Raw genomic sequence first — 57671 nt, 5'->3', positions numbered from 1 at the left:
ATCGATAATTGGTAAACATGTGGTTATTGAAACTGTAAGAGGCAATGTAAGGGGAGAGCTAAAGGATGTGAAACCAGATCATTTGCTTATTGAAGATACAGTACCATATATTGTACGCATTCAACAAATTGTATGGGTTATGCCAAAACAATGATCAAATTACATCTAATTTGATTTATAACAAATTGGTTTCATAGACGACCAAATAAAAACACAGGGTTTTATCTCTGTGTTTCTTCAAATTTTCGTTTTTGTATATATGCTTGAGCATGAATAATTTCTTTCTGCAGTTCTTTTAATTCTTCCGTAGATCCCGTTTCAATCCTCATGTACGTAGTAACTAGACTAATCATCATATCCATCTTCTCTACTATATTTTGAATGACGTGTTCAGATTGCTCTTTTTTAGGGTGTTGTATTGCTATTAATACATTTTCTATATAATTGTTCTTTCTTTGCTGGATATCATAAATAAACTGTTTTGTGTTTGAGTTCATTTTTTGTTCCTCCGTTTCGGATATATTTCCATTCTATCATATCTGAATGGAAATATATTGGATTACCTTATGTTTACACCTTCTTGTACATCTCCTCAAATATACAAACTAATTCCTTAACGTACAGAGAACTAATCGAAATGTGTCAATTTCATGTTTAAACGTACAATTTTCTTTTGGGGGTGGGTGACCCCATATAGATATATCAAATAGCTATAATGTGTAAACAAATTATATGGTCTATACCCCTAGCATATAAATCCACTAATTAACCAATTCCAAGTATATAAGCATTTCTTAAAAAGAAAATTTTTATTACGCACATAATCTATTTAGGTTATGTGCTTTTTTGTCGAAATTAACAGAAATAATTTTCAGAAATATTATTGATTAATCACGAAAACTTGATAGTATAGAAATACAGAAAATCACGTTTTCGTGATTGGAGAGGGGGAATATAATGACCGATAAGAAGAATTCTGTAGAAAAAGTTTTTTAAACTCCCCACTTTTCAATGTTTTTACAGCAAGTGAAGCCGAACAGAAGTGGGGATTGGAAAAAGGTACCGTGAGATCGTCTTGTGTACGCGGTAAATTAAAAAATTAAGTAGAATTAGGGTTAGTCAAGAAGTCAGGGAATACATGGCTTCTGACTAAAGGGGTTATGACTGAAGTATACGGATTTCAAAAGAATTAGGGATCTATAAACCACAAGAAATACCCATTAAAAATAGACATAAAAAAGCCCCCACCACCGCCAAGTAAGTAAGGGGTTTTCCAGATACATTATAAAAGAAAGGCTGATTTTAGATTACAATTAGCTACCTAAAAACTCATCACAGCAAGAATATTTTATCATATTTAACTAAAAAAGAAAATTATTATAAAAACCAATTTAAATAAGCGATATAATGTCACTTGTAAATGGTTTATAGATAATTGTATTACCTCACAAATTTGCTTCTTCGGTACATTTGAAATATCTATTTTTATGGTTGTAGCTACATATATAATCTCTGGAATATATTTTGGGTTTTAATTCTAATGTCTTTCAACCTATATAATTGAGGAGGAACTATTTGATGAATAAAAAATCTGTAAATGTAAAAATTGGTGATTCTGTACAATTCCGTTATCGTCATGATTCGTCAGTAACACTAATTGGTTCGGTAGTTAATGTATTAACTAATACCATTATTGTGGATGTCTCAGATTCTTCAAATAAGATCCCTGGACTAGAAAATCGGCAACTAGTAAAGTTGGGGCAGTTTGAAAAAATTTGTAAACAAGATTTGTTCTTAGCGCAATAATTTCCCCTTATAACTAATTCCTTTCAAAAATACAATTTATCTACATCTAACATATGTCAATACGATTGTAGAAGATTTAAAATGCATATTTTAAATTTGGATTTCTTTGCCCATCCCTTCGAGGGGATGGGCAAAAACAACTTCTTCGACAATGTTTAAGATGAGAGAACTCCTCTTACGTAAGAAACAGAAAGAGCTAAGTGAATATAAAACGATGTACATAATTAAAGATTATTTTTCAATTTTCACTAAGCATTACAAAAAAACACCCAAGAGCTATCAAAGTTTCTCCTTCGTCTGCTTAACCTCCTACAGCGCAACGAACGAAAATCTCTCATCGATACGAGAAAAAGACAGTCTTTGATATTTTAGGTGTTGTCTATGAGTATATCACTTCTACTCATCAGGTAGCATAGTAAAAAAATTCAAACCCGTCAGGGTTTATTTAATATGCCTACTTTTATAACATCTATAAACAATAATAAAATACTACGTGAAAAGACTGTGTTTTGTATAAAAATATACCTTAAGTTGATGGAGGTGGGGTTCTACCTCTAATGGAGCGGATAGATAAACGGATTATGAAGGAGGAACAAAGATGACAAACAAAGTTGAATTGGCGCAGGCTTTATTTAGAAAGAATCAATGAATTAACTAAGGGTTGTGACGACATAGAAACACCGTTGGTAAAAGTATATCACTCAACCTAAATAAAAATGAGCCTTGAGTGTGAAGCTCAAGACTCATTTTTTAAGGGTAAGGTCGAATTGGCGACCTTACAAAATAATAATACCACAAATTCACATATAAGACAAATTATAAAATATCTGAATATTATGTTAACAAAAAACTAAAGTGGCAGGTGCCACCACTAATGCATCTGTTCCTGGATATTCAAAGGGTGCATACAAAATGCATCCGCTAGCTAAAACTAGCATCAAAAAAAGCCCGTACAGAAGCACAAGCCGGTTGTAAAACAACGGTGATTACATTTTAACAGGATAGTTAGAAATTATCAAAACCAAATAAAAAACAGCCTTATCCCTAAGACCGTTTGGTTATTAAAAATGAAAAAACGCCCAGTTGGGAGACGGGGCGTTTTTCGAAAAGTCGAAAGATTATGAGCTGTTATTATATCATATCCATTTTTCCTAGTAAAGGGAAGAATGTGGAAATGAAAGGAGGTGTAGTTCTAATGTATTGCAAGGGTGGAGTGCTATATCCAGTAGCGTTAACAAACGAACAAAACAAGATGCTGCAAATGTCATCAATGTTATTTCAAGCATTAAAAGTGGTTTTTGATAAACCGCAAGGACAAGCTAGAGGATATACAAATACTTTTTTACCAGGCGGTCATATTAAATTTGGAGAGAGTGCAAAAGATGCATTGATAAGAGAGATTTAAGAAGAATTAGGCATTAAATGCACAGTAAATAATTTTCTTGGATTAGTTGAACACAAATGGGAGAAAAATGGAGAATTACATTGCGAGGTAAATCAAGTATTTGCGGTTAATAGTCATGAGTTACAAAATAATTTAAAATCTAGCGAATCACACCTTAAGTTTTTCTAGTGTGATGGAAAACATTTGGATGATATGGTGACCCCATTAAGCAAAGAAGAGCAAATACCCCAAATAACTTAATGGCAGTTTAGTTTAATAAGAACCAATGGTAAAATGATGAGAATTAATTATGCTATGGGGCTGGTCAGTTGTAATTTTATAAAGGAGTTGTGAAAAGTTGAAATATCGCAAAGCAAATATCGATGATATTGATAAATTGGTCGAGTTAAGAAAAAAGCAATTAGTTGATGAGGGGATAGAACCTAATATAGATATTGGTAGAGAACTATATGCTTTCTTTAAAAATAAACTAAGTGAAGGTACTTTAATTCAATGGCTAGTGGAAGATAATGAAGAAACTATAGCTTGTGGTGCAGTAATTTTTTATGAATTTCCACCTTGTTACACCAATAAGACTGGAAAAAAGGCTTATATCACAAATATGTATACTAATGAAAATTATCGTGGGCAAGGAATCGCAACAAAGCTGTTAACTAAATTAGTTGATGAAGTTAAGATTTCAGGTATCTCACAAATATGGCTTGGGGCTTCAAAAATGGGTAGACCAGTGTATAAGAAGTTTGGTTTTATGGAAACTAATGAATTTCTAGAATTAGGGTGTTTTTGCCCATCCACCGAAAAAGGGGAATAAGACAAGATATTCCAATGTGGAAAAGTAACTCTAAAATCAACCTTTATTATATATTTTGGAGTTACTTGACGTTAACTTTTCTACGGAAAGTTGACACTTTTATCCTATGCCTAAAGGCGGACTGAATTCCTGCATAGGCTTTCCAGTATCACTGAATTTGTAATGAAAAGTTGTGAACAATTGAAAAAATAATGGTTGAAATAATGAAAGGTGAGAAGGAGTTTATTTCTAATAAGCGAAATATTATATTGTATTGTTTTATCCTAAATTATTTGTAAAGGTGGATACATAATGACAGTAAAGAAGCTTTATTTCCTCCCAGCAGGTCGTTGTATGTTGGATCATTCTTCAGTTAATAGTACACTTACACCGGGTAAACTACTAAACTTACCTGTTTGGTGTTATCTTTTGGAGACAGAAGAGGGACTTATTTTAGTAGATACAGGTATGCCAGAAAGTGCTCTTAATAATGAGAATCTTTTTAAAGGTACATTTGTTGAAGGACAAGTTTTACCTAAAATGAATGAGAACGATAGTATCGTAAATATTTTAAAGCGTGCCGGATATGAGCCAGAAGATCTTCTTTATATCATTAGTTCTCACTTGCATTTTGATCATGCAGGAGGAAATGGCGTTTTTACAAATACACCAATTATTGTACAGCGTGCTGAATATGAGGTAGCACTCCACAGAGAGGAATATTTGAAAGAATGTATATTGCCGAATTTAAACTATAAAATCATTGAAGGGGATTATGAAGTAGTGCCAGGTGTGCAATTAATATATACACCGGGACATACGCCAGGGCATCAGTCATTATTAATTGAGACGGAAAAATCAGGTTCAGTGTTACTAACTATTGATGCATCATATACGAAAGAAAACTTTGAAGATGAAGTACCGTTTGCTGGATTTGATTCGGATTTAGCTTTATCTTCAATAAAACGTTTAAAAGATGTTGTTAGGAAAGAAAATCCGATTATTTTCTTTGGACATGATATGGAGCAAGAAAAGGGCTGTAAAGTGTTCCCAGATTATTTGTGATATAGCATATAAAAAGTCATGGGCTCGTTAGCTCATGACTTTTTGTTTTGGGGTGTTATAAAATTCTTAAGTTGATGGATGTGTGGTGCTACCCCATGCCCATCAAGCTAATATTTTGAAGTGACCCTAAAACGAAAATTTTATCTCTCCACACTTGTCTATGAGGATTCAACTCGTTTTTTTCGTTTTGGGTAACAATGAACTTCTTAACTTGATGGCAATTTGACAGGATCATAAGAATAAAGTTGTTGATTAAATGGGCATAATTCTGCCATTCTACCGATGACATCAACAAAAATTTTATATCTATAATACGGTAGTTATTGTTGATGAGCATGTAGTTGAAATGATTCTTTTTTAGTTTCCATCTTTCTATGAATAAGGTGGAATAATATGAAGGCAAGAATTCCTATTAAAAAATAAATAAACCACGCCCAATATGTATGATTAAATTTATTTAACCATGCACCAAAATAATTTCCTATAGATCCCCCCAATGCCCAGGAGGTTTGAAACATTCCAAAAAATAATCCAGCAGGTCTATTGGTACTAAATTGAGCTACCGCCATTTCTCCACCTGGTAAAGCCAGTGTTTCCCCCAATGTATAAAGGAAGATGCAACATAGCATCCAATATATAGACGGAATAAAAGGGATCATAGCTATAGATGTTCCCATAATTAAAACCCCTACTTTAACCATTACTATGGGATTCGTCTTGATAAATAATTTTCGTAAGAAAAACATGAATATTAGCCCAGAGATTCCATTTACGATAAAAATAGAACTTACTAATTCTTTATTTCTAGATAATGCATAGGCTTTAATCGGAAATGAAATATTTAATTGAGCGAACATAATCCAAAACAGAATCATAACACCTATGAAAGTTAAGAATAGTGTGTTAGAAAATGCATACTTTACACTTTCCGATATATTTTTATTGTCCTTAATAGTTTCCGGGTATTGTTTACGATATACAAAAACAGCAAATGCTAATATCATCATAGAAATACCAGCTATGACAAAGGGGTATATGGGATTCATCTTGACTAGTAATGCTCCAATTGCTGGTCCTATAATAACTCCTGCATTCAGCATTTGATTAAAATAAGTAAACGTTTTTTTTCTCAATTCTTCCTTTTGGGAAGCAAAAAAGGCTGTTACTGAGGGATCAAATAGTGCTCCTCCGAGGCCAATACAAAAAGAAGATAATACTATAAACCAAAAATCCCCCGCATAGACAAATAACCAAAAACCTAATCCCCTTACGATAACACCTAACAATACATGTATGGTATGACTTCCTCGATCACCGATAAATCCTGTAATGACTGATAACCCACGTTGTGAAATTAAAATTGTAGTCAATACCGTTCCTAATTCTAAAGGAGAAAAATGTAGACTATCTGTTAAATAAATAGCGAAAAAGGGCATTATCATGAAACTTCCCGTACTCATGAATAGAACAGCTGCAAGCAATATCCTGATGGAAACAGGAATTTTGAGAGTAGTCATGGTAAGAATCCTCCTTTTGTTAACTGTTAAAACCTTTAAGTGGTTACACATTGTGTTATAATCGTATCAGTACGAAGAAATAACGTCAATCATTAAAATAGTTAGGTGGTTAACATGGAACATAATCAATTAGCGCCAGGAAGATTGGAGATTATACGTACCTTTTTAAATACTTGGGAAATATCTAATGATACAAGACAACCGACAGATCATTTAAAAAACGAAAAAAACTTAGAAGCATTTATTAAGAAAAACTTTTCTAATGTTGATGTTAGTGAGAACTTAGATAACCTATATCAACTTCGTTATGACATTCGAAAATCAGTTGAAAATCATGATATAAGTTATTTAAGCGAATGGTTACTTAGAAATCCTATTCAGGTTGCCCTTATAGATCAGAATACAATTCAATACTCTCCAATGAAAAAACACGACTTCCTTTATGAAATGCTAACAATTATTGTAGAAAGCATTGCATTAAATCAGTGGCAACGTCTTAAAGCTTGTCCTGATTGTCAATGGGTTTTTTATGATTATTCAAAGAACGGAAGTAAACGTTGGTGTAGCATGTATGCGGGTGGGCCAAAAGGTAGGGCCTGTGGGACGATTGCTAAGGTGAAAAGATACCGGGGAAAAAATAAATAAGATGGATCCTATCATTTCAAATGAACTAAATCTTTTCGCACAAGAGCTACAATACTTTTTATCTCCAGTAATCCTACAAGACATCGCCAAACAAGTTGGTTTTGTACAACGATCTAGTAAGTATCAAGCAAACGAACTCATTGCCCTTTGCGTATGGCTCAGTCAGGAAATAGCTAGCACATCACTTACACAATTGTGTAGTCGATTAGAATCTTCCACTGGGGTACTGATGATCCCAGAAGGACTGAATCAACGCTTTAATACAGCAGCTGTCGCATTTCTTCGAGAAGTCTTTACTTCTCTTCTCACACGAAAACTCTGTACAAATCAATCGCTTTCTGCACACATGATTTCTACTTTCAATCGTATCCGTATTTTAGATGCGACAGTGTTTCAACTGCCTGATCATTTCGCCACTGACTATCAAGGTTCAGGTGGAAGTAGTAATACGGCAGGCGTGAAAATCCAATTGGAATATGATTTACTGAGTGGTCAATTTCTTAACGTACAGCTTGGACCAGGAAAGAATAATGATAAAACATACGGTACCATCTGCCTTGAAACCGTAGAAGCGGACGATTTATGTTTGCGTGATCTTGGTTACTTTGATTTAGGAGACTTACAATCCATTCATGATAAAGAGGCTTACTATATCTCGCGGTTGAAGCTAAATACACGTATTTATATCAAGAACCTTAAGCCAAAATACTTCAAAAATGGGACATTAAAAAAGCAAACAGAATACATCCAGCTTGATATGACACAAATTATGTTTGGTCTAACCCCTGGTGAAACGATGGAAATCCCTGAGGCATACATTGGCCAAAATCAGAAGCTTCCAACACGTGTCATTATCCATCGTTTAACCGATGATCAAACGCAAACACGCCTGAAAAACCAAGCGATACGTGAAAAGAAGAAAGGCATTGTCATGAAGGATAAAAGTAAACGTTTAATGGGCATGAATGTATATATCACGAACACGTCGCTAGAAGAAGTACCGACGAACTACGTGCATTCATTGTATTCACTTCGTTGGCAGGTTGAGATTTTATTTAAAACGTGGAAGTCATTCTTTGAAATTGATGAATGTAAAAATATTAAAAGAGAACGCCTAGAGTGCCATTTATATGGACAACTCATCGGCATTCTCCTCTGTTCTTCTACGATGTTTCAAATGCGACAGCTTCTGCTTGAAAAGAAAAAGCAGGAGCTGAGTGAATACAAAGCGATTTATATGATTAAAGATTACTTTTCGTTACTGTTTCAAGCGATAGCCGTTGGCACAGAAGAACTTTTGAAAATTCTGCATCGCCTTTATCTGCTGCTCAAAAAGAACGGTCGTAAATGTCATCGGTATAAGAAGATGACCGTCTTTGATATTCTAGGGGTTGTGTATGAAACAACGATGAAGCATAGAGAAGCTGCCTAGTGAAAAAATTGCGTTTTAGTAGGCTTCTTTGGCATGCCTAATATTCTATCACTCACTAGTTTTGAAACAAGAATCATTTCGTATCTAGTAATTTACGTTGTTAGCTTGATGGGCATGTGGTGCTACCCCTATATTATCAATCCAGTATGTTATACCTTTGAAGCCTTAAATCTTTTTCCATTACCTGTACCATCTCCCTACTCGAACGTTGAGTAGGTTTTTTTATTGAGTATTATACAGAGAACATAAAAAAACAGGACCTATATAAAGAGCCTGTTTGTATAAACGATTTAAGATTAAGCAGCTTTTTGAACGTTAGCAGCTTGAGTTTCACGAGCACCTTGCTCAACGTCAAACGTTACTTTTTGACCTTCTTCTAAAGATTTGAAGCCTTCACTTTGGATAGCAGAGAAGTGTACGAATACATCGTCTCCATTTTCACGTTCGATAAAGCAAAAACCTTTTTCTGCATTAAACCATTTAACTGTACCTTGTTCTAAGAATTCTGCCTGCGAGCCTTTGCAGTATTCATAATCGAATAACTGATAATTAAAACTAGAATGGCGCAGGCGTGCAAAAATGTATCAAATGAGTTGTCATGTTCTACAATAACTAGACGTATCAAAGCGGTAATACCAATATAAAGAAAATAACGTAAAGGGAAATGATAGTCCTCTAAAAAATATTTAACAATCATTGCGATAAACTCAAAGTACAAAAAGAAAATTAAAATTCTTTCTAGAAGGATGTAGTCGTTGTGAATTCCTCGGTTGAAAATAGAAATATTAATGAAATATAGGATTTCCTTACCAAGCAAAACGCATAATGTGATACCCAGTAAAACTAATGCTATATTTAAGGAAATCTGAAAAATTAAGGGGATTTTGAAATTTGGCCTTTTATTTTTAATTTGTAGTCTCATGTTTCCTCCCTACTCCATATATTTATTTTTTATAATTAAGGAAATAAAAAAAGATTCTAATTAAAGAATCTTTTTGTAGATGTTTGATTATTGTTAAGCTTTTTGAACGTTAGCAGCTTGAGCGCCACGAGCACCTTGCTCAACAGCAAAAGTTACTTTTTGACCTTCGTCTAAAGATTTGAAGCCTTCACTTTGGATAGCAGAGAAGTGTACAAATACATCGTCTCCATTTTCACGCTCGATAAATCCGAAACCTTTTTCTGCATTAAACCATTTAACTGTACCTTGTTCCATTTTTGTTGCCTCCTATTACTATCCTTGCCCAAAGTAATCATCAAGGCGAAAAGTCAAACTTATACTATCCTTTACACCGAACAAAAATAATTCTTTTTTATCATAACAAAAACTGGAAAGGGATGCAAACTATTTTGAATGGTATTCAATTGATAATGAAGATCAAGTTTGAGGATATTGTGAGGGGCGAAGTGGGGGTTCAGCCGAGATACGTGTAAAACTAGGTCATAGTAATACATTTTTTACCAAACGTTGTTTATTGGTGATATTTGTAACATAAATGTTCGTTTTTGTTACGTTTTGTATTTGAAAATATGAAATATCCTAACCGTTGAGCTAGCTGTAACAAAATACTGTATCAAAAAATAATCCCTAACATTATTATTAAAATACCTTTTTGTTACACGATAATCAGATAATGGAAAATAAATGCAGCCTATGGACCCAAATTACATGTATCTCGGCTGAACCCCTATGTAGGAGAATGAACAAGGTTCAGATGTATTAAAGTGTATTTCTCCAGTTGCATGGCAACATATTAATATCTATGGACGCTACGCTATGAGTTTAATAAGAATCATGAATCTATCAATATGAAGGAAATGATCGAGTAGCTAGCTTAATTGAATATAATTTTAGATTAGTAACCAATATTTCTTAGTGTACCTTTTTGGGGAGGGAGGATGTTAATGTAAAAAACAATTTATATTTAAATTAAACTTTAAAATATGTATTTCAAATCTTCTACAATTGAATTGACATATGTCGAATGTAGATAAGTTGTATTTTTGGAGGGATTAGTTATAAGGGGGATTATTGCGTCAAGAGCAAATGTTGTTTTCGAATTTTTTAAACTGCCCCAACTTTACTAGTTGCCGATTTTCTAGCACAGGAATTTCTTTTGAAAAATCGGAGACATCTACAACAATGGTATTAGTTAATACGTTAACTACCGAATCCATTAGTATTACTGAAGAATCATGGCGATAACGGAATTGTATAGAGTCACCAATTTCTATATGTACAGATTTCTTATTCATTAAATAGTTCCTCCTTTATTATATTGGTTGGAATGAATCGGAAATAAAACCCAAAATATATTCCAGAGATTATATATGTAGCTACAACCATAAATATAGATATTCAAAATGTACTGAAGAAGCAAATTTGTGAAGGAATACAATTATCTATACCAAATCATTTACAAGTGACATTATATCGCTTATTCACATTGGTTTTTATAATGATTTTTATTTTTTAGTTAAATGTGATAAAATATTCTTGCTGTGATGAGTTTTTAGGTAACTAATTGTAACCTAGAATCAGCCTTTCTTTTATAATGTATCTGGGAAAGCTCTTACTTACTTGGCGGTGGTGGGGGCTTTTTTATATTTATTGTTAATAGCCAAAACTTCTTAGAAAGAAAGCGGTTTTTTATTTGTTTTTGATAATTTCTAACTATCCTGTTAAAATGTAATTACCGTTGTGTTACAACCGGCCTGTGCTTCTGTAGAGGCTTTTTTTGATGCTAGTTTTAGCGAGCGGGTGCATTGTGCTCCCCCCTTTCTGATGCTTTCATGCATCGGAATATCTAGGAACAGTTGTATTGATGGGAACACCTGCTACTTTGCATTTTATTAACTTAATATTTAAATGATTAAAAAGTTATCTTTTTGCGAATTGGTGTTATTAGTTTGTACGGTCCTCAATTCGACCCTATCTTTATAAAATGAGCCTTGAGTTTCACATTTAAGGCTCATTTTATATTTGTTAGAGTGAGTATGTTTCCTCAACCTTATCTGTGCTGTCATGTACACATCTAGCTTTTATGATTCACAGAATTTTCTTTCGTTCGTATTCATCTCGCTTCTGTTTATTCATAGCCTTACCACCATTTATCTTTTGCTCTCCTAATTTGGTATAATGTTTATATCAACTAAGATAGGAGGAGATAACGCTATGGATAAGAAAGAAATTGCAAAAGATTTAACAATTGCTTTTTTCCAAAACAAGTCAGGTTCAATCCGTTCCATTGATGATGCTGTACTTGTATATGAAAAATTCTACGAAGCTGTGCATAGATCAGCTTCAGTTGTTAGTTACAAAGATATATTACCTGAAGATTACATCTGCAATAAAAAATAACTTTCTGTAAGAGTCGAAGCTCACGCTCCGGCTCTTAACTATTTGGGTATCTTTTCCCATCCCTAAACAAAGGAATAAGCTTAATTCATACGTAATTTAAACATAAAGTCAAAAAGTTGTACTTTGTGACATAATTAAAAATGTAGAATTTTTCATTTCAAAAATACAACTTATCTATATTAAAAACATATCAATACAATTGTAGAAGAATTAACATGTATATTGTAATTAAAACATTCAAGTTTATGAGAAGTGATATTCAAATCGTTTAAAAACTAAACTAGGTGTATAATAAAAGTAAGAATATTGCTGTACCATCATTACATAAAGCAATTACCAAAACTGTAATAATTATTTTGAGTTTTTTTAAAGAGAACCATCAAAGAAAATAAAATAAACAAAAAAAGAGGTATTTTTATGGTACCAGTTACTCAGAGAATTTCTAAAGTTAAACAACCACGAGGAGGCTACATAAAACCAAAAGATGTTGTTGTTACAGATTTGTGACTGTCTGGGAAAGAAATTGGCAGATTTCTTCCCTCAATATTTTAATATATATAAAGTTATAGAGAAAAGGGGTGTGTAGAATGGAAGAAGGTCATATTTCCTTCCAGCAAAGGTTTAAAGAATTTCTTGTTATGATCGTCAGTTTTTGGATCATTATGTTTCTCATGTATGGCGAAAGCCTGTTACTCTAGAATAGAGTCGAAAGTCTAAATATCCTTAGGGAGCTCTCATAGGTGTAAGATCTATGGGGCTTTTTTAATAAGGGGTGTCAGCCGAGATACATGTAAAACTAGGTCATAGTAATACATTTTTTGCTAAACGGTGTTTATCGGTTATATTTGTAACATTATTAGTAAAGCATCTTTTTATTACATTTTAATCCAATAATGGAAATAAAATACACAACATAACCCGAAATTACATGTATCTCGGCTGAACCCCAACACCAAACGCAATACCGAAATTAATCTGAATATTATGTTATTTTATAGTGAAAAGTTATTCTTACAATAAATCAAACAGAAGTTTTATAAAGGGGGACACACCATGTTTAATGAACAACAGTTGCAGTTATGGAGTAAAATATTTGCAATCATCACAGTGATTACAGCTATTATTAATAAATTTGTAATCATACTTCAAAATAAATTAGCTATTCTTATCTTTCTTGAATTTACTGTATTTTGTTTCCTTTTGTTTTTCCTTTATTTACATAAAAACAAAAATAAATCGCTTTTTGTCGTTATTATGTATATAGCCTTTTTAATTTACGTAATAATTTAAAAAGCTGTCCCAAATACGAAATGCACCCCAATCGTTAGACATAGCCTAACAATTGGGGTGCATTTTTTATTTCCAAACTGTTGAATAATGTTCCTTTGTAGTCATTAGTTTTGTTCTTGCAGAATCAGAATAAACATAAACTACAGCTTTTCCATAATAACAATACGCATCCTGCGCCTGATAAATATAAGTTGTGTAATATCTTGTTGAAGGTTTATCATGAAATGTGTTAAATAATTCTGAAGCCGCAGCACTAGCCCACAGATTTTTTAATATACCTCCTGGAATAAGCGCCGCAAGAAATTGTTTCGTATACTCACTTATAGTATCCTCTGTTTTGAATTCCCTTTAAAACTATCAATTAATTTATAATTCATAGAACCAGGATTAGGATGGTAATAATCAGGACTGGGCGGAATCTCTTGGAATGTCGAACTTGGAATTTGGTTTGTTACAAAAGGTTCAAACTCACTATTTGGATTCACTTTAGGAAGCCCCGTGTTTTTTTTATCGATTTTTCAAACAGGATTTTTTGATTCATTGGATTGGAAATATTATGAAGTAATGCCAGGAGTAGAAACCTCATTTAGACCAAATTAATAAACAAAAAGAGTCTGGATTCAGGCTCTTTTTTATGTAGTTTTTTGATGTGGTGAAAACCTTGTAGAGATAGCATCAACATTTCTTATCTTATTGACGGGACCTCTAATATATCTATTTATGTACAGGGTAACTGATCTTGTTTTCAATAAGGCCTCACCATATCAAAAAAAGAAAATTGTACGTTTAGACACAATTTGGACATATTCTAATCAGGTCCTGTACCTTAAGGATACAAAATGTTAAACCTATAAACACCTAGTGATCTCAGTATGTGCATATGAGATTACTAGGTGTTTATCATTACGTGTTCAAAGGTGTAGGAAGCATTTGATTTCTCCTTCATTTTTTAGGTTTATTTAGGTTTCATAAACTTTAAAGCAGAACCTTAAACAGATACTCAAATGGAGTAAATAATTAAAAGGGCCCATCTTATAGTGGGCCCTTCTGTTAATTAGGTTTTTCATCTGAATTTATTAACTTAGAAGTATCGAAGTTTTTAATTTCATTAGAGAAATCTGACAGTCTTTGTTCGTAAACTTTCTTACTAGTGATTGGTTCAGTAGTTGCTAATTGTTTTATAATCCAATCATTTACATGTCTATAATAATGTGTTTGATCGGACATATAATTAGAAAGATTATACGTAACTTCTTTTGCATCCTGGAAATCGTACAAGTGTAAAAGTAACAGAGAATGGAAAAGAAACAAAATCAATTACAGCAACATTTAACGAAGGAAATCAGCTTGTCAAATTTGGAAACGAATCTCTTACGTATGACCCAAATGGGAACCGTACATCTGACGGTAAATACACATATACATGGAATGAAGCGGACCAACTGATTGCCATAACGAAAAAAGGGGAAAGTCAACCGTTCGCAACATACAAATATGATGATGATAACCGTCGTATTGAAAAGAATGTCAATGGTGCAATTACACGTTACTTTTATGACGGTGACAGCATCAACCCGTTATATGAAACAGATGGAAGTGGAAATGTTCTTCGTCAATATGTATACTCAATAGACGGTACTCGTCTAGCGATGAAATCACAAGGACAAACGTTATTCTATCACTATAGTCCACGTGGTGACGTCTTAGCGATGACAGACGCAACCGGACAAGTAGTCGCAAACTATGAATATGATGCATGGGGGAACGTCTTAAAGAGTGACGCAAAAGGTATCGCAGCAGACAATCCATTTGGATATGCAGGGTACATGTATGATAAAGAAATTGGCATGTATTACTTAATTGCTCGTTACTATAACCCAGAACATGGTGTGTTTTTATCAGTAGATCCTGATCCAGGTGATGAGGATGATCCAATTACCATGAATGGCTACACATATGCTGATAACAATCCCGTGATGAACATTGATCCTGATGGTCATTTAGCATGGTTTGCTCCACTTGCTATACATGGGGCTAGAATGGCTGCTCCACATGTTATGAGATATGCTGGGCGTGTAACAGCTAAGCATTTGGCTAAAAGGCATACCGTGTATGTTTTGAAAAATAGTGCAGGTAAAGTTAGATATGTTGGAAGAACCGTTAATCCAGCTGCTAGAAAATTAGCACATAAAGCAAAATATCCTGACCTAAAATTTACACGTGTAAGACGTAATTTAAATTATTTTGAAGCAAGAGGTATGGAACAACGCTTCTATTTGAAATATGGTGGGAAGAAAAAATTATTAAATTCAATTAGACCGGTAAGTAAAAAGAATAAAAATTATAAATTTTATATGCAGCAGAGTCGTGCGAAATATAAAAAGTGGAAATAAGTAAGAATTTTGTTTTTGCTTTGAACAGAGCGGCATGAAAAATATCCCTCTAAAAGAATTAGAGGGATATTTTTCAAAATGTTTTATTTTATTTATATTTAATTAATGTTGAACTTAAGTAATATTTGAAGGAGTGTAATTAATGTTTCCGATAGGTGAACAACCGAATATTGTTAAAGACTTAGTTGGAATAAATCATGATGTAAAAGAGTTAGCTATTAGCGGTAAAACAAAGAATATAGAACTATTAGGAGAATTAAAAATTAGGGATTTATGGATTTTTACAGTAAATCAAACGCAGTTTGATAAAATTATGGAGTATGTTAATCCAGAGATACTCTATATCGATGAAATGAGGGTAGAGAATTTATCGAAACTACAAAAAATGTCTAATTTAAGAAGATTATATTTAGGTTGGAATCCTAAGAATACAGATTTATGGGATTTGAGTTATAATAACAACCTTTCTTATCTATTGATACAAGGTTTCTCTAAATTAGAAGATTTATCGCCAATAAAAGATGGAAAGAAGTTAGAAGGTCTTTTTTTGGGAGGAGCAATAATGAAAACTCTTAATGTAAAAACATTAGATCCAATCGGTGATTTAGTAGAACTAAATGAATTAACTTTAATGAATATTAAAGTTAAAGATCATTCTTTAGAGCCATTAATGAATTTGAAAAAGCTTAAGAAATTAAACTTATCCAATCAATTCCCTATGGAGGAATACGCCAAATTATCGGTCGTATTACAAAATACAGAATGTGAATTTTTCAAACCATATGTACGCATGGAGTCCACAGAAGGAAAGGATATAATGATGATTGGTAGAAAAAGACCTTTTCTTAATTCAAAGACAGATATTGAGAAAATAAAAAAATATGAACAAGAATTCAAAAATATACAAGATGAATTTAGAAATAAAATCAAATGAATTTTGTAACTAAATGAAAATATATAAAGTGAAATATTTAACAGGAAAAAGACAAATTAGAAAAGAAACATGGATTTGTCGAAGAAATACACTATAAATTGGTCTGAAGGAGATTTATAATGTTAGAAACAATTTATGAAAAACAGGAACGAGAAAAACAGGACATAGCAACGCTAACTGCTTTGAAGAACGCAGGATCTAATTTAGCAAAGGTACATTACCTAGAACATTATTTTTTAGTAGATACTATAGAAATTGCAGAAAAAATTGCAGAGGTACTACATGTCAAAGGTTATGATATTTATGAACCATCTGAACAACTTTCAGAAGATGGGTTACGTTACTATGTATTTATAGTGGGGAAAAATTGTATACCAACAAAAGAAAAGGTTTGGGAAGAAACAAAACACATGGCGAAGTTAGCAATTTTATATAGTGGAACAAGTACTAGTTATGATGGCTGGGAAACACAAGTAATAGAATAAGTTCGGTGGTAAGGTTTGAAAAAAGCATAAACAGAACAATGTTTAGGTAATAGCTAGTAATTGTTGAAGTTCATTGTACATTGAAAAGGCGGAGTCTCTTGGAAGACTTCTAATAATTTCTCAAAGTCTATTTTATAAAAGAAGAATCCATTTTGGGTTCTTCTTTTTATTTGTACATAAAGGGGGGAGTGAGACGTTTCGTGTTCTAGTCCATCAGATAATTTAGGGAACCGAAAATGTTTTAATGAAAATATAAGTTAAGCAAAATGGAATATAAAGTGATCCGAATCTCCTACTCTAAGGAGTATTAGGCTCATATGTTTTATTTGGCCTCTTCATATTCCTTCATTATTTTATAAAACGTGTTTTTCTTTAGCTCTAACATTTCCATAAACATAACAGCAGTTATTTCTCCACTTTTCCATTTTGAATGAGTTTCTTCTATTATATTCATTTGTTGTTTGCTTAAGGTCGAAAGGTTCACCTGAGGACGGCCTAAATGTTTTCCTTGTGACTTAGCTACCGCAATCCCCTCAGCTTGTCGCTGACGAATTTTTTTACGCTCTTGATCTGCAACATAAGAAAGTAAAGATAAAAATTGATCCTCCATTAATCTGCCCATATCCCCCATTTCACGAAACTTCCGGCTATCAAACAATGCTTCATTTTCTAAAACAACAATATCGGCTTGTAATTCTCTTGTTATGTATTTCCACTCTGAAATGACTTCATCGTAATTTCGCCCCATACGATCCAAAGCATCTATGTACACAATATCACCTTGACTCAATATTTTTCTTAATAATTGATATTGGGGGCGATCAAAATTTCGTCCACTTGCTTTATCGACAAAAATGCGTCGAGCTTCCACTCCTCGTTCCATCATCTTATGTAACTGACGTTGTTCATTTTGTTCTTTTGTACTTACACGTATATATCCATAAATATTTGCCACGTTTTATATTCTCCTTACATTTGTTACCATAATTATACCATTTTCGTTTATAAAGGTGTTAGTTAAAAATAAACGTTTATAAAATAATTCGAATCACCTTTGTAAACTTGATGTTTCAACGTTTCATAGATAGGGCCCTGCGGTTTGTAAAGGTATACCTTTACAAACCACGAGCACTTTTCCCATTAGTGAAAGTAATATTCCAGTTGACATTTTAGAAAACATCGAATTTCCAGTACCAAATAATCCCTATTTAACCGAAAAATAGTCTTAGCGTACAGAATCCGCGAAATATTGGGGCGATCCCTATATATGAAGACGATATAATGAGTTTTACAAAACTAAGAAAATGTTAAACCCATAAAAACCCGTTGTATCATGTGTATGTACTGATATAACGGGTTTTTTATATGAATATTTAACTGTCTATTTTACTAATTATAAAAAAAATGAACTTAGTTTTACTTTTTAGGGGTACTACTTCATGTAAAATGGACATTTTATTTATATTTTTGATAGATTTCTTGCGAAATATGTACCTAGAGCGGTATTTAAATTTAAATGTGATACGATTGTTGTATAGTAGCAAGCATTAAAAGAAAAGTAGATACAAATAGTGGGCGTATTTCATGTATAACTTACAAGAAGATATGTATGAGCAATTGAAAGAGAAAAAAGGGGAAATTACTGTATTTTTACAGAATGGCGTTCCAATACGTGGGCAGATCCTTGCAATGGATAAATTCACAGTTCTTATGATGGTTCATGGTAAGCAATATCTAATCTACAAGCAATCTATTTCCACAATTCTTAAGTAATTCTTGTTCCTTTTTCGAGGAAAGAGGAACTAACAAAAAAAAGAAGATTGAGATCAATCTTCTTTAGAAAAAGGAACAGATGACAGATTACTACTCCAACTCATAATCAATTATAAATAAGGGTACATAAATATTCAATACGTTCTGAATTTTCTCAATGTATTTGTCTTATTTTTTAATTATAATATAAGTAGGGGTACAGCCGAGATACGTGTAAAAATAGGTTATAAACTTACTTTTATTTACATTTAAGTGGAGATATACGCTAAATCAATTTTGCAGAACTTTATACGATTAGAAGGCAAAGAAAAAATCGAGTTTCTAGGAACCGACTTTTTTATATAGCATATTAAAGGTTTAATTTGTTCTTTCTAATGTACTCTTCCAGACTATTTATATTTTGAGTTTCCTCTGCTAATGCGATATACCCGTCAGGTCTAATCAGAAAAGCAGATCCCAATTTAATACCTGCTTTTTGTACCTTTTGAGTATAAGGGAATGTATACAAAAGAAGGTTATTTTCTTCTGCAAACTTACTAAAATTAGGGGCTACATCTCCATATACGTGTAACTGCCAATCAAAAGATTCAAGTGGTGCAAAATTATCTGTATCATCAAAAGGAATCCATGGTAAACGATCGCCTCCATGAATTTTACCTGTATTTCCTTTAGAAAGTTGACTATTTCGATAGTTAATCCTTATTTGTGAAATAACTTTAAACATCATCTTTCTAACTATCGAAAACCTAGTCATCCTTGGAAAGATAATTGGTATTACGTATTGCCGAGAGAACTTTTCAAACCTACCGTTACCAACAATTGAAGAAAAAACTTTATCTGTTGTTGCTACTAAAAGTTTGGCAAATGTCATTCTTTCTGGTTCATAGGAATCTAGAATAGATTCACTAGCTTTCCCTTGAATTACTGCTCCAAGCTTCCATGATAAATTAATTGCATCACCAATGCCTGTATTCATTCCTTGTCCTCCTGCTGGGCTATGTATGTGCGCAGCATCTCCTGCAATGAAAACACGTCCTTTTCTAAAATTTTCACTTACTCTATGATGTACTTTATATGTTGAATACCAATTTACTTTCGTAATTTCTAATTCCATATTTTTTTGGATATAAGGTTTAATTAAAGAAAAATCAGCTTCTAAATTTTCTTTGTGCATCAAATCCTCAGGTATTATTCCAATTAAGCGTAACGATCCAGCAGTCCGAATTGGCATAAGAATCCCAAATCCGTTTTTCAAGAGCCTCATTTGAAACCCAGCACTTTCTTGGTTGTGAGTTTGCACATCAGCTACGTAAAACATTTGCTTATATGAGCCACCAGGGAAATTCAAATTTAATCCTTTTCTGACGGAACTGTGTGCACCATCGCATCCACATAAATAGCCATAAATATTTTCTTCTTCCACACCATTTTTTATGGTAATAACGTTAACATGGTCATTTTTCTGATGAAATGATACAAGCTCTGTGTTCCATTCTACATTGACCCCTTTTGCTGCTAATTGGTCGATTAGCAGCTGTTCATGCTCATCTTGAGGAAAACTCAACACAAAGGGATATGGGCTTTGTCCTTTCCCCATATTCTCAAAGTTGACCGTAGCCTTCATTGTTGTATTTCTATAAAATTTCATATTAACTGATTTGATTCCTTTTTCCACAACTTGTTCTGCAAATCCAAATTGCCGATAGAATTCTAATGTTCTTGCTTGTACAGCCAAAGCTCTTGAAGCTTCTCCAGGCCCTTTATTTTTATCGATGATTCTAAAAGGGATTCCTTGCTTTACAAGTCCAATAGCTAAAACTAACCCAGTTGGTCCAGCTCCAACAATTAATAATTGACTCTTCATAAATCTCCCTCCTGATAATTAATCAATTTTTCATAGTTGCTTTTATTTTCACAGAAGTAATTCATGCGAGTATGGTACCTACCAAACTAAAGAAAAGTCTAATATTTCTTCAGTTCATTATTCTTATTTGTCTATTTCTATTTATATGATTTTGTTTAGGAAAATAGGAGGGGGATTACTTGTGTGATATATGCATATTGACTTGCGAATTGTTCGTACAAGTCCAGGTAACAACGTTGTTTCAATTCGGGGATTATGTAATTGATTTACAGAATATCCCTCATCCGATAGAAGAAACGATTCCTGTATAACTTCAGTAGGTAGTATATGTAAAAAAATGTAAGTCTATGACCCATTTTTACACGTATCTCGGCTGAACCCCTAAGTAATTCTTTTTATTATTATATACTTGTTCTTTCCTGTTGCAGAATCCTTATCACAAGGATTCTATTTTTTTGCATTAAATTTCTACAAACAAAAAAAGATAAGATTGGAGAATACGATCTTATCTTCAGCACAAGGAGTAAACATAAGTGATAACCATTATATTTTTATTATACTTTAATTTTTGTTAATTTTGAATATTGAAACCGTAATTCACAAGTATATCTATATTGAGAAATTTATTACAAAATTAGTTATAAAATGATTCAAAACTCCAATGTAAACTTTTAGCCAAAACTTTACTTTCAGTTCCCCTTAAACATTGGCTTTTATCTAATTTTATTGATATTATAAAATTAGATAAAAAAGTATACATTCAAATCATTGAAAATAAAGGGATTGAAAAACAGATGGATAAAAAGCAACATTTAATTGATGTACAACCAATTCGAAGCAAAGAACAGCTCGAAGACATGAAATGGTCTCTTAAACGTCATTGTTCAGATCGTGATTACATTTTATTTCTAATTGGTATTAATACGGGGGTACGCGTAAGTGATTTACTTAAAATGGAAACGAGTGAAATTTTAAAACTAAAGCGAAAAAAACGGAAAGAATTTAAAGTGAAAGAAGGAAAGACAAACAAGGAGCGTATCATAAATATTACATCCATTTTTGAGGAAGTACTTCCATATGCTGAAAATCTAAAAAGTACCTGGCTATTTCCTTCTAGAAAAGGGGATAAACCCATTAGTAAAATTCAAGCCTATCGACAATTACAAAAAGCCGGAGATTTTGCCGGGGTAGAATCTTTAGGTACTCATACCATGCGTAAAACATTTGGATATTGGTTTTACAAGCAAACAAAAGATATTGCTATGTTACAAGAAATATTGAATCATAGTACACCACAAATTACACTAAGATATATCGGGATTAATAAGGAAGAAAAAGATAATGTACTTGATACATTCCGCATCTAGTTTAAATTAGATGCTTCTTTATTTTCGGAGAATCGATAAGACGGATATGCAATTATGCATATCCGTCTTTATTATTTTAATAGTAATAAAATCTAATATATAATTAAAAAGTTTTTAATGAATTAATAAGGAGATGCGAGTATGAAGAAAGTCATAGGACTTATAGTATCATTATTTTTATTATTTTCTACCTATGCACCAACGTTTACAGAAGCAGCCGAAGTTTTAAATAAGGTTGGCTGGGTGAAGGAGAAAGAGAATTGGTATTATTACGAAAAAGATGGCAGTAAAAGAACAGAAACAATCACATTAGATGGCATAGAATATGAATTCTTCAAAGATGGTAGGTTGTTTGAAGGGAAAAAACAAGTCGGAAATGAATGGCTTCATTATAAAGAACCTGGAAAATTACAAACAGGATGGAGTTTTTCAGCAACAGCTTGGAGTTATATACGTGATGGGAAATATGCAACTGGTGTTATTACCCATCAAGGGAAACAATTTGAAATTAATAAATACGGAGAAATGGAAAAAGGTTGGGTTACATTACGTTCTAAAATTAAAAGAATGTATCCTAAACCAGAAACAAAATTTTTATTTGAGTCGAAGCCAGTAAAAGACGGAGATGTACTAGAGGTTATTGGTAAACAAGGTATTTGGTATCAAGTAAAATACCAAGGGGAAATAGGGTATGTAAGAATTTTTGAATCTGTAGTTATAGGAGAAAATCCCACACGTTCTTGGGATGTTGTAAAAGAAGGAACAAGCCTTACGCGATTTATACTAACGGAGTATAAAAAAGATCCTGAAAAATACTTTCCTCCAAATGTAATTAAAAATCAGGAGAAAGAACTCCATGAGCTAACAGAGAACGTAAATAATGTGTATTATGATTTCCAACAATTAAAATCTATGTTGTTATTTGATAATGCAAAAGGATGGGTACAAGAAGAGGGGAAATGGACGTATTATTTAAAAAATGGTAGTCGTGTAACAGGTCTTCAGACCATTGATAATAAACAATACTATTTTGGACCTGATGGTTTTATGCAAACCGGTTGGATTGATAAAGGTGGCGCAAAATATTATGCGAATGAATCCGGTGCGTTACAAAAGGGTATCCAATATATTGATGGGAAAATGCATTACTTTGATCAAAGTGGTATCTTATCCCGAGGTATGCAACAAGTAGATGGAAAACCGTACTACTTTAGTTATGAGAGTGAACCAAAAAGCGGTTGGATGAAGTTAGAATATGACTGGTATCTGTTACATCCAACTGGTGCTTTACAAACAGGAGATTTTACTTATAAAGACAAGGTTTTCTCTTTTAATAAAGATGGAGAAATGATAAAAGGTTGGATTACATTAGAATCTCTTGTAAAAAAAGTATATCCAGAACCAGATTTAAAGAAAGTTTTACGAGCAAAGCGTGTGGATACTGGTGAATTAATAGAAGTAACAGGAAAAGTTGGTTCTTGGTATGAAGTAAAGTATAAAGGTGAAAAAGGGTATGTACGTATCCATGATGCCATTATTTTTGACCAAGAAGCAAAGACACCGTTATCTTTATTAGACGGTAAATTGAAGATTTTTGAAGGTGTTTTTAACTACATCAAAAGTGACGAGCCTTTACTCAATAATACATTAAAAACTCTACAAGATTTAGAAAATAGTACAACTGATTCGATTGAATTGTGGAATAATGTTGCAAAAGACGCTGAAGATGCGAAACGTGACCTAGAAGAACAAAAAAAACAAGTACTAGAATTTGATCAAAAAATGAAAGTTCTGGGACAAAAAATAAAAAATGATTGGGACCGTTTAACAAAAGAAGAGATGCGACAGCTGATAGAAATGTTTCAGGCTGATGCTGAAAGAGCTGGTATATTCGGAGAAGAACAAGCAAATCATTTTTCAGAACAAATTTTAAGAAGATCTCATGAAATGGTTCGATTCATGGAAGAAGTGCAAAAATCTCTTACTCAAATGGTAGAGTTTAACAATCAAATTTATGACGTAATTAGAGAAGATATACAAAACGTAGGAAAGTTTCAAGACCAATGTAATATTTATTTAAAACAAATTGCAGATTCGATTCATGAATTAGCAGAGAGTCATAAGCGTATTCAGCAAGTATTACACGACAATGGTACATTTGAGGATTTAGGAAACATTGCAACAAGTACGATTCGATTAAAACACTCTATAGATGCGGCGAAACCTGGGATGGAGGAACTTGTACAAGTAACAAGAAAAAATGTTCCAGTCATAGCAAAAGATTTACAAGCATTTCAAGAAAGAGTACCGGGTATTTATAATGATGTAAATACGGGGTTAGATTTTGGAAATGCATTTATGGATACAGCTTCTAAAGTTGTCCAACATAAGTATAATATTCCTGCAACAGCCATCAGTGTTGGAAATATTGATTTAAGTAATGCATTGCGTGATTTTGGCGGCGATTCTTCTAGAATATATAATCGCGCGAATGATGGGGACTTATCGTTTATTTTAGATATTACACCAGGTATAGGAACAGGAAAAGAAATTGGACAGTTAATCAAAGGTGAAGATCTGGTAACAGGTAGGAAATATGGACCAGAAGATTATGGCTGGGGGACACTATCCGTTGTATCAGGTGGTACTTCACGTATAATTGGTAAAGTTGTAGGGAAAATTGGTGACCTTGAAAAGAAAGGAAAGGCTATTGAAAATGCAACAAAAGGGACTTCAGGTATTGGATGGAGCATGCCAAGAGGGGGAGGAGTAATCAATGGTCGAAAGTATACTGAGCATGCTTTAGAAAGAATGGCTCCAGATACTCTTGAAATAAGAGCGGAGCTTAATTCAAGAGCTAAGGAAATGGCTGCTAAAAAGGGATATAAACTAGGTTCTGCGGAATATAACGAGCTATTTTCTAAAATTGACCCTCGTGGTATGACACCTAATGTAGTTGAAGATATTATCAAAACGGGTTCTCGTGCTCCGGCTGATACACCTGGCACATGGAAATATAGTAGAGCAGATGGTTATGTTATACTTAATGATAACGGGGATGTTATTACTGCTGTTCCCGCAAAGAAAAAATAATAAAAGTTTTTTTACGGTGCAGAAGGTTGGTTATAAACATTGGATATTAAATATGATGAATACGAACTATTAGAGTTATTCGAGAGTGAACCAGAAGACTTTTTGATTGAAGGTGCAGGTGTGTATCTTTATCGTAAAATGGATCACTTAGGATTTAAATTAGTAATGATTATGTCAGTTTATGAGAATACAATTAAATTAAGCCTTTCTTATAATGAAGGATGTGTATTTGACGTTAATATGGAATTTGTAGAACGAGTCTATACTCGCAATGATACACTCCATATCCAGTGCTATGAAGAGAAAAAAGCAATTGAAGTGAGATTCAAACCACATTTTGCAATTAATATTAGAGAATTCTAATCAAAAAATCGTAGGAATTATCATTTCCTACGATTTTTATTATTGAATACTTTTCCAGAGTGGCACCTCGAATCGTTTCCATATCCCAATTACCTATGGAAGTAGGTAATTTTTCTTTGTTATATAGATTTTATATAATAAAGAAGGGAATTAACTAATTGAACAATTGAACAAAAAACTCATCATTCATAACTAAAATATTTTAAACAAACATTTATTTAATTCTCCTACACCAAATTTCTTCATCACATAAATAAAAAAATAAGAATATCCCATTTACATATATCCAAGAATTATAGTTAGTTATAACGTAAAATTCATTGTCTTATAGTTAATTAATCTTAAATATAAATATATATCTTTCTGTAAGAATGCTACATTCTTCTTTATTTAGCTATACTTACATTTTTTATAATTTATTATGGTATAGATATTGATTCAATACATTTTATACAAAATGAATAGTTGGTATTTTTAGGGATTAATGACTCACTATAACATCTCATTTCTTGAATTCACAAAATTTTCAAAAATAAAATCTTAAAGAATTGCAATTTGTTGTATAATGGAATCAAATCATATATAAGATAGTTTCCCCGATATGAATAACCAGATATTTTATGTGTCCTGTGTATTGGCTGTAACCTCAAAAAGAACTTGTAGAATTCCTACAAGTTCTTTTTGTTTTTCATTTTAAATAACCTACAATAGATCTTTAAAAGAAACTAAATATCTTAATTGAGGAAATTTGTTATTGTACCGTCTTCAACTTGTTTTTTGAACTCTTTTTCATTAACCTTATTAGTTTGAGGGTTCGGATTATTCATTATATCTTTTCACTGATTGGTTTTAAAAACCTTATAGTTATTGCAATTAATGTCGATTAACTAGTGTCAATTGGTACCTCTGTCTTTCTTTTTTGATTTTGATAAGTGTTATTGATAGTTTATAAACCCTTAATTAAATTCCGATATAAAAAACCTAATTTCTCAGCACCTAAATTGAGATATCGGGCTTTTTTCGTTACTTCATAAACAGCCTTCTATTATTGAATATGCAATTTATTTCGGGGTAACAGGACACAAATGTGAAAAAAGGAAAGTGCAATAAATCCTTCATTTTATATACCGATAAGGTTATCCGTCTTAAAATTTTAAGAAACTAAAAAAAGAATCCCAGGTAGGTTCATTTTTTAGTTTCTTAAGTTAAAGACAAGTGTCCGTTCATTATCCAGTTAATTTAATTATAAATATTTAGCCAAAAATTTATTTTCGAATGGGTTTGATTCTTCCATTTTTACGTTGCTAATGCCTAAAATAAGTAATATTTTCTCTATAATTTGGAGGACATAGTTACTCAAGCTTTCTTCTTCAAATTTATTAAATATATTTAATTTCTTAATAAGTAGTGTTTTTTCTTTTCTGTTAAACTTTAAATCTATTGTGCCTACAATACGTCCTTGTATAAGTATTGGTAAAGCATAATACCCATACTTTCTATGTTCAGATGGAATATAGGATTCCAATCTATAATCAACAGTAAATAATTTTAATGTTCGTTCTCTATCCCAAATTAAATTATCAAATGGAGATAAAAACGTACAACTTTGAGGGGTATCATTCAAAAATCCTGAACTAATTAAATCATAATCCTTATATGATATATAATGATCTTCTGAAAATCCGTGTACTATTACTTTAAAGACTTTTTTATTTATAATTAGTTTGTTAATGCTCTCTTCTACATCTTGTTTTTTCACTCTAAGATAATTTTTTATTTCTGACATTGTTGCTATCCCTATAGCTTCTAACGAAGATAAAATAAGTTGTTGATTAATTAATTTTGTATCTATCTCTTTTTGTAAACATAGGGGAGATATTATATTTTCAATTGGTGTATATTTTTTTCGAAATGATTGATTACGTAACACCCCTAAAAGTCCGCTTCTCCATAAATGGTTAAGTGCCCAACGATCAGGTGTTATTTCCCACGTTTCTAATTCTCGTTTATCTTTTCTACTTTGAATTCCACTTGAATCAAGTAATTGTTTGTTTTTTACTTGATTATATATATCCAATAAGAAATCAATATTTTCTTCATCTTCCATCATTTTTTCTTTGAATTCTCGGAAAACAGGTTTTATATAAGGATAAAAATCTTTATGACATAAAGATAAAGCATGTAAGTAGGCTTCAAACACCTTTTTTTCCTCATATAGATCATAAAACCATTCCGGCTTATATGTTTCCATTCGTGAGAAGAAGAAAAGATTATGTGCTCGAGTTAGTACATTTATTGTGTCTAATTGGATACATACTACTTGTTTTAAAATTTTTTCTATATCATTCTTTTGTGAAAAATTTGTAGGAGTATAAAGATATTGCTTATATAAATTTAAGTTAATCATCAATTGATGTGATATTTGATTCATACTTACCACCTTTACGATTAATACTTATTAATAACAGAATAGATAATAGAAGTACTATCCCGCCACTAATAACAAAAGCCCATATCATACTTTGTTTACCTAAAATTTGTATAGAATATGCTGCCAGAAAATTCCCTATTGGAAACCCTGCAGCTCCTGCTGTAGAACTTACTGTAAATATTCTACCCATTTTTTCTTCGGGGACTATAGTTTGTAAAGCAGTTCGATGATAAATCATAGCTGGAGCTGACATAATTCCCCCTAGTACACTAACAATAATAGCTCCTATTAAATGATTTTGGGTAGCTAATAAGCTATATAAAAGTGAATGTAAGGCAATGGAAGTAAAAACTATAGTTGTAGGGGAATAATTGATTTTTTTTAATCCTACCAAAAATGAACCTACAATAATACCTATTGAGCTTGTAGCAGCTAACATACCGTAACCTTCAGCTCCAATATTTATATAATCCCTTGCATATACAGGAGATAAGGTTGGACCAGTCCCCCAAATTAAAAAGTTCCATAAAAAATTAATAAATACTAAATATAGTATAGTTTTATTAGATGTTATAAATTTAATTCCTTCACTAAACTCTTGCCACCATTCTTTTGTTTTTAATGATATTTTTTTTGCTTTAATTTGATGATTTGTGTATTCTTTACCTGAATCTTGTACTTTTATCAAGAAAAATAAAATAGATGAACAAAATAATACAATAGCATTTACGATAAAAATATTGTTACCTAAGCTAATGACCATCAAACCTCCACCCAACATAGGACCGAGTGTAAAAGCCAAATCAAATTGTATATTCATTATGGAATTCGCGCTTATCAAATTCTCCTTTGGAATTATTTTACTTATCAAAATATATTCTCCAGATCTGGTGATAGGTATAACAGCACTTGAAATAGATAACAATACAAAAAATAAACTGTACGTAACAGAGTCTTGAAGTGGTATGAAAATTAAAAATACAAAAAGGATACTTCTAAATATATTTGCAATTCCCATAAGTGTAGAGGTCTTATATCTATCTAAAAGAACACCTAAAATTGGCCCGAATATGATTGTTGGAACTTCTAAACAAATTAATGTTAATACAATAGTAAATGGGTCATTAGTCTTCTGATAAATCATCCAAATTATTGATATTACAGCAACAGAATGACCTATATTAGAAAAGAATGCTCCTAAAAGTAAAGTAAAAAAGCCTTTATGTTTGAAAAGTTTTTTATATTCATTAAACCATTTCAAGATTACTTACTCCTTCTATTTTTTCGGATTTTAAATGTAATGCTGAATTATGAAATATAATAATTTTGGCTAAAGGTGTTCCTCTTTTTATGAATGTTTTCTTCTTAGGTTCAAATGCTAATGAAAATCCTAATCCTTCATTAAATTTATCTAAACTTTTCTCAGTAAGTATCCCTGGGTGAACAACAAATCCATCATTTCCATCTACAGGAAGAATCATTACTACAAAATCTTTCGGGATTTTAATTCCCCAACCTAACCTCCATTCAAATGTATATTCTCCATTAGGAATTAATAACGATTGCCAATTACCATTAACTTTTGCCTGATGTACTCGAAACCAGCCATCAGGTTTTATACCTAAAAATGTTTTTTCTCTTCTAACCCAAAAATCAATATTTAATTGTGCTCCCAGTTCTTGAAGTTCATAATCCTCACATTGCACTTGAACCTCTTCTACTGGCTCTAATTGGATATCAATAGGGGATTTTATAATCCACCCTAAATCATGAGCCATTTTGTATGGCCAGCATGCCCCTTTAATTCGATTATTCTTTATCCATCTTAAATCATCTCCATGATATATTTCTCGATTCTCTAAAATATTTTTTTCAGGTAAAATCGCCCATTCATTCATTTTAATAAATTTAATTTTATCCATTAGTATCACCTTTTAATTTAATTATGTAGAATTTACAATGATAAGTTATAGATAACAAAGAGGTTCTTGGTAAAGAACCTCTTTGTTTGATTTTTTACACAGTAGCTGGTTTTTCTGAGTATTGTTTAGATTTTTGTGTTTCTAATGCTGGATCGAAAATACTAATACTACATGGTCCTAAACCGGTTTTAATAGAATCTACATTTTCAAAAGTACGTAAATCCACTACAGATAATGAATTAGCTTGGCTCATAAGATCCTTGCTTAGCATACGTGTAAATGCAGAAACATACAACATTGGCGAATCAATTTTCAATCCACGAGGAGTCGGTCCTACAGGTATTTGTTTAATTTCTTTCCATTCAGCTTTATCTATAACACTAACTGCATTAGATGCTTCACAACTTACATAGAGAAGGTTTCTCTCAGGATCTGCAATAACTGCACGTGGCCCATAACCAACAGGAACTTCACGTTCTAATTTTAAATCTAATATATTTACTACTGAAATACTATGTTTATGAGTATTTGCAGTATACACATGCTTATTATCATAGTCAGAAAAAGCATGATATGGTCTAGAATCTTTTCCTAAGAAAACTCGATATGCTTCTTTGGATTTCTCCGGCATATCATAATTCACTTCTACAATAGATAATGAGTCAGCACCCCAACAAGGAATGTTGACATATTTTCCATCTGGAGTAATAGATAAAGCACGTGGATTATCTCCAACAGGAATTCTAATTAATTCTTCTCTAGTATTCACATTAATAATAGATAAATCATTAGAACCAGAGTTAGATACAAATAATAAAGAGTTATCAGGTGATAAAACTACACCGCGAGGTGAATTACCAACAGCAATTCTTCCAGTTTCTCTATTATTTAACAAATCGATTACAGACACTGTATTTCCAGCACAATTAGATAAATATCCATAAATCCCTTTGGCATCAATAGCCATTCCTCCGCGAGGACTTCCTCCTACAGGGACTCTACCAATCTCTTTTTGATCAGAAAGACTTATAACTGAAATATCATTAGAATCGGTGTTAGTAACATAAGCGAATTTTTCCATCATTATTCCTCCTTTTTTTTGTAGAACTAATTTGAATTTTATCATATTTCTGAAAACAATCAACATATTTTTACACTATTTGTAATTGTGTTCATAAATGTAATATTTTTTAAATATTTGAATTAATTTTCATTTTGGTTTAAAATGAAATAGAGTTAACCATGTACATGGTAACTCTTAAAAGGTACGTTTGCCAAAATACTACCTATAAAAAGAACCCTAATAAAATAGGGTTCTTTTTATTTTATCTATTTTTTAATCGTGAAAATTTTTGAGATGTTTATCAAAGTACACTCTTTAGCATATATTTAATGTTTGCAAAATTAAAATGGGTTTAAAAATATTAAAGTATGTGAACTATCCCGTTTTCATTAAACACAAATTAGGAGAGAATTTTTCAAACTAGATTTTTGTACTTTTTACAGAATTGATATGAACTATTTGAAAAACCATTTGAAATCAAACTAATATCCCCTTAACAACAGTTCCTACTTAATTATAATGTATAGAGATTTAATAATATTTGCTAAAAACATTTTTCAATATTCATACTATTTTTTATTTGAGGTACAGAAACAATTCTGGTCATGAGGGAACATGCTAAGATAGTATTTTTACCTATCTTTTCCTCAAATATTTTAAATAAAAATATAATTAGTAACATACAATATTATTTATTTAAAAGTTCACATGATTTTGCGAATCGAAACTTCAAAATGTTAATATATGCTATATAATAAAACCAAGCCATAATCAAGAGGATTTCCCTGCTTTGAATGTTGGGATAGTTTGTTATACCCTCTTTAAAATTGTCTAAAAAATAACTTGTAGTGATTACTACAAGCTATTTTTTTTGACAATAAATTCGGTTAATGCTTCTCAATCAAATTATTCTAAATTACGTATATGTTGTTCGTTTGAAAACTTTCAAAAGGTACACCTTTTGATACATATTTAAAGATTACAAAGAAAAGATGAGTTTTACAAAACATACAAAATGTTAAACTCATAAGAACCAGTGATATCATGCGTTTTTCTATGGTATTACTGGTTTTTTTCGCTATAAAATGAAAAGAAAAAGATTATTAGTTTAACAAATTGCAGTTATAGTTAAACTAAGTTTTACATATTATAGCTTACAACATAGTTTTAGGAGGTCATGTTTTATGACGAAAGGGGGACGAAAACCTGGGGCAAAAGAGCCAATTCGTTCAATAGAAAAAATTGAAGAAATGAAAGATTGGCTTTTGCAAAATTCCTCATATCGAAATTACTTTTTATTTTACTTTGGAATTAATACAGGTTTACGTATCAGTGACATTTTACGATTACGTGTAAAAGATGTTCGAGGGAAGCATGTTATAAAAATTAAAATGGAAAAAACAGATACAACCGTAGAAGTATATTTCAATACGGTTTTACAACAAGAAATTGCGAAATATACAAGTAACATGGCAGATTCCGATTGGTTATTCCCAAGTCGTCAAGGAGATAAGCCGATCACAAGACAAATGGCTCATACGTTTTTGCATAAAGCGGCACAGGCTTGTGGGATTGATTCAGAACATTGGGGAACCCATAGTATGCGGAAAACGTTTGGCTATCAGTATTATAAAAAAATGAAAGATGTGTACTATTTAATGAAGTTATTTGGTCACGCGACGCAAAGACAAACACTGCAGTACATTGGTGTAGAAGCTGATGAAATTCGTAAAACAATGGAGGATTTCACACTATAGAGTAAGGGGGATAACAAATGGAGTGTGTTGAGTTTGAAGTATTAAAGCAATGTGGATCACCAACGGTTTATTTTTGTGAACATGAAATGAAACATAGTTGTTTGATTGCAATTCCATCCTGGAATTGGTGTTTCTTAATGGATTACACGATTAATTTTATAGATGAAAAGCCTATGTTAATGAAAGCATTGGAGAAGTATGTTTCTTATCATTTTGTAGAGAATGTTGCAGATGCATTTTATGATTACGTGTTTAGCCAATTCGATTAAGATTTTCATAAGGGGGAGCATAATGAATTTTAAAAGGACGATAAGTAGTTTTTTAGTAATGGGATTACTATTTTCGGGATGTTCAGCAATTCAAAATTCAAATCCTGCAAAACAAACAAGTGGAACACAAGAAATTGCACAAGTTATAGAGTTTCCATCACATAAGTATCCAGAAACAGCGGCACATATTAAAGATGCGATTGCAAGTGGTAAGACAGATATTTGTACAATTGATCGGGAAGGATCCACTGAAAGAAGAAAACAATCTTTAGCAAATGTTCCAACGAAAAAAGGCTATGATCGAGATGAATACCCTATGGCTTTTTGTCGTGAAGGTGGAAAAGGTGCGGACATAAGGCACATAAAACCAGCTGATAATCGTGGTGCGGGTTCGTATATAGGTAATAAAGTTGAGAAATTACCAAACGGGGCAAAAGTAAAAATCGTTGTGAAATAAGGGATATGAAGCTATGTATGTACATAGCTTTTTTAATTTGTCGAAAAAATACGAAAGAAAAAATAGGAAAACACTTGAACTTTTAACCTATATAGGTTAAATTTAAATTGAAAGGAGGTTCATATAAAAATATTTATAGATTTAGAAAGGGATTTGTTAATGAAGGAAATTGATAAGTATATGTTTCTTCAAGAAGCGGCTATAAGATGGGGGATACCCTATGAAACAGTAAAAAACAAGGTAAAACCATCTTTAGCAAAAGAAGAACAAATTGATAGTATGATTGAACGCGGTTTGATTAAATATTTTGAACCGCCGCGTGATCCGAACCGCATATATAAACGGGATCAAAAGTCTTGGCTTGTATCGATTGATGCAATGCATGAATGGTTTGGTGAACCTAAAAATAAAAAGTAAAAAAACAAAAGAGAAAGATGTTTCCGCGCCTGCCAGCCTGGAAAAACACCTTCCTCTTATGGGCCAACATAATTTAAGAAAGGAAGAATGGCTATGAAACAAATCCTTATTAAAATTACGTCTGGTGAGCCTATTTTAACACAACCTCACCATAAATTTAAATTCCTCAAAAAATTTTACTCTCTCATTTCAGAAAATTACAAAAAGTTAAATCGTTATTTTGGTATTGAAGAAAATGTTTCCGATCAGATTTGGTTTTATGGTTTCTTTGCAACCTCCATTTTTATGATGCTTTTTACTTACTTATTTTCTGGTATCCTATACGGATTTTAGAGGGAAGCCATATGGAAGAACGCCTATTTTTAAAATCATCCATCTAGAAAGGAGAGAAAGCATTGATCCAATCATTAAAAAGTACCATGCAATTTGTTGGTTTGATCTTAATTAGTGCGTTGATTGCTGTCAGCTTAGTGAATTAGTCCTTTAAGAGAGAAAGGAGCAATTACATGGAAGCTTACAAATGTAGAGCGTGTGGAAAGATTGCCGCGGAAGAATTTGCGTTAGGAAGACTATGTTATTACTGCATTGAATAAGTTGTAATTCACATAAAAAAACAGATAGAAGACAAAGAGATTTCTTGTACGCATGGAGATAATCAAACAATCGAAATCCAGGGAACAGATGAATCTATAACGGTTTGTCATGAGTGTGGAGAAGAAGTATAAAAGGGAGGCAAGAAAATGAAAATCGGTGTATCTGTATGGAGAGTTCTTTGTAAGGAAACAAAGTTGAAATTGCTTCAAAATGCTATGCAAGAGAGTAAAAGCCGCTTTACAAAACAATCCCTTTCCATTGTTATAAAGCAACAGAAAGGGGAAGTGTGATGAGTGATCGTATTGGTGAAGGGCACAAGAAATAAGATGCCTTCAAAAATATTTTAGCATGTCTATGTAAGAAATAAAGGGGGAATTGAATGTGATGAAAACAGTCCAATTGTTGAAAAGTGAAGAATTTGAAATTGGTACAACAGATAAAAATGGGCACAAATTAAGACAGTCTGATTTTGTTGTTACACAAGATGATTTTGAAGGGATTAGTATTTGTCAAATTCTATACAACAGTATTGCAAAAGAGTTTGTAGCCATGAGTGATTCTAATTGGTGGATACCGTATCATGATTTATCTGTTGCAACAGAAAGGCTAGATTATGTCATTGCAAAAGAGTTTTTGGGGCTAGAAAAATGCGGTACATATTGGGGGAAGAATCATACACCATTTATTAGAATGCCAGTTGAATATTTCAATCCTGTTGAGGAATCCACTTTTATTCTAGAAAAATTAGGGAGGCAATATGACGATCTATTGAGTGTAAAAGAAAAAGGGTGCTGGTACCTAACAGTGAACAAGAAAATATATAGTGAAAAGCGTCTTGGGATAGCCGCTTGTTTAGCCGCAATTGATACCGTAAGAAACAATAAGTAGGAATTTGATTTTAAGGAAGAAATACAAATTTAAATTATAAATAGGGGAATCAAAATGTTACATGCAGTTATGCAAGAGCAAAATTACTGGAAAGGCCAGAAACAGAAATTCCTAAAAAATAATAAGCAGTATTAATTTCATTAGAACCACATTTGCATGAAAGATTGGAAGAGTTCGCATTGTATAACGAAAATTTAGATCAAATTGCATCGGAGTTAGTAACAGAAGGTTTAGACTATATCTATATGGAGGATATACGTGTAAGGTAATCTCATGCTTTTCAGCATTTTGTAGAAATTGAATTATCACCATTTCAGCAAAAACTCTTACAACAATTAGCACTCAAACGAGGATGTTCAACAAGAAAAATGGTATATACAGTATTACATTTCATGTTAAAAACAAAGTAAAAGAATCCAACGTTTAACGAAGGATTCTTTTACCAGGTGTTCGTTGGCAAATAGCTTCACCAAAGGAATTGAGTCTAGCCACTCAATTCCTTTTTTATGTTATAAAAAGGAATGTAATTTGTCAAAAAGCATTTGCTATAGAATAACAAATGCTTTTTGTTGAACTTGAATTGAACACTTTCAGAAAGTATTTATATTGTTTGCCTTTTTCTCTTGAAAAATTGTACCCTCAATCACTAATTTTAACATAGAATATAAAAAATGTAGCGTTTTAATATCAAAAAACCTATTGGTTTTATATGGATTATTTCTTTATAATAATGAGAGGTAGTTCCCGAATGTAGATAGGCTCTCATGCAAGAAAAGTATGAGAGCCTATCTACATAAAAAAAGATTGAATATTTGCCAATCTTTTTAGCGTAAGGGGTTTAATGACAGCTTATTACTACAACTCGCTTTTATTTTAAAACAATTAATCAGAAAATTCAATCTGATATTTTTTTCTCAATATGGCTTTTCATATTTTTGAATTATAATATAATCAATTCTTTTTATTACTATATCTGTCTCTTATCTTCCTGTTATGAATCCTTATTGAATTAAGGATTCTTTTTTTATCCTCATTTTTTGATCTAATCGATATTTTCCCATTGCTTCATAAATTAAAAGGTCTAACTTTTGACTATAAGCAATTACTTTTTGATGGCTAAATCCATATTTTTTTACAAGATAGCTCAATTCTTTTTTTTGATCCTCGATTATGTCATGTAGTAATCTCATATCCACCTTTTCTTTTAAACTCCTTTATATATAGAATCTCGAAAAAATTGTATCCAAAAAATCGCAAACAAAAAACAAGGCTGAAACCAGCCTTGCCCCAAAGGAAAAAATCTAATTCTTATATCTAAGAGTACATTATGTATGGAATTTTTTGAAGTGAGATACATTCACTAAAGGATAAAAATATTATAATTGTAAGATTTTTATATTAATTGTATTTTATAAAGAAACAGTCGAAATTGCTTGTTTATAAAGGAACTGTTGCTTTCCATTGCTTAAAACTAGTACCGAAAATTTATCAACAGCGATAATTTTTCCAGGTACTCTGACACCATTTATTAGAAAAATCGTTACTTCTTTCTTCTCTTCTATTAACTTCTCATAAAATTTTTCTTGTGTATGCATCATTTAGATGGTTGCAACTCATCTACTTTTTTAGAATTGTTTACGATTTCTAAAAATAAATATTCTTGTACAGCCATTTCTACGCTTTAGATGCTCTGTAAAACTTCTTTACACGTATCAACAACAACTGTCACATAGATATGTTTAGGCTTAATCTTCTTTGCAGCTTGATAGGCTGTATATCCAGATAATACTTGATATCGTTTCGAGTTCTCTGCTTGTTTCACAATAATCTTTTCTGAGAACTCTTTCTTATCCTTATAGTATTGAATTTGTTTTTCAATTTCTTCTTCTTCAATACTTGCCTTCTGCGCATCTGATAATGCTCTGATTCTATCCATCCGCATTTCTGTGGTTGGATGGAACACTCGATATGTATTTTCTTTGATAGTAATGTGAGAGGTGAATTCTGAAGGAATACAAATTCCTCCTGCGCTTAGTCTTACTTTATATATAGTGCCCTCTTTTGAAACATAGACTTTTCTATATATTTGTTCCGTTTCCCATGACCAATATATACGATTTGTTTCATCATGCTTTACAAGTGCGAATTGAGAACAAAACTTTTGAAAATAAGATAGAATTTCCTGTTTTCTAGAAAATAAATTATGTTGAAGAAGTTCTTGTTGTAACTGATCTTTCACTTCTTTAATTAAAAATGTTGTTCCATTTTTGCAATCTGGACAAACAATTCCCATTTTGGATTGTATTTTTTGGATAGACACGACACGCTTATCACATCGCTGCCCACATTTTTGACAAACTCCATCGTATTTTGCATGTAGTTGTTCCGCACGCTTGGATACAGTGGGTTTAGTATTTGAAGCCACTCTCTTTGACTTTTTTTCACGTAATTCGGATTCAATTTCTTCTTGTTTCTGTTGTGAATGAGAGCGGTACATAATATGGATAGGTGCGAAAGTATATACCTCTTCAGGTGTGTGGTCCATCTTTCCTTCCAGTATAATTTCATTGGCCTCAGCTAATGTATCTCCCCCTTCTGCAATCATCTGTAATAATTGATTCCATTGTTCTGAACGAATCAGAGTTGTCACTTTAACTGAACATTTTTCTTTATTAACATATGTCGTTTGTTTTATAAGATCATGGAATTCCATTGCAAATAGATATTCCGGATCATGAGCTAAATGACGAATATGAGAAGGTTGACCTTTTACTGTAAGTTGAATCACCTTGTTCTCCTCCTTTTATATTGTATCTTGGTGATAGACTAAAAGATTCTGTATGTAGCATCCATTATACGGATTATATATTTATATTATTATATAAAGAACGATAAAATCCCTCTTGTATGTGCATTATTTAGATGCTTGCAACTCCTCTCCTTTTTCGGAACGGTTCATAGCTTCTAAGAATACATATTCTTTTACTGTTAGCTCAACCGTTGGGCAATATTCAACTTTCGATAATTCGTGAAATAGAGAAAGATTTTTGTGTAGTTTTTGAATCATTTCATCTAAATTGATTTCTCCTACACCATACTCGATTACTGGATTTAAAAATACTTCTATATTTATTAAACTTTGTTCAATTAGGGAAACAATTTCTTGTACTTTTGGCAAAATAATTGTTTCATAACGTTGTTTGAATAGTTCTAAGTCTTCTGGTGCGGGTTCATTTTCACATAGCTTTTTGAAAGATAGTACACGAATATCATTTTGTAATGAATCAATACGCTCTTCATAAAAAGCCTTGTCGAACCCTTCTTTGTCAGCAACATCATAATGAAGTTCTGTTTGCGATCTACGCTTTTTCTTATAAGAATCCATGAGGATTTTCTCTTTTGCATTAAACATCATGATAAAAACAGTACGTTCTAAATTCATGATTTGGTTTGCTACGCTTAATGTTTCATCTAATACTTTTGCGCGTTCTTCTTCACTTAACTTTTTTATAGATGATGGAACAAGGTTTTTGACATTCTCAAACGACTCTGAATTTGTAATGTGTTGAAGAGAAAATTGAGCGACCTCTGGTAAACAAGGATCAGTTGTTTTGTCTAAGAGTAACAAATCTTTAATCGTTCGCACTGTATTTTTGATCTCTTTTTGAGCTTGTCGAACTTTTTCTATGCTTCTTTCTATGTATTCTGGTTGTTTAAGACGATTGAAAATGTATTCTCTTCTTTCTTCAAAATGTTGCTGTAAAAGTGACATAGTTGTTTCCCCTCTCTAAGTGTCTTACGGTTTTATAATCCTTCTCATGGATGCAAAAGGAACAGTATAATTATAACATTTTATACTTTAATACAATTTTAAAATTCTTATATTTCGGAAATTTTGCAAGGATGTTTCTTTTTCGTGTTGTACTTGCACAAGTTTCATACTGTCGGCATATAGCTAATAGCGTAAAGCGCGCTGATAGCTAATGAGTGAAAATGTGGCCTAAAAAGGCCATTTTTTTATGGCAAAAGTGATATTACCGCTTATATTGATTAAATAAAAAAGAAGAGAGTTTTTTGGTATAAAAAGGTGAATAACGTACAAACAGCAAGGAATACGTTTTAGTAATACCGATATTATCGGTCACATCGGGGAGGGTGAGCAGAATGGAAAGATCAAAGTTTAGTAAACCTGTAGCATTCAATAAGAAGAATGAAAAGGATCGAATCATGTTACAACATGTGAAGCGTAAAAATTTTTCGGGTTATGTAAAGAAATTGATCTGGAACGATATACCCGATAAACATAAGAAAATGACATGCGAAGAGGATAGAAAACAAGTACCGTCATCAATTCAACAAGACGAACAGAATGTAACAGGAAAGAAGAAATTAAGTGCCGCGGAACGTATTGAACAAATTAAGGCGCAAACAAAAAGACAGGAGCCTTCAAAAAGCTCACTGCCTGTATTTTTACCCAACAAAAACATTAACAAGTGATCCAATAATCGCGCCTACAGCGACAGCAATAGCAACATGCATATCGTTAGACCTCCTACTTTTCATTTATAAGTAGTATGTGTAGTTCTTTTGAAATTATACGAGGGGTGTTGCATCATGACTAAGACAGAAACAATTTCTTTTCGCTCTTTTATGGATCAAAGTTATAAAAAGAAAGCACATAAAGAAACAAATAGTAAGAACGTACTTAAAAAGGTTTTTACCGCTACAGGGAGTTCATTAATATTAATACTTCCAAAGGTAACATTTGCCGTGGGAGTTAACGGGACATTTGGCAATGTTCATAGTGCGATTATGAACGGGTTTGATGCGGGCGTAGTTTTAGTTATTATCTTTTCGGGTGCGGCCTGGGCGTTGGGCCACCGTACAAAGGCAATAGAAATTTTAATTGGTGCATGTTGCGGATATGTTTTAGCTAGGCACAGCGTTGACATAAGAGACTTTTTAAAGGGAATTTAAAAGGAGGGGTCCTTGTGAAATTCATTTTAGAAGGTGGAAAAATGATTGCGGCTAATACAGCTGGGTATATTGGAGAAAAGGCAAAAGAAGGTTCTTTTCTAGATCAATTAAATAACTTTAGTGATGCTATTGTAGGGAAGGAATTGGAATGGGTTTTCAAGCCAGTTGGTGAATTTATGGTTGATATATTAAGTCAATTAGGCCATTGGTTTGTTTTAAATTTGCCCGATATTATGGGATATGGTGCATTAGTGACAGCTGGATTTATTATGATAGGTTCAATGACAAACAAAGGCGGAATGATGAAGCCGCTGGCCTATTTTGCAGGCGGACTTATCTTGGCAATATGTATATTAGGAGGGGCCTAAAAATGATACAGGGAGAAGGCTTTATTATATGCGATAAAGAAAATACAAACCTTCCTGTTTTGGCACAAAATGAATATTTGCCAGTATTATATGAACCTAAGAAAATAAAAAAATCCTGGTTTAAAAGAAAAGAGATATATTCTTTAAAACAATTTTTACAAGTAGAAAAAAACAAAAAGATTGTATATCGGATTATTCCTCATGCGGATGTATCTAATAATACAAAGCGTTTATGGCGGGCGATCCATAAGATGTATGAAATGTACGAAAGTATGGGAAGTCGTATAGAAAGAAAAGGGATTACATTTCATTATCGTGAAAAGGATTGTTTCTGGTTTGATGTCATTTTCAAACAGGAAAATGGCCAGAAGAAAATTGAATTTTATGTAGCAACTAGCGAATATCAAGCACTAAAGCTCAAAAGAAAATTAGAGAACAAAATGAGTGTGACAATTAAGGAAGCGGAAATATCAGATTTGCAAATTTCTAATGAAAATACAATCGTACAAGAAATGCGATATTTAAAACATGACATCTTTTCCTTAAATACAAATAGCAACGATACAAAAACGCCTATTGGTAATATTTTAAGTGTTATTGATGAACTAAGTTATGATGGAGACATTTGCCGATTGAGTATCTGTAATGAAGCAGAAAACCGTCAGAAATGGGTGAAAAACGCTTCCTGGGCCATTGAAAAGTTAAAGAAGGGGAAACCACCCCAACGGGTTAATATGAGCGGCAAACGACTTGTAACAGGGGCGAAAATTGGTGTTGCGGCTGTTATTAATGAAATAAATGATTTATTAACTGATACATTCCAGGCGTTCTCGAACGCTTTTTTTAAATCAGATAAAAAATTTAGCAAAGAGTACATCATTAAAAAGGCACATACAACCGCTGATGAAGTTGGAACAAATCGTGTGAGTTATGACAAAGGAAATCAGCCTGTTTTTAAAACGCGTATACGGGTGGCCTCACATTCCCATGATCGGTTAACCAGGGAGACAATGGGGGAAACCTTAGCACTTTCTATGATGGATTTATCAGAAACGAATGAACTACATGGCGTAAAAATAAGAATGAGAAAACGCCAAACAGAAATATTACAGGAATTAAATACATTCGAACTATCAAGCAAGACAAAGTTTGATCCGAATGTAAATTTGATGAGTACCGATGAAATGAGCAAATTAGCTTTGCAAATGCCTGTAAAAGAGTTGCAACGAAAATATGCAGATGCATTGAGTGTAAAAAAGAAAGTTGAAATTGAGATACCAGCGATTATGCGGGGTGAAAAAGGAATATTTTTAGGACATTCGGAATTGAAAGATCAAAAAATACCAATCTATATGCCAATAGATAATCCAGATAATTTTTATAGAGGTTACGTCTTTATAGGAGGACAGGGGGCTGGTAAAGATACAGCAATTAAGAATTTTGTTATTGAGGGAAATACAAAACATAAGATTAGTTTTATCATACCAGATGCAATTGTAGAAGAAGGTGGGCGGGGTATGGCAGACGGAATTCGTGATGCATTACCACCAGAAAACATTATTGATCTCGATTTAAACGACAGTGATTATATCCCACCTCTAGATTTAACAGAAGTAATTACAAAGCTAGGGCGGAACGGTGCTTCAAGGTTTGCGGATGAAATGATTGATTTCATGCAAATTGAAGGATTAAGCCGAAGTGAAAAATATTTAACGGATGCGGCCAAAGCAAGTAAAGGAAGTCTATTTAATATAAAACGTATTATAGAAGATGAGGACTTTCGGGTAAATCGTATTCAAGAATTAGTGAATGAAGGGAATTTGCGTCTTGCGAATGAGCTGATACAGTGGGGAGATAATGAACAATTAGGGAATAAGTGTGATCCCATCATAACCAGATTAAACCGCTTTTTTGGGAATGAAAGATTGTATGATATCTTTGCACAAGACCCATTGAAAGAACTTGATTTTGGTAAATGGATGCAAGAGGGAAAAGTTATTATTTTAAGGGTTCCAAATGCTAGGGGATTGGGGGAACATGCAGTAAAAACCCTAGTTCACTGGATCACACTAAAAACCTTCATGACCAGGTTATTAATGACTAAAAAAGAGCAAGAAAATGGAGCATTTATCATTTTTAATGAACCCGAGCAATATGAAAGTGAAGGATTAACTAAATTGATGGGCAGAGTGGGTACAGAGGGCAGAAAAGAGAGACTAGGAAGTATCTATGCATTTCATCATTGGAACAAATTGAAACCGTCATTACAAGAGAATTTACAAGGTGGCGGCGTACAGCAATTCCTATTTATGAACGATCATACAAAGACATTTGAATTATCTAAGCATCGATTTGAGGATACAATTTCACTAGAACAAGCATATAAAATACCAGCACATCACGCGATTATCAGTGTAAGAGCTGGGGGAGAAATGCAACCATCGTTCATTTGTAAAATGGCGCCACCGGTTAAACCAAAATATGATAATAGCTTTCTAACAAAAAGGCATTCTCGCATGTATGGCCGATCCTGGATCGATTTACAAAAACAGTACGGATAAAGCAAAGGCACAAGGGCAATAGTTCTTGTGCCTATTTACATTTTCCAAAAATCATGTGGTTGTGCGTAAGGGTCTATTTTTCTAATAGCTTTCAAGAGTTTTTTCATTACAAGGGGTGTCGGAATATACGTTTTGTCACGACAAGTTTTTGTTAAAGTTGCACTAGATATTTTTGTGGCTTTAAGTATTTCTTTTTGTTCGATTCCATGACGATCTAACCATTTTTTGAAAAGGGTCTTGTTATCTTTAAAAAACATATGATACATCTCCTAAACTTATATAATTTATTTACAAGTTTGGACATATATTTTAAAAAGTATTCTACCTATTGTTTTAAAAAATTAAATTTCTGATGAGAATTTCATAAGTTCATAGAGTAATCAGACGAACGATTTTATTAATTTTCTGCTTGGAATTGGGTATACATATAATGCAAAGATTTGACTTACGCATCATACAACAAATCTTTGCAAGACCGTTTCAAGAAAGGTTTCGACATATATATAAGGGAAGATAGATGAAAAATGCATTAGATTGCAACAGTATCTTAAGAGTTAGTTTTGAAGAAAAGTATTTTTGACCTTACCTGTGATACGTATAAAAACGAGTCACAGGCTGTATCTTACTCTTATTATCAGATTTCGATGCGACAAAAAGTATCTCAAAATCAAGCGTGCATTGAAATAAAGGCGTACAGTATTGTTACGGTGTAAATAATTCTTAGCGTGGGTTTTATGTTGGTATGTTGGTTGTACTCTAAGTACAAAACGTTTTAATTATTAAGCTAAATGTAACTAAACTATATAGACTTCTTAGCGTACAATACCCTTGAGATGATATGATGAGTATATGTAAAACATAGGGTACGGTTATAAAGAGAAAGTAGAATATATAAGAAGTTAGAAGAAAAAAATATAAGGGTAAAGGATAGTAAAAAAAGGGGCTGAGAATGATGGGAAAGAAGTATATTGAATTTATTCTGGAAAATCAGGAACATATGAAGAAAATTGAAGAATTAGAGAGCATATCAACAGAGTACATGGATTATTCCTTGGATAAACTCGAAATAACTTCTAATGGTGTTTCAATTTCTGATAGTAAAGTACATAATTGGGGTTATATTGAAAGTGAATTTGAGAAGTTAATTGGAGATAATTACTTTTTTGATAATGAATGTGATTATTTCGGTATGATTGAGGAGGGCTATGAACTAGCATATTTTCACCATAGCCCCAAGATGTTGATAGATGCTATTAAGAAGGAACAAAAGAGAAGACATACAAGGAAGAGACATCCTAAAAAGAGTTGGGAGAAATTAAAATCTTTCAATCTGGAAAAAGTAGGAGAACAGATGTAAGAAAGCTCTTTGCCAATCGTTAAATTAGTAAGGCGAGCAATCAATGCACTAACCCAGGATTATTTGTACCATAACAATAATGTATATTTAAGTTATAACTATTATCTAAAAATATTAATAGGTAAATAATGTATGTTCGAGACTTGTTTTTACATGGATCTCGGCTGAAACTCATTTTATTTAAAAGGGATTTTGTTTCGTCAGAACAAAAAAAGACGTATGATGTGTTTTTCATCAGACGTCTTTTTTTTGTGAAGATTGTTTAGACTAGAATCTTTGTTTTTGTGAGGATGCTATAAGTTTTTGAGATTCGCACTAATTTCCGATTTATCTAAGAACATATCACTGCTATAGCACAGGGGAATATTATGTTAAAAATGGCTATTAGGGAGTAATTTAAAGTAATGGGAAGGTAGAAGGAAGCATTCTGAAAATTAACAAGGTAATTAGTTGGACAAAATTAGGAATCTAAAAAATTAGAACCGCAATTAATATGTGCTATAGAATTGATACAGGTACGCTGAATCATTAAAGCAAAGAATGCGAACCGTGATGGGATTGCCTTGCAAATATTAAATGGAAATCGAGAGGTGAATTTTTTTGCTTGCAAGCATAATAAAAAGTGTACAATGGGTATTAAGGATTAGTAAAATAATACTGTGGTAAGAGTGTAGCGGTATTATAAGGGAGGTGGTTGAATGGAGAGAAAAGATGATGTTGTAAGTGAAGTGTACTTAAAAACAATTGATGTCTCCCGTATCACCAATCTAGCAGAAAGTACAATCAGAAAATATAGCTTAGAACTCGAAAAACAAGGCTATGAGTTTAATAAAGATGGCGATACAAGACTGTATCATGCCGATGATGTGACAGTTTTTAATACTCTAAAAGAGATTAGAGAAAAAACTAAGGTTTCATTGAATCACGCTGTTAGCGTGTTGATGACACAGCAAACACGTGCAACACAGGGTGTAGCGCGTTCGGAAGTTGCTGTGACAAGGTCTCAGAGTGAAGAAGAGCAATACGCGCTACAATCTATATCAAGCGAAATTCGGAATTTCTTAGAAGATATAAAGACTGAATTTATAGGTTTTCGAAAAGAACTTGAAATCGAACGTCAAAGCAATGATGTATTTAAACAAGAGCTTGAAGCAGAGCGTGAAAAAAATCAGGAATTAGAAAAGAAACTTGATCTTATTATGATGGAATTAGAAAAAATCAACGCTAAAGCTGATATTTCTAACCAAGAACCCAAAAGGAAAAAATTATTTGGGATATTTTAAGTTTAGACAAAACAAAAAGAGTTGCTCATATGAGCAACTCTTTTTGTTTTAGAAATCTGGGTCTTCTAAATCGTCTTCGTCTAATGATCCTGTAATGTTGGTATTAGTTATTAATTGTCCCATTTGACCTACGTCTTTTAATAAATCGTCTGCCAGGGAATTATGGGTATTATCATCGTTTTGCATAAGAACAGCAGATACAGGAGCCACCTGGAGATCTGAAATTGTTTGTGTAATTTGTTTTATGGCATTCATCATTTGTTCTTGGTTTTTTGAGACATTTAGAAGTTCTTTTTTTGCATCAAAGGGCTCTTTCTGTGTTAAGTCTTGTTCAACTAATTGAATAAGATAAGTTGCAAGCTTTTTTGAGCGAGCTTTTTGCTCAAGGTGATTATAGACTTCTTCGCTCATGTGATCTGTTCGAAGTCCAAAGACTGTTTGTTTCTCGGTCTTTTTAGTACGCCCCATAATGCGGCTCCTCCTTTCTGGCTATACTTATTTCTCTGTTTTTTGCAGCATTTCGCCGCGACTTTTTACTTCAAGACCATATAAATTTAATTTGCGTGAATCTGGTAAGAAAATATGATTTGCTTGAGCGATTTCAGCTCCATACATTTCTTCTATAACTTCATGAATACTAGCTTCTAGTATTGGGGCAACACCACCGAAATAAACATATTTATAAACTTTATCAGCTGGTGCAGGCATTACATCTTGGATTTTTAAAATTAAAAATTTAGCAAACTCTTTTAAAGAAGAGCGAACTTTGTCCGTTAAATCTACACGCTGGCCAGTGTTTCCATCAACTAATTCCATTTTTGGTTTTTGGGAATTTTTTACTATAAATGTTTCAAATGAACGTAAATCAGAGAATTTTTCTAGGAACTTTTCTTTTCTTAATTTTTCAATATGAGATAGATAAGATAATTTATCTATCGGTTGCATAGAATCACGGTTCTTAGGTGATTTTAAACCGGCTGGTGATAATACTAGATCAATTGTTCCACCGCCAATATCAACAAGTACTGTGTCGTTGTTATCAAATTGGCTTGCTTCTTCACGATCTTCTAATTCAAAATTCTTTTTAATTGCTAAACGTGCAATTTCGCCTTCGATACGACAAGTTGCTTTTTCTACAGTTATTTTTAAAGTTTTTTCCATTCCTGGAGTATGTATTGTAACTTCATGCTCTCCAGCAAATCTTTCTGCCATAGTATTTTGAGCTTCACTAAATTTGGCTGTTCGTTTAAGTAACCATATAGGTAACATTGTTTGGAAATATTCAATTTCAATTGTATTGTCATCCGATTCGCGCTGTTCATTAATAGCATGATAGAAAGAAACAGCTGATAAAAACATCACATAAGGGATAGGGCTTGTGATCTTGTCATGAAGTTTATTGACATGATTGTTAGCTAATGCATGTTTTGCAGCTTCGTCTCCAACTAAGAAGAATCTTTCTGTGTCTTCTCCTGGAATTGTTGTTGAAATAAGTAGGCGAGATAATAATTCTTTAGGATTGGTAATGGTTGCTACAAAATGAGAGTCAGCTTCATCTTTACTGATTTCTACAACGTTTGTAGGTGTTTCAATATAGAAACCATCAATCAAGTTCATATCAAGTGAGTTTCCGGAATCCTTATTCATCATAGTAATTTTCATTAACTATTCACTCCTTTAGTTATCTTGTTAACAATATAACATTTTTTCGTCTTTGTTGGAAGGTGTTTTTTGGTATTAGTTAACAAAAGCAAAGTGTTATTAGCCTTATATTTTTAAGGATTTATCATAATTTATTTTTGTTATATTGCATTTATGTTAACTATAAAAAACAATGTTAACTTTTGTTTTAATGTGTATGTATTCTTCGCAAGATATATGTTTGTACCTGCAGGAAGTAAAAGGAAACCTTTCCCATCCAAAAGAGGTTTATCCTTTAAACAGTTGCTTTGATCAGCAATTGCATTAGTTGATTCAGCACTTATACTTAAAAATAAAGGGAAAATAGCATGATAAAACATTTTTACACTTTAAAATCACGTTATTATAAAGAAGTTTGGTAGTTTTTAATTAGCCTTTAATTTAACCTCAAACTTAAGGGAGATGTATAAATGAACATTGGTAAACAGATACATTATTTTCGTAAACGGGATAATATATCCCAAGAGGAGTTAGCAGCAAAAATTCATGTTTCCAGACAATCTATTTCTAACTGGGAAAATGAAAGAAACTATCCAGATATTCATAATTTACTAATGATGAGTATTCTTTTTAATGTCTCCCTGGATGATATAGTTAAAGGAGACGTAAAGATCATGAAAGAAGAACTTCAAAAATCAACTTTCTTTAAGTGGAGTTACATTATGTTAGCATTAATGATTATGCTTCCTATTTCTATTGCACCTATGTTTTACTTTTTTGGTTATTACGGTCTAATAATACCTGTGGTACTTACGATTTTACTTATGCTTTCATTGTCGAAGCTTGAAAACTTGAAAAAAGAGCATAATTTAAAAACTTATCGTCAAATAGTTGATTTTATAGAGGGAAAACCTGTAAGTGAAGTAAAGCCTAATATAAAAGACAAATTATTTAAAATAGGTTTGATGCTTGCAAGTGCTTTAATTAGCTATAGTTTGATTTATTTAGGATTGAGTGTATTTGGAAGATAAATTAGAAAACTATTAAAAGTCCTCCGGATTGTTTAACTGAAGGACTTTTGTGTTTATTTACATAATTATTGTTATCACAAGTGAAATTTAACTCGAAAATAGCTAATTTTATCAATTGTTGAATGTCTGAAAAAAATCAAATCAATGATATTGTCGAGATCCTTTGGTAACTTCTTGCTGTGATGACTATCATAGTGACTTTTTCTCTAGTAACCACTATTAGTGGTTAATTACCATAAGGGCTGATTTTTGAAATTTGCTATTTTTTAGAAAGTATGTTAATCTAAGAATAACCTATTTTTGTTCGGTTTGAGATTAAGAATAAATTTTGTTTTTCGTCTAAGGTATTTGAGCAAGGGTAGTAACACATGTGTGGGTATCCATACTAGGAGGCAACAATTATGGAACAAGGTAAAGTAAAATGGTTTAATGCAGACAAAGGTTTTGGATTCATCGAGCGTGAAGGTGGAGAAGACGTATTCGTACATTTCTCAGCTATCCAAATCGACGGTTTCAAATCTTTAGACGAAGGACAACGTGTAACGTTTGGAGTAGAACAAGGACAACGTGGCGCACAAGCTACTAATGTTCAAATAGCTTAATATTAGCTGATGAAAGACCTTCTTGTAGGGTCTTTTTTTGATTTTGTTACAATATTCCGAATACAACTTTTTTAAGGGGATTTGGGGTGCTTAACTTTTAATGAAAAAGAAGACGTTAGAAATCATAATTTTAGCATTATGAGGTACCGCCAACAAAACGCGAATTTTGTACGCTAAGCAAAAAAAACAATAAGCTGTCCAAGTGGACAGCTTATTTACATAATTTTCGTTATTGGAAGTGTATTTAAGATCAGCATTAACTTAATAAGAGTCTAATATCTCAAGTTTCTTAGCTAATACCCAACCACTTAGACCATAAGATGCACAAATGTTGTAATAAAAATAATTCCCTGTTATTAATGTTTCCTCTAATTCTTTAATATCTTCATAACATATAGGCCAACAATAAGATTTTTGTTGCTCTAATAATTTCTTATTTTCTTTAAAAAAATCTGGAAGTGGATCTTCGTCTATATTAAAAATAATGCTGTTACTTATTTGGGTTTCAAAAAAATGTGCTAGGACACCTGAAAAAACTATATATACATTGTCTCCTGATTCAGTAAGAGTGTGAATGCGAATTTCTTCTTTCTCAAGATTAACTTGGTATGAAACAATTGTATTATCGTGAACACTTATCATAACTTCACTCCTTAAATTATAGATATTTGATTTTTGTTTCTTCAATATTAATTTTCTAATTGTAACATTTGAGAGAACTGACTCATTAAGATTTTTAGATGTATAGGATATTCATATAAGGTTAACATAACGTCTCATTATCGGTAGCAACTATTTCCATAGAATCCTTGTATGTACAGGGATTATTCTTTTTTGTCTATTTATTTGGTATACAGGATTTTATACATCGTTGATGTAGCGGGGATTCTAGGGATCCGCGCTATTCTTTTTTTGCATGAAATCTTGTATATAGAAAAGAGAATTTGAAACAAGTGATACGTGAATTATTAGGAAAAAGGGTATATCATTGCTATAGCGAATATATTTTTGAGGTGAGGCGCTATGAAGACGTTATATAGTCCTGGCGAAGTGGCAGAGCAATTAGGTATCCAATCTAGTACATTACGTAAGTATGCTGATGTACTAGAAAAAGAGGGTTATACTTTCATAAAGAATGAACGTGGGCATAGGAAGTATAGAGAAAGTGATGTAATGGTGTTTCGTAAGGTTATCAACCTAAAGAACGACACAGACATGACATTAGAAAACGCCACAAAACAAATAGTATCATGGCATCAAGGCGTTGAGATATTGCCATTAGAGCGACATGAAATTGAGCGCTATGAAGAACCGGATTTCAACGCTACAACGCTACAGACGATGCTTCAAGATCAAAACGAGGTCATTGAAAAGCAAAATGAATTACTACAAGAATTAAGCAAACGTTTAATTGAACAAGACCAGCGATTTGCACAAAGAGAATCAGAATTATTGAGCGCTATACAAACGATACAGGAATCCCAGGTACTTATAGCGACAAATTCTAGCGAAGATGTGGCGAAGAACCAAGGGCGTGATGAAATGCTTATGCAAACAATAAGAGAAGTCCAGGAAGTTAAGAAGATGATTGCCGCAAGTAAAGATAAGAAATGGTACGAGTTTTGGAAATAATCTTTTACAAAAGTAAAGCTTAGAGTCATATGAGAACTCTAAGCTTTTTTGGATACTACCGATAATGATGCGTTAAGTTAACTGGATGTGAATAGATTATACAATCTAAAAAACGCGATATATGTCTTTTTCTAAATGGTATAATGAAGAAAAAGTTATTTATTTCCCTCTTTTTGTTATACAGTCTGTTTGGTTGTAATCAAAATCATCAAAATATGGTTATAAATAAAAAGAAAACAAAGGAGAAGATTCATATGTCTAATACATCTCAAAATCAAAAAATGGATGAGAATGAGTTTTGGAAAATTATTGATATGTTTGATTGGGATCATGAAGGTGATGACGAAACAGTTTTGGAAGAGGCGGTAAACTATTTAAATAAAAGTTCCAACGAAGATATATTTGCTTTTGAGGACATACTCTCAAAATTGCTTTACGATTTGGACGGTATTGAATATGCAAAGAACATTGGTGAGTATGCTTATGTAGACGAAGAAGAATTTTTCTCCGTAGACAATTTTTTGTATGCAAGATGTGTGGTTGTAGCAAATGGACGGGACTTCTATTACGAAGTGTTACAGAGTCCTGAGGAAATGCCAAAGGACATAGAGTTTGAATCCTTATTGAGTGTAGCTAGAGAAGCATATGAACAGAAAAATGACGAAGAATTTGATTATATGCCAAAGTTTGATTATGAAACATATAGCAATAAAGGCAAATGGAGAGAATAAATTCCTAAACTTGAACAAATACATATAAACCTGAACTTCCGCTAACGGTAATTATGTAAATAAGCTGTCCATATGGACAGCTTATTGTATTTTTGGCTTAGCGTGGTTTTTTTCAAAAATGCTGGCGGTACCCCGTCTATGGGGTAGTGACAGGGTTGCTGTCATAGACCGCAAAGTAAAAACACAGAGATTTGTCACCTCTGTATTTCTTCAAGTTTTCTTTGATTGATTGCTCGATAAAGAGAGCCTTGTGATATGCCAGTTCCTTCTACAATTTCTTTAATTGAGTATTCTTTACTGTCATACATGCGTAATGCAATCGAGAGCTTTTCTTTTTCTAATTTTGGCCTACCTAACTTTTTTCCACGCTTCTTACTTGCTTCTAATCCTTCTTTTACTCGTTCTGCAATCAAATTTCTTTCTAATTCTGCGATAACACACATCATTTGCAACATAGCTTTTCCTGTAGGAGTTCCTGTATCCATATTCTCTTTCAATGATACAAATTGAATTCCTATTTCTTCGAACTGTTGAATAATACTTAGGATATCTAATGTTTTACGTCCTAAACGTGAAATACTTTCAACTACAACAGTATCTCCTTTTCTTATCACATCAAACAAATTTATAAGACCTTGTCTTTCTCGGATTGTTCCAGTGAATTTTTCTTGAATGACTTTTTCACATCCGTATTCAGTAAGTGAATGGATTTGACGATCTAAATTTTGATCGAGAGTAGATACGCGTGCATAACCAATAATCATTTGTTTCCTCCTGTACAATCATATACTTTCATTGTACTGAAGGTTCATTTATTGTAAAGGTATTTTGTAATACTTTTGGTAACTATTTTTTGTAACCTGAAAAACCTTATAAATATAGAAATAGAAGCAGGATGAGAAATGTTACAAAAATATTGGTTTTTGGTAATCTAGTTTTTGCAGGAAATCAAATTTATAATAAGAATTAAAAGTGTACGGCACACTTTTTTCAAGGAGGATAGATATGATTACGGGTCGTGATCAATTGAGTCAAGAAATTATTAAAGATCTTACTGATAAAACCATAAAAGTTAAGGATGTTCCAAAACGATACGATGTCTCATTAGATCAAGCCAAACGTTTATCACGTTATTTAAAAATCACATTAGCTGCGAATAAACATTTAAGTGAATCAGTAAATCGAAAAGTTCATTTGATGGGATTAAAAGTACTAGCGCTCGCAGATTTGTTTAAGAATGAAGACTGGGAAGGACTTGAAGAAATTTTATCTTCTGTAAATGAAAATATTACAAGAGACCAGCTTAAACAAATGGTATTATCTTTAGAAGAAAAACGTGAACGAATACAGGCATTCCTAGAAGAAACAAAATTTAAAATCAAATATTTAGAAGAAAGTAGAAAAGATGCTAAAGAAAAAATAGAACAACTAAAATCTATTCAAAGTGAAATCAAAGTCTTAACGAATGATTTTCAAAAATACGATGAAATAACAAGAGAATTCTTATTAGAACATGTTGGAATTTATCAACGAACATCACAAGGGAAAAATGGAGCAACAAATACTCTAATTCTCATAAAACGCCTTGATTCTTTGTTTCAAAAAAAGCTAAAAAATATGGGTATCATCACATATAATGACTTGAAATATACTCATGAAATCAATGATTTAGACAAATTTGTAAGAGCTTATCTAGAACGGAAAAATAAGCGGGGAGGTATCATTTGGGACTTCGAAAAAGAAGATAGAAGAGCTGAAAATAAGACGTATTTTGCTCCTTCTTCACCGTACTATAAAAAAGGCGTTCAGTTAATTGGCGAAAGCCTTTTAAAAAAAATAGAACAAACAAAAGAAGATTTAAAAAAGACTGAAGAACAAATAAAAGAAACTGAAAAAGAAATTCAAGATTTAAGAAAAATTAGTGTTAAATCATTTTCCGAAGCCGTTCTTGCATCTAATATGTTATCTGCTAAGGAAATTCAAAAACATGGTGAATTACAATATAAAGCAGGGAAATGGTTGTACTCAAAAGGATATGTAGTTGGATTTGAAGTGACCCTACCTAATGGGAGACGTGTTGATGTAGCTGGTTTTAATGAAAATAGAGAAATTATATTTGTTGAAGTAAAAGCATCTGATAAGGACTTTCAAAATGATAAGAAATGGAAAGAATATCTTTTGTACTGCGATAAATTTTACTTTTTTGGAGATTGGGAGCTCATACCACATAGTAAAGACGATAAAACAGATGCTGGTTTTTTATTGAAATATGGGAATACAATAGAAGTATGTTCTGAAACAGCAATTGAACACTCTGCAAAAAATCGTGATACTATCATTTTCTCCATTTCACGTGCTATATCAAAGAAGTTAGTATATGGATATTAAGAAGTGTACGGCACATTTAATCTCTGCTATCAAAAAGTGTGCCGTACACTTCTTTATTCACATTATTTTGACCTATATAACTATTCGTTTATTGAGTTCCATATGAAATTACTTTAACAAGCTTTCTAAAACTTCCAGTTTGTATTTAAGTATGAAAATTTCTTTCTTGATTTGCTCTTGTTCCCATTTTTCCGTAATCACCCTATGCATGTATCGAGAGCGATGATATTCACGTTCACAACTATAGCAAACATGCTTATTTTTCAATTTACCGTTTACCCAAAAAACATCAAAACAGGATATATGTGTTTCCAATCCACATACCGGACAAATTTTGGTACTTTTGTAGCTTTCGTTCTTTGTTAATCCATATTTATTAGACAAGTATTTCACTCTTCTAGTGCTTATATTCAATGCTTTAGCTATATCAGCTTGTGTTCCCCACTTATACATACTCTTAAGTATTTCTTCTTCTGATTTTCCTTCTTCTTTAGAACGTATCACGTATCTTGTCAAAGAGTGATCCAATATGAAATCCTCCCATCAATTTTGTACTTTTTCAAATCTAAAGTACAATTCTGTATTTCCATACATAGAAATCTAATTTATGAAACTTCAAACTTAATCGGAATTCGTTTATTCATATTAAGCTTGAAAGTTCCGTAAGGATTTACGTGAGTATAAAATAAAGGTGTTAATGCCCGAAAATCCTCTTGTGTCATTTTTTTTAGCCAATATTTATCACGATCATAAAGAACTTCTTGCAACATTAAAGTGTTAATATACACTAAACAATTTTGCAATAAATGTAATGCTAGAACAGATACTTCTTGTCCTTCTAAAGAATTTGTTTGAATCTCACTGTTTTTTCCGTAAAAAATAAAGCTATTTGCTGAGTTCCAGTTTTCTACGGTATTTAATCCTTCATGAATCTCTCTGCGAATTTCTTCGGAATGTAAATATTCACACAGGAAGATGGTTTTAATTGCTTTCCCTAGCTCGCTTAATGCTTGATAAGTAGGGTGTTGAACATCTTTAGTAAAACGTTTTAAAATCGACTCTGCAGATGCAGTACCTAATCTAAGGGCAGTTGCATATTTAACAATTTGTTCATATTGTTGACGAATCAGATCCCATTTTATAGGTCTAGTTAATATTGGTTGTAAACTAGAATAGGCATCTTGCATTCCAGTTTCAGGTCGATAAAGTTTTTGTGAATAAATATTTTTAAACCTTGGCATCAGTTTAAAACCAAGTAAATGACAGAAAGCAAAAGCAACTTCACTCTGTCCATGCGTATCTACGTAATTTTTATCCACAGACATTTCTGTACAATGTCGTAAAACACCTTCAATCATGGCAGCTACTTCTGATGATGAACAAGATTTTAACTGAGAATAAATACAAGTAGATTTTTTATCAACATGCCAATAAATCATGACACCACGTCCACGATAACGAATATGCCATTCTGTTAAAAGATTTTGATCCCAAGCCCCAAACTTTTTTGAGTCTGAAGCACAAGCTGTTGTTCCATCTCCCCAAATATCTTTTAATCGTTGATACATAATTTGATTTACAACTTCAGCAATTGCTTTCCGAAGATTATCTTTATGAATAAACTTTTTACGGATATATAAAAGTTCACGATAGCTATCAGTAGTATTTCCTGAAGAGACTCTTTTAAGACCTGTATTTGTTCCTAGTCCAAATAAACAAAGGATGAGTCTTCGTTGAACGGTTTCTCTATCAAGAATTTCTCGGTCTGCAGTTGTTTTGAAATGTTTCGTGAAATTAGCAAGGAAATCCGCTTCTTTTAATACATCTAGTAAGTTTGTATTTGGCCATTTGTTTCTGATTTCGTTTTTTATTTGAGATAAATGAATAGGATCATCCTGTTTTTCTAATGGAGAAAGACGAATCCATCCATTATTTTTGGAGAGTATACTTACCTTTTGATTATTTTTAGACAACAATCCTTCATCTAAAAGAGAAAGCTTTTTCTTCATCTGTTCAATTAGTTCTGAAATAAATGGTTCTACATCAAGGGGCAATTTTAGTGCTTGAAAATGTTCCTCTTTATAATCATCAAAATCCTGAGGTAAATCTTCTTCTGGATTACGATATCTATTTGCTCCCTGAATCCAAATTTCTTTACAACGGAGTTTACCTCTTAAAGATTGTAAGACAGCGATTTCATAATTAATTCGATTCATCCGTCGAGTTCCATTGGTATCTGTTTCAATAATCGTATCCTTCCATTTTGGTTGAATTACACCATCGATTGGAACATCATCTTTCGAAGCAAAATATCTTTGGCCACTATTGGCATATTCTCGTATTACTTGAATAGCATGAATAACCGGTTGATGCATTTGGTTATTAGATCGAAATTCAAGAATGTCTAATAACTGAGGAATAGCACGACGATAATGATTTCCATATGATGCATGCATTTTTATATAAACTTTCTCCCTGTATATACGTTTATTCCGTTTCAGTTCTTGTAAAATATCTTGAAGAGTTTGAGGATCCGCTACAGAATATAAAATTTCGTTAATAATCCCGTCGGGATGCTCAATCATAGCTTCTAATAGATTAATAATATATTTATTCTTGCCTTGGACCTTTTTCATTTCTTCAATAATTTCTTTATCTGTTTGTTTAGTAGCCCTTTTACCGATTTTATGAGTAATATCGATAAGTAAATCAGCTAAATGGTCTGTCACTTCTGATTGTCGGCACCAAAATAATATAGATAACAGGGTGTACCGAATTGGCTCAGGATGGGCACGTAAATCAGTTAACGTTTCTGTCGCAGCCCTCAATCGATATTTTTTTAATAGTTTGGAAGGTATATGTTGAAATAAATCTAATGGTATTTGAAGATGGCGAATGGCCAATAATTTTTGTATTTCTTGATGAAGGGTTTTTAAACTGGCACGACCTGGATCAGCAAGTAAATCACGAAATGTTAACAGTTCATTTTCTTCTAACTGTTCGTCGTTATTTATATCAATAGATGATTCAAGAAAAGAATCGATTCTAGATCGTGTGGATTCTGATAAGTTGTGACATGTTGATTCAAAGAAGTTGACCTCGTAGGTGTTAATTGCTGAATCAATCATTCGATTCAAGCGACCGAGAGTAGGAGGTTCTATTTTCCAATTGCGAAATTGTTCATATGCTTTTGCTCTTAAATAATCTGTGTCATGAGTAAAGTTCACTTGGTCTACTAACCATTTTTGGAATATAGGCATATCATTGGCCGTGAATTCATGAAAACCAAAAGATTCCCTTATTTGCTTGCGATGATAGGTAAAATTTCGTTCTTCCGCACCCCAACGGTAACTATCGAATAAATCTGGCGAAAGATCTAATTGTTTTGCAATATATGCAATCACTACTTTAGGAATATCCTGTTTTTTAATCGGAAATCTAGCTTCATGTTGAAAATACTTTAAAAGGACCGCAAAACCTAGGCGGCTAGCACCTGTTTTATTACCAATTAACTGTCGTTCCATTGGAACTAAAATAAAATATTCAATGAGCTCATCGTCAGTCCAGTTTCTTTTCATCATTTTTCTCCTTACTTTATTTGTCTGTTTATATTTAGTGTAAGGAAAAATTAGTAATAAAAAAAGCCTTCTTTCAGGCTTTAAATTTTATATTTCAAAAAGTTACTTTGCGGTCTATGACAGCAACCCTGTCACTACCCC

General features: G+C 32.4%; 56 protein-coding genes and 6 pseudogenes (1 of these 62 running past the window's edge). 37 read left to right on the top strand and 25 right to left on the bottom strand.

Features of this window, described 5'->3' with window-relative positions; translation table 11 throughout:
- A protein-coding gene (locus JFU02_RS07545) for a YuzF family protein (protein WP_103945656.1) crosses the window boundary here: on the top strand, nt 1-154 show its 3' portion. The gene continues 80 nt to the left of window position 1, outside the view; 154 of the gene's 234 nt are visible here — the last part of the coding sequence; the start codon falls outside the window, past its left edge; its stop codon occupies nt 152-154.
- Between the two features lie 67 nt (nt 155-221).
- Here JFU02_RS07545 and JFU02_RS07540 read toward each other — a convergent pair whose 3' ends face one another.
- Entirely contained in the window at nt 222-497 is a 276-nt protein-coding gene (locus tag JFU02_RS07540; RefSeq protein ID WP_103945657.1) for a hypothetical protein, read from the bottom strand.
- Nucleotides 498-1578: 1081 nt separating this feature from the next.
- On the opposite strand from JFU02_RS07540, the gene JFU02_RS07535 reads away from it, so the two are divergent.
- From JFU02_RS07535 to aiiA, 5 genes and pseudogenes are all read left to right on the top strand, one after another.
- Nucleotides 1579-1806 carry a methyltransferase gene (locus JFU02_RS07535; protein WP_201070539.1) on the top strand — a complete coding sequence of 76 codons (228 nt, stop codon included), beginning with the start codon at nt 1579-1581 and terminating at the stop codon, nt 1804-1806.
- 142 nt (nt 1807-1948) lie between these two features.
- Nucleotides 1949-2222 (top strand): annotated as a pseudogene (locus tag JFU02_RS07530) (IS4 family transposase); the annotation flags it as partial.
- Between the two features lie 779 nt (nt 2223-3001).
- Nucleotides 3002-3211 carry a hypothetical protein gene (locus tag JFU02_RS32065; RefSeq protein ID WP_242488069.1) on the top strand — a complete coding sequence of 70 codons (210 nt, stop codon included), beginning with the start codon at nt 3002-3004 and terminating at the stop codon, nt 3209-3211.
- 337 nt (nt 3212-3548) lie between these two features.
- On the top strand, nt 3549-4022 hold the full coding sequence (locus JFU02_RS07520; protein WP_103945659.1) for a GNAT family N-acetyltransferase: 474 nt from the start codon (nt 3549-3551) through the stop codon (nt 4020-4022).
- Nucleotides 4023-4313: 291 nt separating this feature from the next.
- The gene (gene aiiA, locus JFU02_RS07515) at nt 4314-5066 is read left to right on the top strand and encodes a quorum-quenching N-acyl homoserine lactonase AiiA (protein ID WP_064472735.1); all 753 of its coding nucleotides are present in this window, start codon (nt 4314-4316) and stop codon (nt 5064-5066) included.
- Nucleotides 5067-5386: 320 nt separating this feature from the next.
- On the opposite strand, the gene JFU02_RS07510 is transcribed toward aiiA, so the two are convergent.
- Complete coding sequence (locus tag JFU02_RS07510; RefSeq protein ID WP_201070538.1) at nt 5387-6583, bottom strand: MFS transporter; 1197 nt, start codon at nt 6581-6583, stop codon at nt 5387-5389.
- 114 nt (nt 6584-6697) lie between these two features.
- Here JFU02_RS07510 and JFU02_RS07505 point away from each other — a divergent pair, with 114 nt between their 5' ends.
- On the top strand, nt 6698-7228 hold the full coding sequence (locus JFU02_RS07505) for a CGNR zinc finger domain-containing protein (protein WP_201070536.1): 531 nt from the start codon (nt 6698-6700) through the stop codon (nt 7226-7228).
- A gap of 1 nt (nt 7229) precedes the next feature.
- Nucleotides 7230-8660 carry an IS4 family transposase gene (locus tag JFU02_RS07500; RefSeq protein WP_201070535.1) on the top strand — a complete coding sequence of 477 codons (1431 nt, stop codon included), beginning with the start codon at nt 7230-7232 and terminating at the stop codon, nt 8658-8660.
- Nucleotides 8661-8956: 296 nt separating this feature from the next.
- Here JFU02_RS07500 and JFU02_RS07495 read toward each other — a convergent pair.
- From JFU02_RS07495 to JFU02_RS07480, 4 genes and pseudogenes are all read right to left on the bottom strand, one after another.
- Nucleotides 8957-9160: pseudogene (locus JFU02_RS07495) on the bottom strand (cold-shock protein); the annotation flags it as partial.
- Nucleotides 9157-9582: a phosphate-starvation-inducible protein PsiE gene (psiE, locus tag JFU02_RS07490; RefSeq protein WP_201070534.1), complete on the bottom strand. Its 426-nt coding sequence runs from the start codon at nt 9580-9582 to the stop codon at nt 9157-9159. The gene psiE and the pseudogene JFU02_RS07495, both read right to left, overlap by 4 nt.
- Nucleotides 9583-9675: 93 nt before the next feature.
- Nucleotides 9676-9876: a cold shock protein CspC gene (gene cspC, locus JFU02_RS07485; RefSeq protein ID WP_107135145.1), complete on the bottom strand. Its 201-nt coding sequence runs from the start codon at nt 9874-9876 to the stop codon at nt 9676-9678.
- A gap of 813 nt (nt 9877-10689) precedes the next feature.
- Nucleotides 10690-10916: pseudogene (locus JFU02_RS07480) on the bottom strand (methyltransferase).
- Between the two features lie 919 nt (nt 10917-11835).
- Here JFU02_RS07480 and JFU02_RS07475 point away from each other — a divergent pair.
- Together JFU02_RS07475 and JFU02_RS07470 are read left to right on the top strand one after the other, a co-directional pair.
- Complete coding sequence (locus JFU02_RS07475) at nt 11836-12021, top strand: hypothetical protein (protein WP_201070533.1); 186 nt, start codon at nt 11836-11838, stop codon at nt 12019-12021.
- 1053 nt (nt 12022-13074) lie between these two features.
- Nucleotides 13075-13311, top strand: coding sequence for a hypothetical protein (locus JFU02_RS07470; protein WP_201070532.1), 237 nt, complete (start codon nt 13075-13077; stop codon nt 13309-13311).
- Between the two features lie 320 nt (nt 13312-13631).
- Here JFU02_RS07470 and JFU02_RS07465 read toward each other — a convergent pair whose 3' ends face one another.
- Together JFU02_RS07465 and JFU02_RS32595 are read right to left on the bottom strand one after the other, a co-directional pair.
- Nucleotides 13632-13796: a hypothetical protein gene (locus JFU02_RS07465; protein WP_201070531.1), complete on the bottom strand. Its 165-nt coding sequence runs from the start codon at nt 13794-13796 to the stop codon at nt 13632-13634.
- Nucleotides 13797-14361: 565 nt separating this feature from the next.
- A pseudogene (locus JFU02_RS32595) lies at nt 14362-14589 on the bottom strand (hypothetical protein); the annotation flags it as partial.
- On the opposite strand from JFU02_RS32595, the pseudogene JFU02_RS07460 reads away from it, so the two are divergent.
- The 3 genes and pseudogenes from JFU02_RS07460 to JFU02_RS07450 form a co-directional block, all read left to right on the top strand.
- Nucleotides 14577-15704 (top strand): annotated as a pseudogene (locus JFU02_RS07460) (RHS repeat domain-containing protein); the annotation flags it as partial. The pseudogenes JFU02_RS32595 and JFU02_RS07460 overlap by 13 nt on opposite strands.
- A gap of 142 nt (nt 15705-15846) precedes the next feature.
- Nucleotides 15847-16638 carry a leucine-rich repeat domain-containing protein gene (locus JFU02_RS07455; protein ID WP_201070530.1) on the top strand — a complete coding sequence of 264 codons (792 nt, stop codon included), beginning with the start codon at nt 15847-15849 and terminating at the stop codon, nt 16636-16638.
- A 119-nt stretch (nt 16639-16757) separates the two neighbouring features.
- Nucleotides 16758-17123, top strand: coding sequence for a ribonuclease E inhibitor RraB (locus JFU02_RS07450; RefSeq protein WP_201070527.1), 366 nt, complete (start codon nt 16758-16760; stop codon nt 17121-17123).
- 322 nt (nt 17124-17445) lie between these two features.
- On the opposite strand, the gene JFU02_RS07445 is transcribed toward JFU02_RS07450, so the two are convergent.
- The gene (locus tag JFU02_RS07445) at nt 17446-18078 is read right to left on the bottom strand and encodes a recombinase family protein (protein WP_201070524.1); all 633 of its coding nucleotides are present in this window, start codon (nt 18076-18078) and stop codon (nt 17446-17448) included.
- Nucleotides 18079-18707: 629 nt separating this feature from the next.
- On the opposite strand from JFU02_RS07445, the gene hfq (JFU02_RS07440) reads away from it, so the two are divergent.
- Nucleotides 18708-18896 (top strand): RNA chaperone Hfq, encoded by a 189-nt coding sequence (gene hfq, locus JFU02_RS07440; RefSeq protein ID WP_131229258.1) that lies wholly within the window; start codon nt 18708-18710, stop codon nt 18894-18896.
- A gap of 349 nt (nt 18897-19245) precedes the next feature.
- Here hfq (JFU02_RS07440) and JFU02_RS07435 read toward each other — a convergent pair whose 3' ends face one another.
- Nucleotides 19246-20760: an FAD-dependent monooxygenase gene (locus JFU02_RS07435; RefSeq protein ID WP_201070522.1), complete on the bottom strand. Its 1515-nt coding sequence runs from the start codon at nt 20758-20760 to the stop codon at nt 19246-19248.
- A 179-nt stretch (nt 20761-20939) separates the two neighbouring features.
- On the opposite strand from JFU02_RS07435, the gene JFU02_RS32435 reads away from it, so the two are divergent.
- The 4 genes from JFU02_RS32435 to JFU02_RS07420 all read left to right on the top strand — a co-directional run bounded on the left by JFU02_RS32435 (nt 20940) and on the right by JFU02_RS07420 (nt 25583).
- Nucleotides 20940-21071 carry a hypothetical protein gene (locus JFU02_RS32435; RefSeq protein WP_276571047.1) on the top strand — a complete coding sequence of 44 codons (132 nt, stop codon included), beginning with the start codon at nt 20940-20942 and terminating at the stop codon, nt 21069-21071.
- A gap of 483 nt (nt 21072-21554) precedes the next feature.
- Complete coding sequence (locus tag JFU02_RS07430; protein ID WP_201070520.1) at nt 21555-22127, top strand: tyrosine-type recombinase/integrase; 573 nt, start codon at nt 21555-21557, stop codon at nt 22125-22127.
- A gap of 141 nt (nt 22128-22268) precedes the next feature.
- The gene (locus JFU02_RS07425) at nt 22269-25220 is read left to right on the top strand and encodes a pre-toxin TG domain-containing protein (protein ID WP_201070505.1); all 2952 of its coding nucleotides are present in this window, start codon (nt 22269-22271) and stop codon (nt 25218-25220) included.
- A gap of 39 nt (nt 25221-25259) precedes the next feature.
- Nucleotides 25260-25583: a hypothetical protein gene (locus JFU02_RS07420; protein WP_061667701.1), complete on the top strand. Its 324-nt coding sequence runs from the start codon at nt 25260-25262 to the stop codon at nt 25581-25583.
- Nucleotides 25584-26826: 1243 nt separating this feature from the next.
- Here JFU02_RS07420 and JFU02_RS07415 read toward each other — a convergent pair.
- The 4 genes from JFU02_RS07415 to JFU02_RS07400 form a co-directional block, all read right to left on the bottom strand.
- Nucleotides 26827-28014 (bottom strand): DNA glycosylase AlkZ-like family protein, encoded by a 1188-nt coding sequence (locus tag JFU02_RS07415; protein WP_201070503.1) that lies wholly within the window; start codon nt 28012-28014, stop codon nt 26827-26829.
- Nucleotides 27983-29275, bottom strand: coding sequence for an MFS transporter (locus JFU02_RS07410; protein ID WP_201070500.1), 1293 nt, complete (start codon nt 29273-29275; stop codon nt 27983-27985). Before JFU02_RS07410 ends, JFU02_RS07415 begins: the two co-directional genes overlap by 32 nt.
- Complete coding sequence (locus tag JFU02_RS07405; protein WP_201070497.1) at nt 29262-29936, bottom strand: hypothetical protein; 675 nt, start codon at nt 29934-29936, stop codon at nt 29262-29264. The genes JFU02_RS07410 and JFU02_RS07405 overlap by 14 nt, the downstream gene beginning before the upstream one ends.
- A gap of 94 nt (nt 29937-30030) precedes the next feature.
- Nucleotides 30031-31017: a YncE family protein gene (locus JFU02_RS07400; RefSeq protein WP_201070494.1), complete on the bottom strand. Its 987-nt coding sequence runs from the start codon at nt 31015-31017 to the stop codon at nt 30031-30033.
- Between the two features lie 1166 nt (nt 31018-32183).
- Between JFU02_RS07400 and JFU02_RS07395 the strand changes: the two genes are divergently transcribed.
- The 8 genes and pseudogenes from JFU02_RS07395 to JFU02_RS32060 all read left to right on the top strand — a co-directional run bounded on the left by JFU02_RS07395 (nt 32184) and on the right by JFU02_RS32060 (nt 35791).
- Nucleotides 32184-32756, top strand: a complete 573-nt coding sequence (locus JFU02_RS07395) for a tyrosine-type recombinase/integrase (RefSeq protein WP_016123529.1) — start codon at nt 32184-32186, stop codon at nt 32754-32756.
- 17 nt (nt 32757-32773) lie between these two features.
- On the top strand, nt 32774-33025 hold the full coding sequence (locus JFU02_RS07390; RefSeq protein WP_201070491.1) for a hypothetical protein: 252 nt from the start codon (nt 32774-32776) through the stop codon (nt 33023-33025).
- A 22-nt stretch (nt 33026-33047) separates the two neighbouring features.
- Nucleotides 33048-33482, top strand: a complete 435-nt coding sequence (locus JFU02_RS07385) for a NucA/NucB deoxyribonuclease domain-containing protein (RefSeq protein ID WP_201070488.1) — start codon at nt 33048-33050, stop codon at nt 33480-33482.
- Nucleotides 33483-33641: 159 nt separating this feature from the next.
- The gene (locus JFU02_RS07380; protein ID WP_000658304.1) at nt 33642-33899 is read left to right on the top strand and encodes a helix-turn-helix domain-containing protein; all 258 of its coding nucleotides are present in this window, start codon (nt 33642-33644) and stop codon (nt 33897-33899) included.
- A gap of 93 nt (nt 33900-33992) precedes the next feature.
- The gene (locus tag JFU02_RS07375; RefSeq protein ID WP_106405683.1) at nt 33993-34232 is read left to right on the top strand and encodes a DUF3961 domain-containing protein; all 240 of its coding nucleotides are present in this window, start codon (nt 33993-33995) and stop codon (nt 34230-34232) included.
- A 407-nt stretch (nt 34233-34639) separates the two neighbouring features.
- Nucleotides 34640-34783 (top strand): hypothetical protein, encoded by a 144-nt coding sequence (locus JFU02_RS07370; RefSeq protein WP_000690452.1) that lies wholly within the window; start codon nt 34640-34642, stop codon nt 34781-34783.
- 94 nt (nt 34784-34877) lie between these two features.
- A complete protein-coding gene (locus tag JFU02_RS07365) occupies nt 34878-35381 on the top strand; it encodes a hypothetical protein (protein ID WP_106405690.1) in 504 nt (167 codons plus the stop codon).
- A gap of 54 nt (nt 35382-35435) precedes the next feature.
- Nucleotides 35436-35791 (top strand): annotated as a pseudogene (locus JFU02_RS32060) (hypothetical protein).
- Between the two features lie 591 nt (nt 35792-36382).
- On the opposite strand, the gene JFU02_RS07360 reads toward JFU02_RS32060, so the two are convergent.
- The 4 genes from JFU02_RS07360 to JFU02_RS07345 all read right to left on the bottom strand — a co-directional run bounded on the left by JFU02_RS07360 (nt 36383) and on the right by JFU02_RS07345 (nt 39153).
- Nucleotides 36383-36577: an aspartyl-phosphate phosphatase Spo0E family protein gene (locus JFU02_RS07360; RefSeq protein WP_042867790.1), complete on the bottom strand. Its 195-nt coding sequence runs from the start codon at nt 36575-36577 to the stop codon at nt 36383-36385.
- A 213-nt stretch (nt 36578-36790) separates the two neighbouring features.
- Complete coding sequence (gene hfq / locus JFU02_RS07355) at nt 36791-36976, bottom strand: RNA chaperone Hfq (protein WP_086404307.1); 186 nt, start codon at nt 36974-36976, stop codon at nt 36791-36793.
- 86 nt (nt 36977-37062) lie between these two features.
- Nucleotides 37063-38169 (bottom strand): hypothetical protein, encoded by a 1107-nt coding sequence (locus JFU02_RS07350; RefSeq protein ID WP_201070486.1) that lies wholly within the window; start codon nt 38167-38169, stop codon nt 37063-37065.
- Between the two features lie 126 nt (nt 38170-38295).
- Nucleotides 38296-39153 carry a hypothetical protein gene (locus JFU02_RS07345; RefSeq protein ID WP_201070484.1) on the bottom strand — a complete coding sequence of 286 codons (858 nt, stop codon included), beginning with the start codon at nt 39151-39153 and terminating at the stop codon, nt 38296-38298.
- 392 nt (nt 39154-39545) lie between these two features.
- On the opposite strand from JFU02_RS07345, the gene JFU02_RS07340 reads away from it, so the two are divergent.
- From JFU02_RS07340 to JFU02_RS07325, 4 genes are all read left to right on the top strand, one after another.
- A complete protein-coding gene (locus JFU02_RS07340) occupies nt 39546-39878 on the top strand; it encodes a hypothetical protein (RefSeq protein ID WP_088115869.1) in 333 nt (110 codons plus the stop codon).
- 117 nt (nt 39879-39995) lie between these two features.
- Complete coding sequence (locus JFU02_RS07335; RefSeq protein ID WP_201070482.1) at nt 39996-40358, top strand: glycosyltransferase; 363 nt, start codon at nt 39996-39998, stop codon at nt 40356-40358.
- 14 nt (nt 40359-40372) lie between these two features.
- Complete coding sequence (locus tag JFU02_RS07330; RefSeq protein ID WP_086387840.1) at nt 40373-40726, top strand: hypothetical protein; 354 nt, start codon at nt 40373-40375, stop codon at nt 40724-40726.
- A gap of 2 nt (nt 40727-40728) precedes the next feature.
- The gene (locus tag JFU02_RS07325) at nt 40729-43287 is read left to right on the top strand and encodes an ATP-binding protein (protein ID WP_201070480.1); all 2559 of its coding nucleotides are present in this window, start codon (nt 40729-40731) and stop codon (nt 43285-43287) included.
- A 35-nt stretch (nt 43288-43322) separates the two neighbouring features.
- Here JFU02_RS07325 and JFU02_RS07320 read toward each other — a convergent pair whose 3' ends face one another.
- On the bottom strand, nt 43323-43544 hold the full coding sequence (locus JFU02_RS07320) for a transcriptional regulator (protein WP_106405676.1): 222 nt from the start codon (nt 43542-43544) through the stop codon (nt 43323-43325).
- A gap of 692 nt (nt 43545-44236) precedes the next feature.
- Between JFU02_RS07320 and JFU02_RS07315 the strand changes: the two genes are divergently transcribed.
- Nucleotides 44237-44644 (top strand): hypothetical protein, encoded by a 408-nt coding sequence (locus tag JFU02_RS07315; RefSeq protein WP_242488068.1) that lies wholly within the window; start codon nt 44237-44239, stop codon nt 44642-44644.
- A 698-nt stretch (nt 44645-45342) separates the two neighbouring features.
- A complete protein-coding gene (locus tag JFU02_RS07310) occupies nt 45343-45927 on the top strand; it encodes a hypothetical protein (protein WP_106405675.1) in 585 nt (194 codons plus the stop codon).
- Nucleotides 45928-45975: 48 nt separating this feature from the next.
- On the opposite strand, the gene JFU02_RS07305 is transcribed toward JFU02_RS07310, so the two are convergent.
- Both JFU02_RS07305 and JFU02_RS07300 read right to left on the bottom strand, forming a co-directional pair.
- A complete protein-coding gene (locus JFU02_RS07305) occupies nt 45976-46395 on the bottom strand; it encodes a hypothetical protein (RefSeq protein ID WP_106405674.1) in 420 nt (139 codons plus the stop codon).
- Between the two features lie 27 nt (nt 46396-46422).
- On the bottom strand, nt 46423-47589 hold the full coding sequence (locus JFU02_RS07300; protein ID WP_201070478.1) for a ParM/StbA family protein: 1167 nt from the start codon (nt 47587-47589) through the stop codon (nt 46423-46425).
- A gap of 449 nt (nt 47590-48038) precedes the next feature.
- On the opposite strand from JFU02_RS07300, the gene JFU02_RS07295 reads away from it, so the two are divergent.
- Nucleotides 48039-48599 (top strand): helix-turn-helix transcriptional regulator, encoded by a 561-nt coding sequence (locus JFU02_RS07295; protein WP_201070476.1) that lies wholly within the window; start codon nt 48039-48041, stop codon nt 48597-48599.
- 401 nt (nt 48600-49000) lie between these two features.
- The gene (locus JFU02_RS07290; RefSeq protein WP_000434815.1) at nt 49001-49201 is read left to right on the top strand and encodes a cold-shock protein; all 201 of its coding nucleotides are present in this window, start codon (nt 49001-49003) and stop codon (nt 49199-49201) included.
- Nucleotides 49202-49462: 261 nt separating this feature from the next.
- On the opposite strand, the gene JFU02_RS07285 is transcribed toward JFU02_RS07290, so the two are convergent.
- On the bottom strand, nt 49463-49843 hold the full coding sequence (locus JFU02_RS07285; protein WP_201070473.1) for a hypothetical protein: 381 nt from the start codon (nt 49841-49843) through the stop codon (nt 49463-49465).
- A 381-nt stretch (nt 49844-50224) separates the two neighbouring features.
- Here JFU02_RS07285 and JFU02_RS07280 point away from each other — a divergent pair, with 381 nt between their 5' ends.
- A complete protein-coding gene (locus tag JFU02_RS07280; protein WP_097861055.1) occupies nt 50225-50833 on the top strand; it encodes a DUF3967 domain-containing protein in 609 nt (202 codons plus the stop codon).
- Nucleotides 50834-51087: 254 nt separating this feature from the next.
- Nucleotides 51088-51564, top strand: a complete 477-nt coding sequence (locus JFU02_RS07275) for a DUF4240 domain-containing protein (protein ID WP_201070470.1) — start codon at nt 51088-51090, stop codon at nt 51562-51564.
- A 194-nt stretch (nt 51565-51758) separates the two neighbouring features.
- Here the strand turns inward: JFU02_RS07275 and JFU02_RS07270 are convergent, their stop codons facing one another.
- Nucleotides 51759-52328 (bottom strand): recombinase family protein, encoded by a 570-nt coding sequence (locus JFU02_RS07270; protein ID WP_000583547.1) that lies wholly within the window; start codon nt 52326-52328, stop codon nt 51759-51761.
- A 262-nt stretch (nt 52329-52590) separates the two neighbouring features.
- Here JFU02_RS07270 and JFU02_RS07265 point away from each other — a divergent pair, with 262 nt between their 5' ends.
- On the top strand, nt 52591-53952 hold the full coding sequence (locus tag JFU02_RS07265) for an MmcB family DNA repair protein (RefSeq protein WP_242488015.1): 1362 nt from the start codon (nt 52591-52593) through the stop codon (nt 53950-53952).
- Between the two features lie 108 nt (nt 53953-54060).
- Here JFU02_RS07265 and JFU02_RS07260 read toward each other — a convergent pair whose 3' ends face one another.
- Together JFU02_RS07260 and JFU02_RS07255 are read right to left on the bottom strand one after the other, a co-directional pair.
- Complete coding sequence (locus JFU02_RS07260) at nt 54061-54480, bottom strand: hypothetical protein (RefSeq protein ID WP_207193670.1); 420 nt, start codon at nt 54478-54480, stop codon at nt 54061-54063.
- A gap of 77 nt (nt 54481-54557) precedes the next feature.
- Nucleotides 54558-57530, bottom strand: coding sequence for a Tn3 family transposase (locus JFU02_RS07255; RefSeq protein WP_201069513.1), 2973 nt, complete (start codon nt 57528-57530; stop codon nt 54558-54560).
- Between the last annotated feature and the right edge of the window lie 141 nt (nt 57531-57671).

Source organism: Bacillus sp. TH13 (genome assembly GCF_016651175.1).
In the GTDB taxonomy this organism is placed as follows: Bacteria; Bacillota; Bacilli; order Bacillales; family Bacillaceae_G; genus Bacillus_A; species Bacillus_A thuringiensis_S.
This window is presented reverse-complemented; position numbering and strand designations above follow the sequence as displayed.

Excerpts from the sequence above, each read along its gene's own strand:
- JFU02_RS07290 (WP_000434815.1), top strand. The coding sequence starts at position 49,001 with ATGGAACAAGGTAAAGTAAAATGGTTTAATGCAGACAAAGGTTTTGGA.
- JFU02_RS07365 (WP_106405690.1), top strand. The coding sequence starts at position 34,878 with ATGAAAACAGTCCAATTGTTGAAAAGTGAAGAATTTGAAATTGGTACA.
- hfq (WP_086404307.1), bottom strand. The coding sequence starts at position 36,976 with ATGCATACACAAGAAAAATTTTATGAGAAGTTAATAGAAGAGAAGAAA.
- JFU02_RS32065 (WP_242488069.1), top strand. The coding sequence starts at position 3,002 with ATGTATTGCAAGGGTGGAGTGCTATATCCAGTAGCGTTAACAAACGAA.
- JFU02_RS07415 (WP_201070503.1), bottom strand. The coding sequence starts at position 28,014 with ATGAATCAAATATCACATCAATTGATGATTAACTTAAATTTATATAAG.
- JFU02_RS07380 (WP_000658304.1), top strand. The coding sequence starts at position 33,642 with ATGAAGGAAATTGATAAGTATATGTTTCTTCAAGAAGCGGCTATAAGA.
- JFU02_RS07505 (WP_201070536.1), top strand. The coding sequence starts at position 6,698 with ATGGAACATAATCAATTAGCGCCAGGAAGATTGGAGATTATACGTACC.
- JFU02_RS07295 (WP_201070476.1), top strand. The coding sequence starts at position 48,039 with ATGAACATTGGTAAACAGATACATTATTTTCGTAAACGGGATAATATA.
- JFU02_RS07275 (WP_201070470.1), top strand. The coding sequence starts at position 51,088 with ATGTCTAATACATCTCAAAATCAAAAAATGGATGAGAATGAGTTTTGG.
- JFU02_RS07395 (WP_016123529.1), top strand. The coding sequence starts at position 32,184 with ATGACGAAAGGGGGACGAAAACCTGGGGCAAAAGAGCCAATTCGTTCA.
- JFU02_RS07340 (WP_088115869.1), top strand. The coding sequence starts at position 39,546 with ATGGAAAGATCAAAGTTTAGTAAACCTGTAGCATTCAATAAGAAGAAT.
- hfq (WP_131229258.1), top strand. The coding sequence starts at position 18,708 with ATGTATAACTTACAAGAAGATATGTATGAGCAATTGAAAGAGAAAAAA.
- psiE (WP_201070534.1), bottom strand. The coding sequence starts at position 9,582 with ATGAGACTACAAATTAAAAATAAAAGGCCAAATTTCAAAATCCCCTTA.
- JFU02_RS07300 (WP_201070478.1), bottom strand. The coding sequence starts at position 47,589 with ATGAAAATTACTATGATGAATAAGGATTCCGGAAACTCACTTGATATG.
- JFU02_RS07535 (WP_201070539.1), top strand. The coding sequence starts at position 1,579 with ATGAATAAAAAATCTGTAAATGTAAAAATTGGTGATTCTGTACAATTC.
- JFU02_RS07335 (WP_201070482.1), top strand. The coding sequence starts at position 39,996 with ATGACTAAGACAGAAACAATTTCTTTTCGCTCTTTTATGGATCAAAGT.
- JFU02_RS07370 (WP_000690452.1), top strand. The coding sequence starts at position 34,640 with ATGAAAATCGGTGTATCTGTATGGAGAGTTCTTTGTAAGGAAACAAAG.
- JFU02_RS07345 (WP_201070484.1), bottom strand. The coding sequence starts at position 39,153 with ATGTCACTTTTACAGCAACATTTTGAAGAAAGAAGAGAATACATTTTC.
- JFU02_RS07500 (WP_201070535.1), top strand. The coding sequence starts at position 7,230 with ATGGATCCTATCATTTCAAATGAACTAAATCTTTTCGCACAAGAGCTA.
- JFU02_RS07285 (WP_201070473.1), bottom strand. The coding sequence starts at position 49,843 with ATGATAAGTGTTCACGATAATACAATTGTTTCATACCAAGTTAATCTT.
- JFU02_RS07475 (WP_201070533.1), top strand. The coding sequence starts at position 11,836 with ATGGATAAGAAAGAAATTGCAAAAGATTTAACAATTGCTTTTTTCCAA.
- JFU02_RS07455 (WP_201070530.1), top strand. The coding sequence starts at position 15,847 with ATGTTTCCGATAGGTGAACAACCGAATATTGTTAAAGACTTAGTTGGA.
- JFU02_RS07430 (WP_201070520.1), top strand. The coding sequence starts at position 21,555 with ATGGATAAAAAGCAACATTTAATTGATGTACAACCAATTCGAAGCAAA.
- JFU02_RS07390 (WP_201070491.1), top strand. The coding sequence starts at position 32,774 with ATGGAGTGTGTTGAGTTTGAAGTATTAAAGCAATGTGGATCACCAACG.
- JFU02_RS07400 (WP_201070494.1), bottom strand. The coding sequence starts at position 31,017 with ATGGAAAAATTCGCTTATGTTACTAACACCGATTCTAATGATATTTCA.
- JFU02_RS07375 (WP_106405683.1), top strand. The coding sequence starts at position 33,993 with ATGAAACAAATCCTTATTAAAATTACGTCTGGTGAGCCTATTTTAACA.
- aiiA (WP_064472735.1), top strand. The coding sequence starts at position 4,314 with ATGACAGTAAAGAAGCTTTATTTCCTCCCAGCAGGTCGTTGTATGTTG.
- JFU02_RS07315 (WP_242488068.1), top strand. The coding sequence starts at position 44,237 with ATGATGGGAAAGAAGTATATTGAATTTATTCTGGAAAATCAGGAACAT.
- cspC (WP_107135145.1), bottom strand. The coding sequence starts at position 9,876 with ATGGAACAAGGTACAGTTAAATGGTTTAATGCAGAAAAAGGTTTCGGA.
- JFU02_RS07280 (WP_097861055.1), top strand. The coding sequence starts at position 50,225 with ATGAAGACGTTATATAGTCCTGGCGAAGTGGCAGAGCAATTAGGTATC.
- JFU02_RS07405 (WP_201070497.1), bottom strand. The coding sequence starts at position 29,936 with ATGGATAAAATTAAATTTATTAAAATGAATGAATGGGCGATTTTACCT.
- JFU02_RS07305 (WP_106405674.1), bottom strand. The coding sequence starts at position 46,395 with ATGGGGCGTACTAAAAAGACCGAGAAACAAACAGTCTTTGGACTTCGA.
- JFU02_RS07470 (WP_201070532.1), top strand. The coding sequence starts at position 13,075 with ATGTTTAATGAACAACAGTTGCAGTTATGGAGTAAAATATTTGCAATC.
- JFU02_RS07450 (WP_201070527.1), top strand. The coding sequence starts at position 16,758 with ATGTTAGAAACAATTTATGAAAAACAGGAACGAGAAAAACAGGACATA.
- JFU02_RS07310 (WP_106405675.1), top strand. The coding sequence starts at position 45,343 with ATGGAGAGAAAAGATGATGTTGTAAGTGAAGTGTACTTAAAAACAATT.
- JFU02_RS07385 (WP_201070488.1), top strand. The coding sequence starts at position 33,048 with ATGAATTTTAAAAGGACGATAAGTAGTTTTTTAGTAATGGGATTACTA.
- JFU02_RS07320 (WP_106405676.1), bottom strand. The coding sequence starts at position 43,544 with ATGTTTTTTAAAGATAACAAGACCCTTTTCAAAAAATGGTTAGATCGT.
- JFU02_RS07540 (WP_103945657.1), bottom strand. The coding sequence starts at position 497 with ATGAACTCAAACACAAAACAGTTTATTTATGATATCCAGCAAAGAAAG.
- JFU02_RS07425 (WP_201070505.1), top strand. The coding sequence starts at position 22,269 with ATGAAGAAAGTCATAGGACTTATAGTATCATTATTTTTATTATTTTCT.
- JFU02_RS07325 (WP_201070480.1), top strand. The coding sequence starts at position 40,729 with ATGATACAGGGAGAAGGCTTTATTATATGCGATAAAGAAAATACAAAC.
- JFU02_RS07255 (WP_201069513.1), bottom strand. The coding sequence starts at position 57,530 with ATGAAAAGAAACTGGACTGACGATGAGCTCATTGAATATTTTATTTTA.
- JFU02_RS07510 (WP_201070538.1), bottom strand. The coding sequence starts at position 6,583 with ATGACTACTCTCAAAATTCCTGTTTCCATCAGGATATTGCTTGCAGCT.
- JFU02_RS07435 (WP_201070522.1), bottom strand. The coding sequence starts at position 20,760 with ATGAAGAGTCAATTATTAATTGTTGGAGCTGGACCAACTGGGTTAGTT.
- JFU02_RS07270 (WP_000583547.1), bottom strand. The coding sequence starts at position 52,328 with ATGATTATTGGTTATGCACGCGTATCTACTCTCGATCAAAATTTAGAT.